Origin of the sequence: Enterococcus alcedinis (assembly GCF_014635985.1) — a bacterium.
GTDB lineage: Bacteria > Bacillota > Bacilli > Lactobacillales > Enterococcaceae > Enterococcus_I > Enterococcus_I alcedinis.
Map to the genome: position 1 here is coordinate 57,672 of NZ_BMDT01000010.1, position 52,235 is coordinate 109,906.

Here is a 52,235-nt window from a genome sequence, read left to right on the forward strand (position 1 = left end):
GGATATTGATCAAGCTAACTGGCTGCCCATCGAAAGTTGTCTGACTGACAGTGAAGCTACGGTCAAGATCGAAAAATTTATCGAAATTGGTTTCGATTGGTAAAGAATAACGAGTGGCTTGTTCGATCGGATACTTACTTAAGGTTAAGATGCCCGATTGTGATTTGCCAATTGGTTTCGTAAAAGGGTAAAATAAGTAACTGGAGTCGTAATTTTGCCCAAAAACAGCAGAATAGTTATCGAATTTATCAGTCAATTGTTCGACTTGGTTGATTTTATAAGAGCGATGCGCTTTTGTGTCGACTTCTTGCAATAATATAACGTCAGAATCAAGCTGCATTAAATGTTTTTCAATACCAGCTAAGTTCTTTTGAACATCCTCTTTACTAAACGCACGTGAGTATTTACCGTCATCCATAAAGAAACTATAATCAGTTGGATAAGCAGCATAACCAATATTGAACGTTGTAATGGTATAATTGGATGGATGGGGCGCTTGTACATCAGTCGCAGGGGTGGTAGGACTGAGTTCAAGGTTATCATCTAATCGATCGTAGTCAAAAAACAAATAGGCGAGATAACCACCAAGAATTAAAATCAAGGCGAGTACGAACCATTTAAAGTAAGAAAAAAATAATTTCAAAAAAAGCACCTCCATTTTTGTACGATAATTATAACATAAGTCTTTCAAGTTTCATTGTTTCAGCTGATTTGATAGACTAAAGACGAGAATTGAACCAACGAAGGAATGAAAGAAAGGTGAGGCAAATGATCAAAAAACAATCACTCAAGCGGATGGGAATCGTCATCCTCGGTTCTATCATTATGGGACTCGGTATTCATTTAACGATTATTGGGCAACTAGGTAGTGATCCATTGACGATGCTTTGGATTGGTTTATCGGATAAATTAAGTATTAGTATCGGACAAGCAAACATACTCGTCAGCTCAGTGATGTTGTTGATTGTCTTTTTTATCGATCGCAAAGAGTTATTTATTGGTAGTTTACTTAATCCAATTGTGATTGCTTTGACGACCGATTTATTAGCCAATGTTCCGTTTCAACCGGAGTCACTGCCTTTTCGTGTGGGCTTGTTTTTAATTGGCTTGGCTCTGATGGCTTTTGGAATCGCTGTTTATTCCTTGGCTAGTTTTGGGCGTGGTGCTTATGAAGCACTGGTGTTTGCACTCAGCGCAATTTTAAACGTGTCGATTCGTCTGGTGCGAACGAGTTTTGATTGCTTGTTTATGATTCTTGGTTTTTTATTAGGAGCAAGTCTTTCTTTTGCACCATTATTAGCCATTCTCTTAATGGGAGTGATGATTCAATTTTTTATTCAGCAATTGATTCGACCGATGAGTAAGTACTTAGGAGACGAGTTGTAACAAACAATTTTCTACTATTAGAATAGAATAAATAAGGATGAATTAAAAATGAAACAAGTAAGCAATCTTTATCAGCAGTGGTATCCAAATACGTATCAATTAAAAGCCTATCCACTAGAGGGACGCAAAGCACTTACGGTTAAAAATCGTCAAGAAATTTATCAACGTCTGATGAAACCGCAACGTGATTTAATTGAACAGCACAAAAAATACCAAATGAGCTCCTTTTTCGTCAATCATCATTACTTAATTGATGAGCAGTGGCAATTTGAAACCGTCAACATTGACGAAAATTATAATCGCAAACTGAAACGATACCAATTGTACTGTCAATGTGGCAAGGCGATTAAATATCAATTTATTTTAAAGTCGCAAAAAACGGAGGAAACGATTGCGTTAGGGATTACCCATTTTGCGGATCATTTAGGTGTTAGTCAAGAAGTTGCCAATGAAATCAAAAAAGGCTTGAATCATGTTGATTTGGCACTTGATGAATTGTTGTGGTTAAAAGACCGAGGTTATGATTTTCCAGAAGACTTATGGCAGCAATATTTATATGCGCTGTATCGCAATCAACACCTTGTCCGACCATTTGCGTATAATCAAACACTCGTTAATCGTTTACTCGAATTTAAGGAAGTCGCGATGCCGATTTTTGTCTCGGATTATTTAGCGGTATTAAACGAGATCCGTATGATTGAAACACGGATTAAAGAAGATCCAAGTGATACCTTTAAAGGAAATAAACAATTATTTGAGCAGTTTTCGCAAGATTTTACTCAAGTACCATCTTCAAGTCAAACAACCAACAAAAAATTCCATGCAAAGAGTCAGGCACTTTTTGAACAATGGCAAGCAGTTAGAGCGAGTGAACGCCAACGAGTATTTGAAGAGTTTAAAGAACTAGTCGAAGCGAGCAAAGAATAATTGATTGAAAGTATTAATAGTAGAAACGATGGCATTCGTGTAAGTGGATGCTATCGTTTCTTTTGTGTGAACAAAAAATCAAACTATGTTTTAAAAATGATGTATGCGTTTTATTAATGAAGAACACTGTTTTGATAGCCTTTTCATTTTTTGACACACTATGAATTTTATACATATTGCGAAAAAAACAGACAACGCTTACATTTGAGTTACGAAATACGAAACGAGGAGGCATTTTTTATGAGTGAAATTAGAGGAGACATTGAAGTTGCAAAAGAGGACTTATTTGACGATGCAACGAATTATCCAGAAACTGAGATGTTAAAAGAGCGCTTGGAGTGGTTCCAAGATTTAAAGTTGGGCGTTATCTTCCATTATGGTATTTATGCGCAAGCAGGAATCGTTGAGTCTTGGCAATTATCTGAACAAGATGAATGGGCAAGAGAAGGACGTGAATTCCGTAAAGACTTCACACAATTGCAACTCGATTACTGGAATTTGATTTCAGAATTTAATCCGACGCAATTAGATGCGAAGAAATGGGCAGAAACATGTAAACAAGCTGGTTTTAAATATTGTATTTTTACAACAAAACACCATGACGGATTTAATATGTACAACACAATTGAAACCGAATACAAAGTTGGAGGGAAATTAAGTCCCTTTAAGAACCGTGATATTTTAGGTGAAGTTTTTGATGCTTTCCGTGAAGAAGGCATGGGAATTGGTGCCTATTATTCGAAAGCTGACTGGTACTCTCCGTATTATTGGTTGGAAGACGGCACTGTTAAAGGACGTCGAGCGAGTTATGATACGGCAGAACATCCAGAAATTTGGGCGAAATATACCAATTTTGTCCATGAACAAATTAAAGAAATTACCCATAACTATGGAAATGTTGATTTACTATGGTTAGATGGCGGTTGGGCTGGTAAAGGTAAGGAAGACTTACAAATGGACCGGATGGCTGAAATTGCTCGTGAGAAAAATCCTGAGTTAATTATGGTTGACCGTATGATGGGCGGTCGTCATGAAAACTACGTGACACCCGAACGAAAAATTCCAGAATTACATGAAATTCCGAATAAAGTTTGGGAAAGTAATATTCCAATTGGTAATGACTGGGGGTATGTCCCAACTGATACTTTTAAATCAAGTCAAGAATTGTTAGAAACCTTTGTTGACGTTGTAAGTAAAGGTGGAAACTTAATTTTAGGAGTTGGACCAACACCTGAAGGAACATTTACTGAAGAAGAAACAACGATTTTAAATGAGATTGGTGCTTGGATTGATGTTTATGGTGAAGGGATTTACCATACACGCGCAATCGCTAAAGACCGTGTCAACGATTGGAAATTATCTTTCAATAAAGACGGACAAACGCACTATGCCTTCAGAAGTATTCACGCACCAGCGAACGAAACGTTTACTTTAGAGGAAATTGAAGCAACCGCGGATGATCAAATTATTGATATCGCAACAGGGAAAGTATTAACGATTCAAAATGGAACGCACATTGCTGCAACGGATATTGAGCAACCAGCTATTGGCTCAATCGGAATCAAAATTATCAAAAAATAAAAACGAGAAAACTTGGAGGTCAACGATGAAATCACGGAATAAAGTTTTATTAAGTATCGGAATTGCGTTGTTTAGTACAGTTTTAGTTGCTTGTGGGAATGGTGGGAGTAAAGCACAAGCAGATGGACCAAAAGAATCATCGGTTAAGTTAAACACAGAAGGGCAATTCCCCGTTATTGCTGAAGGGGAAGAATTATCTTTAAGTATTATGGCGCCAGGCATGGGGCTTGCGGAATGGAAAGACATGCCGACGCTGCAAGATTATATTGAAAAAACAGGAATCGAAACAACTTATATCACACCACCAAGTGCTGATTTTCAAACGAAATTAAACTTGGCATTTGCATCAGATGATCTGACGGATATTATTTATGGTGCAGGTTCAAACTCTCTGACGTCTGCAATGGAAATCGATTATGGCGCACAAGGAATTTTAGTTGCTTTAGAAGATTACATTACGCCAGAATTAATGCCAAACTTCTCAAAACTAGTTGAAGATGATCCAAATCTTCTAAAATCAATTACGACACCAGATGGACATATCTACTCGTTACCATTCGTTCCACGTAATGGGACATCGATTTGGTATCAACAGCCAATGTGGTATAACGGTGAATGGTTAGATAATTTAGATGTCAAGGAACTACCAAAAACAACTGACGAACTCTATGATTTATTAGTTCGCTTCCGCGATGAAGATCCAAATGGGAATGGTCAAAAAGACGAAATTCCATTAAGTGATGTGGAAATGAACGGGACACGTTTATGGTTAATGGGTGCTTTTGGCATCAAAGTTAAAGGGATTCAAGAAGATGATGGAAACGTGTCATACACACCAATATCTGAAGAATACAAAGGCTTCTTGCAGTACATGAATAAACTCTATACGGAAGGTTTATTAGATAAAGAAGTTTATAGCCAATCAAATGACCAAAAGCAATCTAAGGGTCAAAAAAATCAACTTGGTTTATTCAATGATTACTATAGTTTCTTTACAACGGGTCGTTCAGAAAAAGAAGCAATCAATGATCCATTGTTCCAACCGCTGACATCTGAATTCTCACCAGAAGCAGTCATTGCTGGAAGTCCACGTATTTCTCGCGGAGCATTCGCAATTACTCATAAGAACCCTTCGGTGGAAGCATCATTAAGATGGTTAGATTTCTTCTATTCTGTAGAAGGTGATCTTTACTTAGAGCAAGGACCAGAAGGTGTGCTTTGGGAAAATCAGAAAAATAAAGATGGTGAAGAAGTTCGTGTCTATACAGACAAAGTTGATTTAAACGATACTGAAAACTTCCGTGGATCAATTACACCTGCTTACGGTTTAACAACACCAAACTTGGTTGTTGATTTACCGCAAATTCGTAAGAGTGCTGATGAAGAGCCAGATACTTCATTTATGGATTGGGTGATTGCTGAAACAGAAGAAAAAATGGTTCCTGCAGCAGAAGTACCATTTCCATTATTGTATTTAACGAAAGAAGAAAATGATAAAGTCGGCACAAGTGCGACTGATCTTGCAACCTACACAGAAGAAATGGAAGCGAAATTTATTACAGGTATCACTTCTTTTGATGAGTGGGATAAATATGTGAAGACAATTGAATCGATGGGTGTTGAAGAATACGTAGCAACGTATCAAGCCGCTTACGATCGTTGGGCATCAAACTAAAACATGTGTTTCATTTCTTGGGACTTCAGAGATAGGATCATTTTGATCTTGTTTCTGGGGTCTCTTCCCTTTTAAAATTATAGTCGTATTCAAAAATGCTTCTCCTAAAGAGCATGAAATCAACCTATTTGATAGCGTTTTCATTTTTACATAGTCGGATATTTCTACATATTGCAAGATACATAGATAACGCTTACATTGTAGTTAAGGAATAAGTGGGAGCTTATTACTGGCCGAATAGACAGAAGACATTGAATGTTGGTACTGTTTTTTGGTTAATGTTTTACGGTTTAGGGTTTGGAAAATCAAAACAACATATAGGAGGGCATTAAATGAAATCACGGAATAAAGTTCTTTTAGGGGTAGGAGTTGCATTATTTAGTACAGTATTAGTTGCTTGTAGCACCGGTGGCGGTGGTAGTAAAACAAGTGGTACTGATAAGTCGGGTTCTGCGGCAGAGTCTGGGGTTAAATTGAATGCAGATGGTCAATTCCCAATTATAGCAGAAGGTGAAGAGTTAACATTAAGTATCATGGCCCCAGGAATGGGCTTAGCTGAATGGGAAGATATGCCGACGTTACAAGATTATATGGAGACAACAGGAATTAAAACAACTTATGTGACACCACCAAATGCTGATTTCCAAACAAAATTAAACTTGGCTTTTGCTTCGGATGATTTAACAGATATTATTTATGCAGCAGGTTCAAGTGTTTTGACTTCTGCTATGGAAATTGATTATGGTTCGCAAGGGATTTTGGTCGCTTTAGAAGATTATATTACGCCAGAGTTAATGCCGAATTTTTCTAAATTAGCAGATGAAGATCCAAATCTTTTGAAATCCATTACAACGCCAGATGGTCATATCTATTCTCTACCATTCGTTCCACGTAATGGGACATCGATTTGGTATCAACAGCCAATGTGGTATAACGGTGAATGGTTAGATAATTTGGATGTTAAAGAACTCCCGAAAACAACCGAGGAGCTTTATGACTTATTGGTTCGTTTCCGTGATGAAGATCCAAATGGTAACGGTCAAAAAGATGAAATTCCGTTAACAGACGTGGAGCTGAATGGGACACGTTTATGGTTGATGGGGGCATTTGGAATCAAGGTAAAAGGGATTCAAGAAGATGATGGCAAAGTATCCTATACACCAATTTCTGAAAACTATAAAGGCTTCTTAGAATATATGAATCGCCTATACAAAGATGGTTTATTAGATAAAGAGGTTTACAGTCAGTCAAATGACCAAAAACAAGCAAAAGGTCAAAAAAATCAACTTGGATTATTTAATGACTACTATAGCTTCTTTACAACGGGTAGAACGGAAAAAGAAGCAATTAACGATCCATTATTCCAACCATTAACTTCTGAGTTTTCACCAGAAGCAGTGATTGCTGGGAACCCTCGTTTAACACGTGCAGCGTTTTCTATTACACATACAAACCCATCGGTTGAAGCGTCTCTTCGTTGGGTCGATTACTTCTATTCAGAAGAAGGTGCACGTTACTTAGAACAAGGACCTGAAGGCGTTCTATGGGAAAATCAAAAGACAAAAGACGGCGAAGAAGTTCGTGTCTACACAGATAAAGTTGATTTAGATGATACAGAAGCTTTCCGTGGAACGATTACACCGGCTTATGGTTTAACAACACCAAACTTAGTTGTTGATCAACCACAAATTCGTAAGAGTGTTGATGAAGCACCAGACACAACTTTTATTGATTGGGTTATTGCAGAAACACAAGAAAAAATGGAACCTGTAGCTGAAGTACCATTCCCATTATTATACTTAACAAAAGAAGAAAATGATAAAGTGAGTGCGAATGCAACGGATCTGTTAACATACACAACTGAAATGGAAGCGAAATTCATTACTGGCGTAACGTCATTTGATGAGTGGGACAAATATGTTAAGACGATTGAATCAATGGGGGTTGAAGAATACGTAGCAACGTATCAAGCCGCTTACGATCGTTGGGCTTCAAACTAATTAAACCATGTTCATTTCTTGGGACTTCAAAACAAGTAGGCTTATCGCTTGTTTTGAGGTCTCTTCCCTTTTTTATTCCTGATCGTATTTGTCAGTGTCTCGTTGCAGTAGTATAATGGTTGGAAATCATACAAGGAGGGGAATGCTTTGCCTAGAAGGTACCAACAACCGTATTTACAATTAAATAGCCATTACTTATGGGTACCGTATACCCAACAGGAACGTCGTGTGCGTGTCTTGTTGCCTAAAAATTATCAAGAAAACGTGCATGAAACGTATCCTGTTTTGTATATGCTTGATGGGCAAAATGTGATTCATAGTCGTGAAGCTTATGCTGGACATTCTTGGAAAGTGATTCCACATTTAAAACGGAATCCACAAATTCCAGATTTGATTATTGTGGCGATTGATAACGATGGTGAGCAGCGACTTGATGAGTATACGCCGTGGGCAATGAGTCCAGAAGAAGTTGAGAAGACTCAGCATATCGGTGGTGGCGGTCAAGCGCACGCGCAGTGGATTGTTGAACAAGTCAAACCTTTTGTCGATGGGCATTATCGCACGCAAGCGGAAAAAGAGACAACCTTTTTAGCCGGTAGCTCTTTAGGTGGCTTAATGACGGCTTATATGGGTGCAGCATATCCTGATACTTTTGGCGTGCTAGGGATTTTTTCGTTGGCGTCATGGGTCAATGATGAAGCCTTTTTGCAATACATTGTCCAACATCCGTTAAAGCCCGAAACAAAAGTTTATTTACAAGTTGGTACGCAAGAAGGTAATCCAGCTGATCAGGCATTTACCAATCGAAACGTCAATCAAATGTATTTGGATAGCTCGCTTTGGTATTACCAAACCTTATTACGAACGGGCCACTCGCTTGAGCAAATTTGGTTTCGCATTCAAGCCGACGAAACCCATTCCGAAGAATATTGGGCACGTCACTTTGGTGAATTCGTCGTTTATAGTTGCCAATAAAAAATGCGCTTGATTCACTAGTTATTAAACATCTTTAGAGTAACAAATGAAAATAAATAGAAATAAGACAACCTCAGAAGAATTTTTCTTCTGAGGTTGTCTTATTTTTTAAATCTTTCCTTGATCGGCGAGTACGCCTAAGTAATAAGGCATTTGGATACGCCACCAGTCCCAATCATGGGGCACGTCGAGTCCCCAATAATCAAACCAACCGGGAAGGTGTTTCTTTTTAAAGAGCTTTTCTAAACGTTGAGTGTCGGCAATATGTGGACCTTCCCAATTGCCTTGTCCGACACAGACAATCGTGGTATTTTGACGCAAACGATTGATAAACCAAGGATCGTGGAGTTTTTCTAAATAATCAAGCGGAGAGTTATAGTAAACGCTTGGACTATCACCATATTCTCCGGTGAAAAAGCGGGCATCATACGAACCGCTTAAGGCGATGCTCGTATCGAAAACATCTGGATGACGTAAGGCAAAGTTAATCGTATGAAAGGCGCCCATGCTACAACCAGTCGCAAGGAGTGCACCTTGCCAGTGACTCTCATGTTTAATTAAGGGGACAAGCTCTTGAATAATGTATTGATCGTAGCGATTGTGGGCACGGCCCATTTCTTCGGGACTTTTCCAAGTTGCAAACCATGATTCACGATCATAGGAATCCGGCGTGTAAAATTTAACTAAGCCTTGTTCGATGAAGCTTTGACAAGCCGCAATCATACCGAAATCACCGTATTCATTGTGGCTACCACCGGATGAGGGAAAGACAATAATTGGTTTGCCCGCATGTCCGTAAACATTAAATTCAATCTCTTGTTGTAAAAAATGGCTAAAGTGTTTTCTTCGTTCGAAATGCATGCTATTTGTCCTCCTTTTTTGCTTGATGAATCAATTGAATCCATTCGAATAACTCTTTTTTATCCGGTGTTCGAATGATGTACCCTTCATCGCCCATAATTTGTGCGAAAATACCTGGGATTGACTGAATGCTAACGAGTCCTACACCGAGTTTTTCACGAATCGCATCATTTGAATAGTAATACGGTTGGTTTTTATTTTTACGTGAGACATAGGCGCAGTGATAAGGACGAGTGGTAGCTTCATTGTATTCATTTGTCGCTACAATATCGGCATAGCCACGAAAAACATCGATGTCATTGGCGTAATTAAACATATCAATTGATAAGCCACCCGGTGGGCGCATATTAACCTCTAAAGGAATTAATTTTCCGTCTTTTGTTCGAAAGAATTCTAAGTGGAAGAAGCGTTCTTTTACGTTAAAGGCTTTGACAATTTTTCTCCCCATCTCAACAATATCTGCAGGTGTTTCTCGTGGGATAAAATAATACATTTCGTCATTTTTTTCGACGATGTCAAGGACCGCTTCACTATAATTAAACGTTGAGTAAAAAACAATTTTGCCATTTTGATCGGCGATGCCATCAAAAGTTTCGATATCACCTAAAATGAAGGCTTCCATAATGTAGGAAGTTTTCGGATCGTAATAAGTAAAGAAATCTTTTAACGCTTTTTCGTTTTCAATCTTATACGTATCACTGGCGCCAACGCCACCATTTGGCTTAATAATTACCGGATACTTTAGTTTTTTAGCTAGTTTTATCGCCTCTTTTTGATCTTTAAAGACACGACCATCAGCGACAGGTAAACCAATCGAGCGAAAGACTTCTTTCATTTTTGATTTTTGACGAATCATAGGAATATCGGTTAATTGATAGCCGGAAACATTGTAATCGGTTCTTAGCCTAGCATCAAGCGCTAACCAATGCTCATTGTGTGATTCAATCCGATCGATTCGCCCATACTTGTGGGCAAAGTAAGCAACAGCACGATAGACTTGATCATAATCCTCCATATTATCAACGCGATAATATTCGGTTAATGAATCTTGTAGGGTCTTAGACAATTGATCATAAGGCGAGTCAGCAATTCCCAATGTCTGGAAACCTTTTTCCTTTAAGCGTGTCGCAAAGGGCGTAAAGTTATCCGGAAAATCGGGAGAAATCAAGATAAAGTTTCGTTTGTTCGTCATAAAATCCACCTCTTTATTTATCTGTTACTTGTTATCATACCACTATTATGAGTATTTTTCTAATCTAAATTTCTTTGAATTATCATAAAAATAATAGTTAGAGTTAAAAATATTTTCAAACGGGGATAAACAAATACGATGTAGTCTAAATCGCGATGATTAAGTTAGAATCCTTTAGTTTTAATGAAAACCCTTTCTTTTTAACATAGTCGAAATTATATACATATTGATTGACTATCGGTAATCGCTTACATTTAGCGAGTATTAAAAATAGTTTGAATAAAACAGAAAATACATCATGGAGGTAAAACAATGAAAACACGTAAGAAACTCATTTTAGCGTTAGGAATCACACTTTTTAGCACATTATTGGTTGCTTGTGGAACTAGTAATGGAAACAAAAAAGAAGAGGGTAACAAAGCCAAGGAATCATCGGTTAAACTAAACACTGACGGGCAATTTCCAATTATTGCTGAGGGTGAAGAATTAACGTTGAGTATCATGGCACCAGGAATTGGTTTAGCTGAGTGGAAAGATATGCCAACGCTACAAGAATATATGAAAATCACTGGAATTGAAACGACTTACGTGACACCGCCTGATGCTGATTTTCCCACAAAATTAAACTTAGCATTCGCAGCAGATGATCTAAGCGATATTATTTATGGGGCCGGTTCAAATGCCTTAACCTCTGCAATGGAAATCGATTACGGCTCGCAAGGGATTTTGGTCGCTTTAGAAGAGTTTATTACACCGGAAATTATGCCGAACTTTGCAAAATTAGTTGAGGAAGATCCAACGATTTTAAAATCAATTACAACGCCTGATGGTCACGTATATACATTACCAATGTTGTCACGTGGTGGAACGGCGATTTGGCCTGCGGGACCTATGTGGTATAACGGTGAATGGCTAGATAACTTAGGTGTAAAAGAATTGCCTAAAACAACAGATGAATTTTACGATTTATTAGTCCGTTTCCGCGATGAAGATCCAAATGGTAATGGTAAAAAAGATGAGATACCATTAACGGACGTTGAAATGAATAGTTCGCGCTTGTGGTTTATGGGTGCGTTTGGAATGAAAGTTAAAGGGATTCAAGAAGATGACGGTAAAGTTTCCTATACACCAATGTCTGAAAATTATAAAGCCTTTTTGGAATATATGAATAAACTTTATACAGAAGGATTGTTAGATAAAGAAGTGTATAGTCAGTCTGGCGATCAGAAAAAAGCAAAAGGCCAAAACAATCAACTTGGTTTGTTCCCTGACTGGTTCTCATTCTTTACAACAGGACGTGGAGAAGAGGGTGCATTAAATGACCCAATGTTCCAACCATTAACTTCAGAAATTTCCCCAGAACCTGTTGTAGCTGGAAGTGCTCGTCTTTCGCGTGGTGCGTTTGCTGTAACGAAAGATAATCCATCAGTAGAAGCTTCTTTAAGATGGGTCGATTATTTTTATTCGGTTGAAGGTGCTCGTTTCTTAGAACAAGGACCCGATGGTTTCTTATGGGAAAGTGCGAAGACAAAAGATGGTGAAGAAGTACGCGTCTTTACACCAGAAGTTGATTTGAACGACACAGAATCTTCTCGTGGGAAAATTACACCAGCCTTTGGATTGACGACACCTAACATTGTGGTTGACCAAGAATTAATTCGTAAGAGTGCCGATGAAGAGCCAGATACGGCCTTTCGTGATTGGGTAAATAAAGAAACAAAAGAAAAAATTGAACCAATTGCAGAAGTTGCCTTCCCGTTATTATATTTAACGAAAGAAGAAAATGATAAAGTGAGTGCCAACGCGACAGACTTAGCGACTTATACGGAAGAGATGGAAGCCAAGTTTATTACAGGTGTCACTTCTTTTGACGAGTGGGACAAGTATGTTAAAACGATTGAATCGATGGGCGTAGAAGAATATATCGCAACTTATCAAGCTGCTTATGATCGTTGGGCAGCAAACTAAAAAACGTGTTTCATTTCTTGGGACTTTAGTCAGTAACCGTTAGGGGATTGATTAAAGTCCCTTCCCTTTTGTATTAAAATGAGTGGAGAAATCGGACGTAAATAAGGAAAAAGACCATAGTGAGAGCCTTTTCATTTTTAACACACTACAAAAATTATACATATTGATAAAACATCGGGTAACGCTTACATTTAATGTAGCAAAATAACAAAGGAGTCCGACTGATGACACATAGACAATTTGAATTTGAACGTATTCGTAAACTTTTTTTTAAAGTGAATCGCTATAAAGTAAAAGAAAGATTGGTGATTGAGAATCTTTCTTTAAAACAAGACGAGACGTGGTCCCCGTATACGCAAGGAGATTACTTCGGTCAAAAAAATACGTATTATGAAGTGAAAGGGCAATTTGAAATCCCAGCTGCTTGGGGCGATTTACCGGTAGCTTTTGAAGGATTCTCCAATCCAGCAGAATCAGATAATAGTACCAATCCCCAAATGAAAGTCTATTTGAATGGGGAGTACGTACAAGCCTTAGATACGAATCATCGGGAAGTATTATTAGATGACCATTTCAAAGAAGCAGGTGTCATTGATTTTAGTGTACCGATTTTTTCAGGACGTGAAGAAAAGAAATTTCCACTGCATTTTAACGTGATTGCATATGATCCAGCAACCTATGAATTGTACTATGATTTAGCAACAATTTTTGATGCTTGGCGTGGTGTTGAAAAATTTGGTGGTGACGCCTTATTTTATGAACAAAAATTAGTTGAAGCGGTCAATCACTTGGATTTCCGTCAACCGTATTCGCAAGAGTATTATGCCGGACTGGCTGCTGCCAAAGCGGTACTCGCAACGATGTATGAAGTCAGTGATGCGACACCGCAAAAAGTCACCGCAATCGGTCATACACATATTGACTTGGCTTGGTTATGGACGGTACAACAAGCAATCGAAAAAGGTGAGCGTAGTTTCCAAACTGTCTTTAAGTTAATGGATGAATACCCAGACTACACGTTCGTTAATAGCCAACCACAACAATATCAATTTATGAAAGATAACTATCCCGAATTGTATGCTGAGATCAAGGAGAAAATCAAAGAAGGTCGTTGGGAAGCAGAGGGTGCAATGTGGGTCGAAGCCGATTGTAACTTAACATCGGGCGAATCGTTAGTCCGTCAAGTCCTGTATGGCAAACGCTTCTTAAAAGAAGAATTTGACGTCGATAGCAAAATTTTGTGGTTACCTGATGTGTTTGGTTATTCTGCTGCGTTACCGCAAATTTTGAAAAAGACCAATACGCCTTACTTTATGACCACGAAATTGTCTTGGAATCAGTTTAACCAAATTCCATATGATTCGTTTTACTGGCAAGGGATTGACGGTTCGAAAGTCTTAACGCACTTTATTACGACGATTAGTGAGCACTACAATCCAACGCCATACTATGCAACGTATAATGGTTTGCTTGATCCGTATTCAATTAAAGGCACCTTCGATCGTTACCAACAAAAGAAAGTGCATGATGAAGTGATGGTGGCTTACGGTTATGGTGATGGCGGCGGTGGACCGACAAGAGAAATGTTAGAATACCAAAAACGTTTAATGAAACCCCTACCAGATATGCCAACGATTACTGGCAATACGGCCAACGGATTTTTTGAGCGCTTAAATCAAAAAGAAAAACAATTACCGACTTGGTATGGTGAACTTTATTTTGAATACCACCGTGGCACGTTAACCTCAATTGGTAAAAACAAAAAATACAATCGTCAAATTGAGTTCTTGTTACAAACTATCGAAAAATTGTATAGCCAATACGACTTTGTTAATTACCCGCAAGAGGCTTTAGAACGCATGTGGAAAGTCGTGCTATTGAATCAATTCCACGATATTTTACCAGGTAGTTCAATTGAAGAAGTCTATCAACAAACAACAAAAGAATACGAAGCGATTATTGCGGAATGCCAAAGTTTGCTACAAGCTTTACCAATCGCAGCGACTAAAGATCGCTATACGGTGTATAACTCCTTAGGTTTTGGTCGCGAAAGTGTCGCTTTATTACCGACAACAGGAACGGTTAAAACCGTTGAAGGCACAACATTAACTAGTCAAGTGACGCATGACAATCAATTACTTGTCGCTTTACCAGAAATGGCAGCACTCGATAGCCTCAATCTCGAGTTATCAAAAGCAGCGGTTGCGCATTTTGACTCAGAAACAGTTGAAAAAACCTTTGAAACCATCGATTTTAAGGTCGTTTTAAATGACAATTACGAGATGATTTCTTTAGTCGATAAAGCCAATAACCGTGAAATCATTCCGCAAGGCGAGAAACTAAACGAACTCGTTGCTTATGAAGACATTCCAATGGATTATGATGCATGGGATATCGATGTTTATTACCAAGAAAAATCGTGGGCTGTGGATGCCGTTAGCGAAGTCAAATGGGTCGAAAAAGGACCGATTCGTGACACAATGAAAGTCGTGCGCCCATTTGAGAATTCGACCATTACACAATGGATTCACTTCAATCATGGAACGAAACGGGTTGATTTTGAAACAGCCATTGACTGGCAACTGGATCAAGTCTTACTAAAAGCGCAAATGCCAATTGCGGTAAACACACTTGAAGCGACCTATGATATTCAATTCGGTAATGTGACACGTAACATTCACAAAAATACGACTTGGGATTGGGCACGCTTTGAAAGTTGTGGTCAAAAATGGGTTGATTTATCCGAAGGAAATTACGGTGTCAGCGTCTTATCGGATTCAAAATATGGTTTTAGTACCGATTTCCAAAAGATTGGTATTACTTTAATTAAATCAGCGATCGATCCGTATCCGCAAGCCGATATTGGTTTACATGAGTTTACGTATTCGATTTATGCCCATGAAGGCACATGGAAAGAAGGCCAAACAATGGAAGCGGCCCTTGATTTGAACGTGCCTGTGCTTGTGCTTGCAGGTGAGTTGGCCGTCGAACAGGACAGACCTTTCTTTGAAGTCGATCAACCGAATATCTTACTTGATACAGTCAAAAAAGCCGAAGACAGCGAGCATGTGATCGTGCGTTTATACGAATATATGAACAGTCAAAGTCAGGCCGTAATTACGAGTCAAAAGCCAGTTAAAAAAGCGGTCTTATGTAATCTATTAGAAGAAGAGGAACAAGAATTAATCGTTGAAAACAATCAAATTCATGTCTCCTTTAAACCATTTGAAATTCAAACAGTCAAAGTTTATTTTTAGTCAGAAAGTAGGGAATGTTTTTGTTAAATGAACTGATTCGTCAAATGACGTTAAAAGAAAAAGTCGGGCAATTAAACCAACGCCTATACGGTTGGCAATCTTATGAAAAAACAGCTGAGGGGATTCAACTGACCGATTATTTTAAGGATGAAGTCAAACGTTGGGATTCACTAGGTGTCATCTATGGTGTTTTTCGTTCGGATCCATGGTCAGAAAAAAATTTAGAAACCGGACTTTCAAAAGAAGAAGCCTATCAAGTCAGCAAAATGATTCAAACGTATGTTGCTGAAAATACGCGTTTGAAAATTCCTGTTTTATTAACCGAAGAATGTCCGCATGGGCATCAAGGAATTGATTCGATTACGACACCAACCAACTATGCTGCCGGAGCTAGTTGGAATCCAAACCTCTACCAAGCGGCCCAAGAAATAGTTGCCGAAGAGCTACGTGAAAAAGGCGCGCACGTGGGATTAATCTCAACACTCGATTTATGTCGTGATCCACGTTGGGGTAGAACCGAAGAATCGTTTAGTGAGGACCCTTACCTAGCGGGCGAATTTACCAAAGCTGCAGTTAATGGGCTACAAGGTCAAAAATCGGAGCAATCGTTGGCTGGTAACCGTGTACTGGCGACATTGAAGCACTTTGCTGCACAAGGATCGATCATGGGTGGACACAATGCGGCGCCAGTGGAAATTGGTGAACGGGAATTAAAAGAAATTCATTTACCGATGATGCAAGCAGGAATTGATGCCGGTGCGTTAATGTGCATGGCCGCTTATAACGATATTGATGGGGTACCTTGTCATATTAATCAACACTTATTAACGACGTTGTTACGTGATGAAATGGGCTTTGAAGGGGCAGTCATGTCCGATGGTTGCGCACTCGATGGTGTGGCTAGTCAATTAGGAAAAGCACAAACAGCTGCTTTAGCACTAAAAAGTGGTTTAGATATGAGTTTATGGGATAACGTCTATCCTTATTTAGAAGAAGCGGTTTTAGAAGGCTTACTTGAGGAAGCTGAATTAGATCAGGCCGTTTATCGCGTCTTAAGTCTAAAAGAAAAAGTAGGATTATTTGCTGAAGCGCCAGAATACAATGCATTAACGCAAGCAGAAAAAATCAGTCGCAACGTGGCTCTAGCCGAAGAGTCGATGGTCTTACTAAAAAATGATGGCATTTTACCAATTGATTCAGACAAAACGAAACGCATTGCTTTATTCGGTCCGCATATCGACAATATTTATCATCAGCTTGGCGATTATACACCGTACAAAAACTTGGATGAATGCATTAACTTAACCCAAGGAATGGCTGAAGCGGCGCAAAACCGTGACTTAACCTATGCCATGACACGAGGCAGTTTGATTTCATCTGAAATCGAAGGTGGCATTGAAGAAGCGTTAACAATCGCTGAAACAAGCGATGTCTTATTTGTGACACTCGGCGGTTCAAGTGCACGTGATTTTTCAACAGAATTTGACGCCAATGGAGCGGCACTTTCAGGTTCAAACGAAATGACGAGTGGGGAAAACATTGATTTAGCCGACTTAGCGATTCCGAAACCACAAATGGAGTTACTAAAAGCCCTTCACCAAACAGGGAAGCCAATTGTCGGGATTGTGATTGCGGGACGTCCGCATCTATTAACGGAATGCTTACCTTACGTCAACGGTTTATTATTAGCAGGTTATCCAGGACAACACGGAGGACGTGCGGTTGCCAACGTATTGTTTGGTGCAACCAATCCGAGCGGAAAACTAGCCATCTCGATTCCAGATGCGAATGGGCAGTTGCCAGTCTATTACAATTACCGTGATACGCCATTTAAGAAAGACTACCTTGATTTAGCTGGACAACCGAAATTCACCTTTGGTTATGGCTTAAGTTACACGGATTTTTCATTAGCCAATACACAAGTTATCAAAAATGAAACCGGTTGGCTCGTTACTGGTGAAATCACGAATATAGGTGAGTGTGCCGGTGCTGAAGTGGTTCAAGTCTACGCCAAAAAATATTCAAAAGACGTCTTACCACGAGTGAAAAAATTATGTGGCTTTGATAAGATTTTCCTTGAATCAGGAGAAATCAAAGCTTTCGAAATTCAAATTGAGAACAGTGAGTTAACAGATTTTGATTTAACCATGAATCGTCGAGTATTTACCGACTTTAAATTACAAGTTGAAATACGAGGAGACGTGCAGACTTTTGATTGCCAAAATTAAATAAATCGAAGCATCGTTTGATGAGAGACTGTTGTTCTCCGTTTAACAATCTGGTGCTCATAACTAAAAGAGCCTGTGACTTTTGTCACGGCTCTTTTTCGTTACGCGAAGCGGTTGTTCAATTGTTTAATCAATAAAAAAAGTGTTGCAACTAAACTCACTACGAGTTTTGCTGCAACACTAAAGATGAAAGGCTTAAAAAATTAGTGAGTTAGTCGGAAGCTTCGAATAACTTTTTTAAGCTTGTGCTTCACGATTAATCGTCCGGTATTGTCCAGGAGTGACACCAACCGTTGTTCGAAATTTACGAGTGAAGTTTGATACATCATAGTAACCGTTGTTTTGAATAATCTCTTTGATTGGTAAATTGGTTTGAATCAAATCTTCTTTGATTTGCTCCAGTCGTAAGTGAGCGATGTATTTCGCGAAGGTAGTATCACTGCCTTCTTTCATAATTTTGTTAATCGTAGCCGAGCTTAAGTTGAAGTGATCGGCTGTTGACTCTAGTGACAACGTATCGGAGTGGAAATTTTCGTGGATATAGGAAAACAGTGCATCTTTTAGTAAGTTTTCTTCCGTTTTCGTATCACGCTCGACTTTTTCGCAAATAATTTTAGTAATTGCTTGAAGTTGACTTTCTAAGGTAGGAAAATCTGTGACATTCATTAAATGTTCAAAATCATTTAATAGCTGTTCGCCAATAATTTGAGTCCCCACTTCAGCATAAGTACTAATCAGATACCCACTATACAAACGGAAAATATGAAACGATTGGCTATTGTTGCTACCGTATTGAATTAAATCTTTGAGTGTTTCTAAGGCGACCATTTCATTTCCTAATTGCAAACTTTGAATAAGCTTCAATTGCAAGTCCTTTGGAAATTGGAAATCGTTGTGTGGGCTTGCATTTGCTTCAGTAATCTCTTTAAAATAAAAAATGGTCTCATGGTTATTCGTATAGCGGTGATTTAAAGCAGTCAACGCTTCAATATAAGAGTGTCGAACCATCTGAATATCCGATGTTGCTTGACCCACACCAAGCGGAAGCGCAATGCCACAAAACTGGATAATGCTATCTGAAATCGATTGAACAATAAACTCTTGCGACGAGTAGCGATTGAAGGCTACAAGTAAAACCAACTGATTTTCTATCTGTATTGTGCCAATTAACTCGGTAGAATCAATCATCGTCAAATGATTTAAATGATAAAGTAATTGTTGACTAAAGGAATCGCGAGCTAGAACAGGTGAATCTTCTGTGACTTCCAATGATAGGATCAAAGTGAAATAATCTGTTTCTTTAGAAAGAAGTATTTTTTCGGAAAATAACTGTTGTGTCGCCTCGCTATCCATCAAGGAATTCATGAGTAATTGGTGGAGAATCGTTTCTTTGATATAAGGTTGCTGTTGCTGAATCGCTTCTTTTAAATCAGTGTTCTCTGATAAGAAAGTCGAAACTTTTCGCTGCATATCTTCAAACGTGAGACGCTTGTTCGTTGTGGTCATCTTACCATGTTTACGTAAAAGTAATTCAATTTTTTCGTATGGCTGGTAACTTTTACGTCCAAGAAAGACACTACTAAATAGACCGACAATCAAAATACAAACAATTGCATAAATTGAAGCTTTGTAAATCTGAGTTAAACGAGCAACGGCAAAATTCGTATTGACCGCATAGTAATAGTTTAAGTTTAATGTCTTATTTTCGAAATGATGAAGTAAATATTGATCTCTTTGCCAATTAAATTGAGACGGTATTTCTTTTGAATTCGTTAACTTCTCATTTAAAACTTTCGCAAAATCAATGTTTCTTCCCGAAAAATCAAAAATTTGATTTTGAGCGTTTACTAAAAAGAAGCTGCCAGAAGGTTCTTGGGCTAAAGGAGCAAAGGCCGCATCAATACTCGATTTACGAATACTGTAAATCATTGTTGCTGTATTCTTACCGAAAGTATCTTGTGTAGGAACGGTATATAAGAAAAATTTATCGTATGGATTGCCTTCATTCATAACTGAAAAAGTCGGTGTTACTTGATCCATTTGTTCTATGAAAGCTTCTTCTGATAGCGTTGCTTGCCAATTATTTAATAAAATTGAAAGATCCGTACTTCCGCTAGGTGAGTAAAGTTTTGTTTTATCTTCAGGGAAAAAAACGTAAACTTCTTCGACAAAGTTACTATTGAGACGATACTTAGCTAAGGCCGAACGACTTTTAATCGATTCAAAAGGATCAGATAATTGTTTCAACGTAATTGAAGTATCATAGGGTAACTGCTGCGACAAAAGATCAAGTTGATTTAAATCGCTTTCAAAATTTGTTTTCGCTTGTAGTAGCGTGTTTTTAGAAGATAGTTCGAGTTGTTGTGTGACACTATGTTTTGACGTTGAATACCAGATGAGTGACATTGGGACAAAAATAATAGCAAAAAATAAGATGTATGAAAAAATCGAATACTGTAAGATATTTAGTTTTTTAATCCACTTCACGAAAATCGTCCTTCCTAAAAATAAATGTACCTTTCTATTATAGCAGAAAATAGGGCGCTTCCAAAAAGAAGATGAAAAAAAACAATCCCAAGCTGTTTAAATGATAAACGGCTTGGGAGGGCATTTGGTGTTAACTTTGGAAATCACGTTTTCTATAACAATAGAAAGAAGCAGTTAAAAAGACCAGACTAAACAAAAAGACAATAGGCGCAGCATCAAGACCGTTGTTTAAAATCGATGAAGGAACCCCGATTTGAACAGGTGACCATTGACTTAAAAAGTTTAGTTTTTCGAGTAAATCACCAACAATCCCAAGTAGATAAAAGCCAAAGACAAGGGCCAGCGAAAGACTTGTTGCGTGTCTTGCATGCTTTAAGATCGAGGAAATAAAAAATCCAAGTGTCAGAAAGAAGAACAATACGAGCCATTCGTAGAGATAAATTTTTGTGACGCCGTTTATAATTTCTTGTATCGGGTCACCGCTCATTCGAAATAAGAGTAAACTACCTAAGGAAGCTAACGCCGATAATAACCAGAATGTTGAGAGAATAGTGAAGTTCGCGATGAATTTTGAAAATAAAATCGCAGAACGTGAGAGTGGCTGCGCATATAAGAAGTCAATGGTTCCTTCACTTTCTTCATTGATTAGTGCCTGTGTCCCGAGGAGACTGGCATAAATACAAGCAGCAAGGTATAAATATTGGAAATAATAAGCAAAAAATCCAACCGGTTCAAACATACTTGCCGGACCGGACAAAGCGATATTAAATGTTTTGAGCATGCTATCAGGCAAACTTTTTAACATGATATCCATTGAATCCTTTTGTGCCGGCGTAAACATTTGTGTGTAAATCGCCGAAAACCCCAAACTTAAGAACATGAATAAGAGCGTCCAAATGAGGAAAGATTTGTATTGTTTTTTCCATTCCATTTTAAATAAAATCATTTGACCGCACCTCCTTCATATAAGGATAAGAACTGATCTTCTAGTGTCGGTGTTTGCACGGTAAAATCAAGAATGCTGTCTTGGTTTAGAAATTGTAAAAGTTCCTTATTTTCTCCAGTATAGAGTAGGCGCCACTGCTGATCCTGATGTTCCAAAATTTTATAATTTGCTGGAAAGTCTTGCGTCTGCAAAGTATTCGATACAATTTTAACGACTTTTCCTAACGATGATTCTTTTGAAATGGACTGAACGGTAATAATTTCACCCTCTCGGATAAAGGCCGCGCGATCCGCATATTCTTGAATCTCGGTCAAATTATGACTCGAAAGAAAAATGGTCATTCCTTGAGCATTACGACGCTTCAACTCTGTAAATAGTCGGTGTTGAATGGCAGGGTCGAGGCCGTTTGTCGGTTCATCTAAAATTAAAAGACGTGGATTGGATAAAAGACTGGTTGCCAAAGCAATTTTTTTCCGATTCCCAAGTGAGAGTTCAACTACTTTTTTATTTGGTGCAATTTCAAATAATTGAATGAGTTCATCAATCGCTTGTTTTGAATGTTCAATTTGATGGAAGTCAGCGGTAATTTTCATCAAATCCATCGTTGTAAAATTCGGATAAAAACGGACTTCAGATGACACATAACTTGTAAATTGGCGAATCGTTTTGGCTTGTTTTTGCGAATCCAAACTAAAAATCGCTAAATCACCAGTTGTTGGTTTAATGAAATCTAGCAAGGCTTTAATTGTGGTTGATTTCCCGGCACCATTTGGACCAATGAAACCATAAATCTCTCCTTCATTGACTTGTAGATTCAAATCATGGATTACTTCTTTTCCCTGGTATTGCTTTGAAAAATGTTGAATGTCAATTGCAAACATTTAAAGCCCTCCCTTAGTATTGCTTTAATGTTAGTCTAAATCTTTCAGTTAAAATAGTCAAAAATAAAAGGTGTTTTTAGATACACCGTTTTTATTTGCATGTTCTTTAAAAAAATGTTATATTAACATTCGCATTTTTAATTGAAGAGGAGGAGAAGTTGAATGAAAATTGCTATCCTAGGCTATTCTGGTAGTGGAAAATCAACGCTAGCCAAATTTTTAGGGGAGAAAAAACGGCTTCCTGTTATTCACCTGGATACGGTTCAGTTTATCCAAAATTGGCAAGAACGCAATCACGCAGAAGCGTTAGTAATCGTGTCCGACGTGATGGGGCAAAAAAACTGGGTAATTGATGGAAATTATACTAAATTTTATCAAGCGGAGCGTTTAGAGGAAGCTGACCAAATTATTTTCCTTCAATTCTCTCGCTGGGCATCATTTAAACGTATTATCCATCGCCGCATAAAATACCATAACAAAACACGTCCAGATATGGCTGAAGGTTGTGATGAAAAACTCGATTTTGAATTTCTATGGTGGGTGCTTTACACTGGCCGAACAAAGGAAAGAAGAGCACATTACCGAGAATTACAAGAGAAGTATCCATCAAAGAGTGTCGTCATTAAGAATCAAAAAGAACTCGATTCTTTTTATCAACAAAATCAATCATAGTCAATTTAAGAGAAATTCTTTCTATCTAATGAAAGGATTTCTCTTTTTTTGTATTTTGTATGAGAGTCGTTATCCAACTGATTTTTGAGAGCAAAAGCGACTATTTAGATGATACGAACTTTTAAGGATTGTTGCGATTAAGAAATCTCTCGAAAAGTAGGATATCCTCTTGTTATCTATTTTTAATAGTATATACTACATGGTATATACTATCAGTTGAAGGAGCGCTCAAGTTTGTTGAAAAAAGAAATTGACAGACATTCAAAAATTATCATTGCAGGGATTTACGCATTTATGGTTTCAATTGCTTTTAACTTTTTTTGGTTACCAGGAAGTATCTATGCTAGTGGAGTGACAGGATTTGTTCAATTGATTGTTTCGGTAATCGAACGTTTTGTCGGCTTGTCATTATCGATCCCATTGCTCGTTTTATGTATGAATATCCCACTACTTATCATTTCTTGGTTTTGGATCAATCGCGAATTTACCAAATATACAATTGTCGCGGTGTTATTAACCTCGGTATTTATGAGTATTATTCCTGTGAAAACGGTGGTTACTGATCCGATTTTAGCAGCGATGGTTGGTGGTGTACTACATGGGACTTCTGTTGGAATTACATTAAACAGTGATTTTTCGACCGGTGGCTTAGATATTATCGGGATTCTCGTTCGTAAGCGGACAGGGAAATCAATCGGTAGTATTTTTATTGCATTTAACTGTACGGTTCACTTTTTAGCCGGATTTATTTTTGGTTGGCAGTATGCCTTTTATAGTGTCCTTGCAGTCTTTGTCAGCGGTAAAGCAGTCGATTTCGTGAATACGAAACAGCAAAAAGTTCAAATTTTATTAGTCACCGATCATTCAGAAGCACTGGTTCCCGTTTTACAAGCCGATTTAAAACGTGGTATCACGGTCGTAAATAATGTTGAAGGCGCATTTTCAAAAGAAGAAAAGAAAATTTTGTTTATTGTAGCCAGTAAAAAAGATTTAGGCCGTTTGAATCAGTTAATTAAAACAATTGATCATCAGGCATTTATGAGTGTCTCCCCAGGTGTTACAACAAATACAAATTTCTATGAATGGTAAGAATATCAAATCTTAAGGAGTGAAGAAATGAAACCATCAATTAAGGCTTTAATTGAAGCAAACAAAGAGGATTTCTACAAAGACTTGGCTCGCCTGATTGCGATCCCAAGTGTCAAAGGTCCGGCAGAAAGTGGGGCACCTTATGGCGTGGAGAACAAAAAAGTTTTAGAAGAAGTTATCGAGATTGCGACATCGTATGGCTTTACACCACACTTAGTCGACGATTGTGTTGCGTATATTCAAGTTGGTCAAGGCTCGGATTATTTAGGAATAATGGGGCATCTAGATGTTGTAGAAGCCGGTGGGCAATGGACCTCACCACCGTTTACACTTACTCAGCGTGACGGGAAATTATTTGCTCGAGGCATTCTGGATAATAAAGGGCCGATTTTCTCTTGTCTTTATGGTTTGAAACTATTGATTGATAACGGTTACCCGATCAACAGGACATTACGAATTTTGTTTGGAACAGACGAAGAAAGTGGTTCTTCAGACATTCCTCGCTACTTAAAATATGAAAAAGCACCAACATTTGCCTTTACACCCGATTGTAAATACCCGGTCGTTTATGGCGAGCGAGGGATTATCGCCGTTGAATATGAAACGAATTTTACTCCGGAATTATTAGCCGCAGTTTCTGAAATTCAGGGCGAACAAGATCGAAGCTTTGTACCGGATTATTTAAGTTGTTTAGTCGATGGTCAAATGATTGAAGTGATTGGTAAACGTGCGCCGTCGAATGCGCCTGATTTAGGGAAGAACGCGATTACTTTGCTAGCCAAAGAACTTCACAATTTACCAATTGCTACAGAATTACAATCTTATTTTAGATGGATTGCGGAAAGTCTACACGATAAACATTACGGTGAAGGTTTAAATATGAACTGGCAAGATGAAATGAGTGGTGTCTTAAACGTTACACCTTATTTACTCGAAAAAACAGAAACGGGCTTTAAATTAGGCTTGTCGATTCGCTACCCAGTTTCTTTCACAGAAGAAGAGGTTGTAAACGGTTTGCGTCAAGCAGCTTACAGTAATGAAACAAAAGTCACAGTTGTTCGTAGCATGCCAAGTATTTTACATGATAAAAATTTACCGGAAATTGCCCAATTATCGCGTGCTTACGATGAGGTGACTGGTTTAGATAGTACGCCGGTTACAACGACTGGTGCGACTTATGCGCGTTTCTTACCAAACACGGTCGCTTTTGGACCTTCGTTTCCAGGACAAAAAGGGATTGCGCACAATGTCGATGAATACATGGATGAAAGTGATTTACTATTAAATATGGAAATTTATATGCACGCAATTTTGAATATGTGTGAATAGAAGATAATTAGGAGGAAATAAAAATGACATACGGAATGATAGCAACTTGGAGAATGGCGTGCGATGGGATTGCCGCTGCAACAAAAGATTTAGCCAATGGTGGCACATCACAAAAAGCGATTGTTGATGCAATTAAAATGGTCGAAGATTATCCTTTTTATAAATCGGTTGGTTACGGTGGTTTACCGAATGAAGTCGGGATGGTCGAACTTGATGCGGCATTTATGAATGGTGACAACTTTGATATTGGTGCCGTGGCTGGCAGTCGTGGTGTAAAAAATCCGATTGCAGTCGCAGAAAAATTAAGTCATGAACGCTTTAATTCCTTTATCGTAGGTGATGGTGTCGCAAAATATGCCATCAAAGAAGGGTTTGAAATGCAAAACATGCTAACGGAACGCGCGAAAAAAACGTGGTCAAATCGTTTAGATGAAATGAGTCGTTCAAACTTAAGTCCGTATGACGGACACGATACGGTCGGCATGGTTGCTGTCGACAAAACAGGTAGCATGTCTTGTGGAACGTCAAGTAGTGGTTTGTTTATGAAAAAAGAAGGCCGTGTCGGCGATTCGCCACTTTCAGGTTCGGGCTTTTATGTGGATAGTGAAATTGGTGGTGCTACAGCGACTGGATTAGGTGAAGACTTAATGAAAGGTTGTTTAAGTTATGAAACGGTTCGTCTAATGGGCACTGGCTTAGAGCCGCAAGCAGCCGTTCACCAAGCGATGACAACTTTTGCGAATCAATTAGAGCGACGCAAAGGAAAATGTGGTGCTTTTTCACTTGTCGCGATGAACAACAAAGGCGAGTGGGGTGTCGCAACGAACGTTGAATTCTCATTTGCTGTTGCAACGGAAAATTTAGAGCCAACGATTTATTTAGCTTATCCAGCAGAAGATGGCGGCTATCCAACGATTGAAGTCGCAAGTCAAGAATGGTTAGATGCGTATCAAACAAGAATTACTGCCCCAATCCAATAAAAAAGATCCATTAAAGGAGAAAAAGTTATGCGTTCAAGACAAGTCCATTTAGATTTTCATACGAGTGAATTGATTCCAAAAATTGGAGAAAAATTCAATCCAACTGCTTTTGTTGAAAGATTACAAGCGGCGCACGTTGATTCGATTACGTGTTTTGCACGTTGCCATCACGGGATGCTTTATTACCCAAGTCAAACCCATCCGGAGTTGATTCATCCCGGTCTAGAAAATCCGAATTTATTAATTGAGCAAATCGATGCTTGTCATGCGGCAGGAATTGATGTACCCATTTATACAACGGTTCAATGGGATCATTATATTATGAAGAACCATCCAGAATGGTTATCAGTTGATGATCAAGGAGAATACATTGATACTCAAGGCGTGCCGGCACCGCATTTTTATCATACGATTTGTTTAAATAGCCCGTACCGTGATTTTTTCAAAGAACATCTACTGGACTTGATTGCGGTTGTTGGAAAAGATAAAGTCGATGGTATTTTTATGGATATCTTATTTGCCGTTGATTGTGACTGTACTTACTGCCAAGCGGAAATGAAAGAGTTAGCGATTGATCATACTATTAAGAATGAGCGTTTACGTTATTCTAAGAAAATGCTACATGATTTTAAAGCGGAAATTTCAGAATTAATCTGGTCCATTTCACCAGAGATTAAAACGTTCTATAATGGTTCGCACATTGGACCAAATGATAAAGCCAGTTTACCGTTTTATTCACATTTAGAATTAGAGAGTTTACCGAGTGGCGGCTGGGGCTATGATCATTTCCCAATTACCGCACGTTACGCACGTAATTTAGGTAAAGAATTTATTGGCATGACAGGGAAATTTCATACGTATTGGGGTGATTTCCATTCGTTAAAAAATAAAGCAGCGATGGAATTCGAAGTCTTTAATATGTTTGCTCAAGGCGCACAAGGTTGTTCGATTGGTGATCAGCTCCATCCAGATGGCGAATTATCAAAAGCCGCGTATGAATTAATTGGTCATGTATTTGAAACCGTTGAAAAAATTGAAGACGATAGTCAGTATGCGTCGGTACCAATGACGGAACTTGCTCTATTGACACCAGAAGAGTTTTGGTTGCCAGGTTCTGATCAGCCAAGAACGAGTCCAGCAATTATTGGCGCAACTCGCATGTTACAAGAGCTAAACTATCAATTTGATATTATTGATTCAGCGATGGACTTTAGTCGTTATCAAGTAATAATTTTACCAGATATTATTCCTTACAAAGCGGCAATTGAGGATAAACTACAAGACTTTATCGCACAAGGTGGTAAAGTGATTGGTACCTTTGAGTCATTGATTCAAAAAGAGACAACGCATCAAGCTTTTTATGGCATCGATTATTTAGGTGATGGGCAATATGAACGTGATTTCATTTTACCGAACGAAACGTTTGGTAAAGACTTGCCGCAAGAAGAGTTTGTCGCCTATATTCCTGGGACGCAAATTGCAGCGGTTGAAGCGACAGCCGCTCTTGATCTGGTGCAACCTTACTTTAACCGTGAAGGCGAAACCTTTATCTCACATCAACATGCACCGTCAAAACGCGAAATTGGTGCACCAGAGTTGACGGTCTATGGCAATGTTTATTATTTTGCTCATCCGATATTTACGTTATACCGTAAAAATGCGCCACAGTTTATCAAAGAAATCTTAAAAGACGTGTTAACGATGTGCGTACCGATGAAACAAGTGACTCACGACGGACCGTCTTCGCTACAAATCACGGCCAATGCATCAAAAGAAAAAGATGTGATTTTACTACATGGCTTGCATTACTTAACCGAAAAAAAATCAGAAGACATTTATACGATTGAAAATCATTACCCATTATTAAATGTGACAATGAGTTGTTATGTCGGTGACCGTCGAGTTCAATCGATTGTCGATGTCATTAACCAAAAAGCGGTTGATTTTAACATTGAAAATGGCTATGCTGTAATCACTCAAGAGGTCTTATTGCCTCACTTTGTTTACAAAATGGTATTTTAAGGAGTATTTACGATGACAATTTTAACAATTGATATTGGTGGCTCAAGTGTCAAAAGCGGCGTTTTCACTGACCAACTAATGGATCAAAAACAATTTCAATCACCAACAACACTTTTAGAAATGCAAGAAAAATTAGATGAAATGATAACGTCGTATCTTACTAAGTATGCGATTCAAGCCATTGGTTTTAGTGTGCCTGGAATTGCCAATCAAGAGACGGGGCGCGTCGATGGCGTCAGTTCTCTACGCTATATTCATGATTTTGATTTCATTGCTTATTTTAAAGAGAAGTATCAGTTGCCTGTTTTTTTTGAAAATGATGCCAACTGCGCTTGTAAAGCAGAAATTCATTTAGGAATTGCAGGAGAAATCAAAAATGCATTATTCATGGTGATTGGTACCGGGGTTGGTGGAACCATTATTTCAAATGGTCAAATTCAATCAGGAGAACATTCTTATGGTGGCGAATTCGGAATGATGCTCGTTGACGGTCGTCGAGAGTTAAGTGAACTGGGATCTGCTGTTCATATGGCACGCAAATATTCGACGCTAAAAGGTCAAGAATACACAGGTGAAGAAGTTTTTGCTTTAGCCGAATCAGGTGAAGACGATGCGATTGCAATGACCGAAGAATTGTACCACTATTTAGCACTTGGGATTTACAATATGCAATATACGATTGATCCTGAATACATTGTTTTAGGTGGTGGCATTACGAAAAAAACGGATTTACTGGATAACATTTATCGAAAATTAGCAGAAATTATGAATTATGGTCAACGTTGTCCAATCTTACCCAAATTACGTGTTGCGCAATTTGGGAATGATGCCAATTTAATTGGTGCGGCATTAACAGTTAAAGGGATCTAATTACTTAGTATTCATTTGACCCAATGAAAAATGTTATAATGTTAAACGAGGTGAGTTACAGTGAGCGAGATTCATTCAACAAGAGTTAAATTTGAAAAAGTGGCGAACGAAATTGAAAAACGAATTCAAGAAGGCATTTATGTACGTTCCCAAAAGCTACCGTCTGAATATGATTTAGCTAAAGAATTCGCTGTTAGTCGTTTAACGGTTCGTAAGGCGATTGATGAATTAATTCAAAAAAACATTTTATATAAACTAAAAGGCAAAGGCACTTACGTTATGTCGCCGCAAAAGATTCAAAGTGGGCATTCTGGACTGAAAGGTTTTACGGAAGCAGCCAAAGAATATGGGAAAGTTAGCCAAACGGAAGTCATTGCTTTTCATCCGATAAAAAAAGTCCCAACGTTGATTCAAGAAGCATTAAAATTAGACGAAACAACAACAATTTATGAATTGGTGCGTCGACGAAATTTAGATGAATCACCGATGACCGTCGAGAAAATCTACTTAGCCAAAGCCTATGTCGAAGGATTGACGGCACAAGATTTTGAAGGATCACTCTTTAAGTTGCTAGAAGAGAAAGTTGAAATTGCTTACTCACACCAAGAGATTGAAGCGATTTTAGTAACGAAAGAACTAGCAGAATTATTAAACGTAGCTGTAGGGGGACCATTATTAAAAGTCCATTCAGTTACCTATACAAAGGATGGCATGCCAATCTTGTACGATGAATCGTATTATCGCGCAGATAAGTATACGTTTAAGAATACCTTGTTACGAAACTAGAAAAACTCCTGACTGAAAATGTCAGGAGTTTTTTTGATATTAAGAAAAGTGTTTCATTATAGCCTCTTAATTTGAAACGGCATAAAACTAGCAGCGACTGCGGAGATAAACGCTATTTTTATCGCCTCTTATGGGTATAAGAGTTCGACTTTTTTTGTTTCGAATAGTTCTTGGTAGTGGGGTTCGGGTGCTTGGTTGGTGATGATGGCGTCGTAGTCGTGATAATTGCTGATTTTAAAGAAATGAGTGGAGTCAAATTTTGAATCGTCCACTAGTAAAATGTTTTGTTTCGCACGTTTCATCATTTCTTTCTTTAGATTGGCTTGGCTAAAACTCGCTTCGTAAACACCATCGGAATCAATGCCGCGACAAGAAAACAACGCTAGATCAAAACGAAACGATTCGTAGACTGGGTCTTGTGCGGAAGGGAGCACCGATGTGGTATTTAGTTTAATTTCGCCACCGGTAATAAAGACTTTAAGCGATTCATTGTTCGACTCACTTAAAAATAAAGCTGTTTTTAGACTATTTGTAATCACGACTAGATTGGGAACAGTAATGATGACGTCAATGACTTGTTGAATCGTACTACTTGAATCAAGGAATAGGCACATATTCGGTCCAATAAAATCTTTGACAAGTGTTACCATTTGCTTTTTTTTATCTGGATTGGTTCCTTCTCGATAGGTATGGGAAAATTCAATGTTCGATTCTTTTGTCAGCATCACGCCGCCACGGACACGAATCACGACTTTTTGTTGTTCTAACGTGATTAACGCGCGTCGAACGGAAGAAATACTACAATGTAAATGTTCTGCAAGTTCGGTTGTTCGCATAAACTTTTTCTTAGCTAAAATCGTTAAAATTTCTTTTTCACGAATGTCCATTCCATTCACCTCTTACTTAAAAGTGTACCATAGATTGAACGATAGTGAACGAGTTTGAACGAAAAAACCAATAAAAAAAGCGCTTTAATTTTCTTTTTGTTCAACGCTTACATTATCAAATAAAACTTGTATACTTATGGATATAAATGATTTTTTGGAGGAATAATATGATGAACGAACAAATGATTCGCGAACAAATTTGCGATGTGTGTAATAAAATGTGGCAACTCGGTTGGGTAGCAGCCAATGATGGAAATGTTTCTGTTAAACTAGATGATAATACGTTTTTATGTACACCAACGGGTATTAGTAAAAGCTTCATTACACCGGAAAAATTAATTAAAATCGATAAAGATGCAAACATTTTAGAAGCGGAAGGCGATTTCCGTCCATCAAGTGAAATTAAAATGCATTTACGTGTCTATAAAGAAAGAGAAGATGTCGGCGCTGTGGTTCACGGACATCCACCAGTTTCCACCGGTTTTGCTTTAGCTCAAATCCCATTAGATAGTTATTCACTTATCGAAAATGCGATTGTGATTGGTTCGGTACCGATTACACCGTTTGGTAAGCCATCAACGAATGAAGTACCTGATTCGATTGCGCCTTACTTGCCAGAACATGACGTTTTATTATTAGCTAACCATGGGGCGCTAGCGGTCGGTTCAGATATTATTACGGCATTTTACCGTATGGAGTCGCTTGAACTTGTAGCAAAAACAACCTTCTACGCCCGTATGTTGTTAGGTGGGAAACAAGAAGAAGAAATTCCACGTGATGAACTCGAAACATTATTTGATATGAGAAAAAACTACCAAGTAACAGGAAAACATCCAGGTTACAAAAAATATAGCTAAGCAAAAGAAAGGGAGACGTCATGCGAAAAAATGTTTTAGCATTTGATTTTGGGGCTTCTTCTGGTCGTGCCATCTTAGGGAAATATACAGATGGCCGACTTGAATTGGAAGAAGTGCATCGCTTTCCCAATGAACCAATTGTTGATGGCGACGGACTGTATTGGAACGTTCCGTATTTATTTGAGCAGATTCAAATCGGAATCAAGCGAGCGGTTCAACAAGGGACAGTCGATAGCTTAGGAATTGATACATGGGGTGTTGATACTGGATTGATTGATGAAACAGGCACGCTTTTGCAAAATCCACGACATTACCGTGATCCACGAACTAAAGGGATGATTGAAGAAGCTTATCAAAAAATGAGTGCCCAACAAATGTATCAACAAACCGGTAATCAAATAATGGAAATTAACACGCTGTTTCAATTATTAGCAACAAAAAATCAGGAAGCTACGTTGTTCAAACGAGCGCATCAAATACTCTTTATGCCTGATTTATTCAATTATTTATTAACGGGTGAAATGGCGGCTGAACGTAGCATTGCTTCAACTGGTCAATTAGTCAATGCAACAACCAACGTCTGGGATGCTACGGTGCAATCGACTTTTGATTTACCTGAAACACTTTTCCCACCACTCGTTGACGCAGGGCATTTATTAGGTAAGACGAAGCGGGAGTTTGAATTTGAACCGATTGATGTCTATAACGTTTGCGCCCATGATACAGCCAGTGCAGTCGTGAGTATTCCAAGTAATCAAAAATTTCTTTTTGTTTCTTGTGGCACGTGGTCACTCGTTGGAACGGAGCTAGAGGCACCGATTTTAAATGAAAAAGCAGCGCAATACAACTTAACAAATGAAAGCGGTATTAACGGCACAACGCGCTTTTTAAAAAATTGCACGGGCCTTTGGATTATTCAAGAATTTCAGCGTAACTTAGCCGCGTTAGGGCGTTATTATGAATTTTCAGAACTGGCAGATTTAGCGGAAGAAGCGTCGGCGTTTCAATGTTTTATCGATACCGATGATCCGATTTTTTCTGAGCCAGGAGATATGATTACGCGGATTCAAGACTATGCTAAAGCGACAAAGCAGACAATTCCAACAACGGATGGTGCGATTGCTCGTTGTATTTATGAAAGTTTAGCGATGAAATATAAGTATACGTTTCTAGAAATTATCGATGCAGTCGAAATGGAATTTGATACGGTGAATATCGTAGGTGGCGGCTCCAAAGCGAGCATTCTTTGTCAGATGGTGGCAAATGCTGCTAATATGCGTGTCTGTGCCGGTCCGGTTGAAGCAACTGCCATTGGTAATATTGCGGTTCAACTAAAAGCTCAAGGTGTTTTTGATACGTTGAGCGAGGTTCGAGAATGGGTCAAGACGATTGCTGATACGAGTTATTATTACCCCGATGAGACGAGTCGTGAATGGGACCGTCAATTTTCTATTTATCAAAAAGTAATGAATCATAAATAAAGAAAGATTAAAGGAGTTAAAGAAAATGCGTAATTATCCAAAAATTGGGATTCGCCCAACAATTGACGGTCGTCAAGGTGGCGTTCGAGAATCACTAGAAGAAAAAACAATGGCAATGGCACACGCTGCCAAAGAATTAATTGAAAGCACGCTACGTTATGCAGATGGTACACCTGTTCAATGTGTCGTTGGTGAGCGGACGATTGGCGGACGAGGCGATGCAGGAATTGTAAGTGAACAATTCAGTCGCGAGAATATTATCGGCACGCTCTCTGTGACGCCGAGTTGGTGTTATGGTACGGAAACAATGGATATCGAGTCGGATACGATTAAAGCGATTTGGGGCTTTAACGGTACGGAGCGTCCGGGTGCGGTTTATCTAGCTGCTGCGATGGCCGGCTATGCTCAAAAAGGTTATCCTGCATTTAAAATTTATGGACATGATGTGCAAGAGTTGGACGACAACTCGATTCCGGCAGACGTTCAAGAAAAAATCTTATCATTTGCACGCGGTGTCTTTGCGATTGGTCAAATGAAAGGCAAGTCATACGTGAATATTGGTTCTTCTTGTATGGGGATTGCCGGTTCACAAGTCGACGATTCTTTCTTTGGCAAGTACTTAGGAATGCCAGTTGAGTTTGTCGATATGACAGAAATTTTACGCCGTATCACGATTGGTATTTATGATCCAACTGAATACCAAAAAGCGTTAAAATGGATTGAAGAAAATTGCCAAGAAGGTATTGATATTAACGTTGGTAAAGAATTCCCTGAAGTCATTACAAAATCCAAAGTAATTCCAGCAGATAAAGATTGGGATTTCATTGCGAAACAAGCGATTATTATCCGTGATATTTTATTTGGGAATCCACGTTTAGCGGAACTTGGTTGGGAAGAAGAAGCACGCGGACGCAATGCGATTGCTGGTGGTTTCCAAGGTCAACGTCAATGGACAGACTGGTTACCAAATGGTGACTTTACCGAAGCAATTATGGCATCGACTTTTGACTGGAACGGTGCACGTCCAGCAACGGCTTTTGCGACGGAAAATGATACGTTAAATGCCGTTTCAATGTTGTTTGGAACATTACTAACAAACAAAGCACCGATTTTCTCTGACGTGCGTACGTATTGGAGTCCAGAAGCGGTGGAGAATGTGACTGGTAAGAAATTAACAGGTAAAGCTGCCAATGGAATTTTACACTTAATCAACTCAGGTGCTTCTGCGCTTGATGGTTCAGCAGCTGCCAAAGATGAAAATGGCGAAGGCACGATGAAAGAGTTCTGGAACATGACGGATGAAGACATTCAAGCATGTTTAGATGCAACGGACTGGTGTCGTGCGAATTATGAGTACTTCCGTGGTGGTGGGTATTCGTCACACTTTAAAACAGCGGCAGAAATGCCGGTTACGGTGATTCGCCTGAACATGGTTGATGGCGTTGGACCAACTTTACAAATTGCTGAAGGGCACACGGTTGTCTTAGAAGACGATGTTCATACAACATTAGATGAGCGTACCGATAAAACATGGCCGACGACTTGGTTCGCACCAAACTTAGGTGAAGAAGGCTTTGAATCGGTTTATGATGTGATGAACTACTGGGGATCAAACCACTGCTCAACCGTTCATGGACATGTTGGAGCAGACATCCTTACATTAGCAAGCATGTTACGTATTCCGGTAGCGTTACACAACGTCCCACGCGAAAAAATCTTCCGTCCACATTCATTTAGTGGCTTTGGTACGAAAGATTTAGAAGGGGCAGATTTTAAAGCGTGTGCTCATTTTGGCCCACTTTATAACTAATTAAATGAAATGATTTGTTTCTCACTGTTTTTTAAGTTGAGAAACAAATCATTTTTATTTTAAGACAACGCTTGTTTTTTACAGAAGGATTGTGTATAGTTAGCGATAATTTAAAAAAGAAGAGGAGTGAGTAGATGATTAAAGCACCCACGTTAAAAAAAGGCGATAAAATCGCGATTGTTAGTTTATCAAGTGGAACATTAGGCGAAGCATTTTGCACACATAGTTTGAATTTAGGTGCCAAACGTTTAGAAGCACTCGGTTTTGTCCCAGTTTTCATGCCACATGCCTTGAAGGGAATCGATTATGTCAAAGCCCATCCTGAAAAACGCGCCGCCGATTTAAAAGCCGCCTTTGCAGATTCTGAAATCAAAGCGATTGTTTGTGCGATTGGTGGCGAGGATACGTTTTTGACTTGGCCTTATTTATGGGAAGACACGGAATTTCGCTCACTGGTTCAAAAGAATCCTAAAATCTTTACCGGTTATTCCGACTCAACGGTCAATCATTTACTCTTTTATAAATTAGGGATGACTTCTTATTACGGTCCAGCATTTCTAACGGATTTCGCAGAGCTTGGTCCAGAAATGCTGCCATACTCTCTTAAAAACGTCCAACGTTTTCTAGGAATCAATCCGCAAGCACCAATCGTCTCTAGTCCCGTTTGGTACAGTGAAAGAACCGATTTTTCAGAGCAATCTTTGGGAGTACCTCGGATGGTTCATCCAGAAACGAAGGGACATGAATGGCTACAAGGAGAACGAGCCTTTAGTGGTCCGTTATTAGGCGGTTGTGTCGAAAGCCTGTTTGATTTATTAGCAGGGGAACGTGATCCAAAAGAAAAAGAAATTGGTGAAAGGTATCAAATTTTCCCAAGTGCGAAAGAGTGGCAAGGGAAAATTGTCTTTTTAGAAACATCAGAAGAAAAACCAACACCCGATAATTTACGTCGGATGTTACAAACATTAAAAGAAGCGGAGGTTTTTGAAGGAGCAGCGGGACTGCTTTTTGGAAAACCTCAAGATGAAGCGTACTATCAAGAATATAAAACGGTTATCTGTGAAGTGATTGATCAACCTGATTTTCCAGTCTTGTACAATTTGAACTTTGGACACGCCTATCCTCGAACGGTTTTGCCTTATGGCGTGGAGATGAGTGTGTCAGCTGATGGTGCGACATTGAGTTTTGAAGAAACGCTTTTTAATGAAGAATAGCAAGGGGAATGACGATGGAAAATAACATAGAGTTGGTTCTTGCAACACCGGATTTGAAACAAATAATTGAAGAATATGGCAATCAATTCGATCACCCAACGCATATCCCAGGTGCGAGTGGATTAAACACTTTTCCAACGATCGACGACTGGTTTGAAAAATTAAGGCTCTATCAAGATGAAGCGACCTTACCGAGCGAAGAGTTTGTCCCGACTTATCAATACCTCTGGTTGGATACACAAAGTCAAAAAGTCATTGGAATGTTATCGATACGATTAAAATTAAATGCGCATTTATTGGATTACGGTGGGCATATCGGCTATTCGATTGCGCCTTCTGAACGAGAAAAGGGGCATGCGACACAAATGTTGAAAGCCGCTTTAAAACAAGCAAAAGCATTTTCAATCAACAATGTCTTGATTACGTGTTTGGACGATAACCTTGGCTCAGCGAAGGTTATTGAAAACAATCAAGGGATTTTAGAAGATAAACGATTCTATGAAGCAGAACAAAAATGGATGCGTCGCTACTGGATTGCAAACAATTAATCTACGAATGTTTTTTCAAACATGAAAAAGAGGGACACGATCAATGATCGAACCCCTCTTTTTGTTTATCTTTTTAAAATGAATTATTCAGCGACTGTTACTTCACCAGTAACTGTTGCGCCTTTACCATCTTTGTCTAAGTTTGCAGAAGTTTGGTACTCTTCTTTTGTGAATGTGATGTTTCCATCAACTTTTGTACCAATCAATGAGAAACCATTGGCATTAACTTCGATGTCGCCTTTGATTGTTCCGTAGAAAACAGTGAAGTTTTCAGAGTTTACAACAATTTTTGGTACAGTTAATGTGAAGTTATCTAAAATTGTAAATTTCTCATCTTGTGTGTGTAGTGCTAATTTACGATAGATATCTGCAGAAGCATCGTCTTTATCGTGGAATTCGCCATCGACAACTAAGTCTTGATCAATTGTTACGTCACCAGTAGCTGCTGTTAACCAGTTACCTTCAGCGCCTAATGATTTCACAATTTCTTCTGGTTTGTCCGTAATTGAAGCAGAACTTACAACATCTTCAGAAGAAGTTGCAACCGATGATTCAGGTGTAGAACTTTCAGCTGGTTTTTCGTCAGCACTACATGCTGCTAATAAGCCGCCTGATAATAATACAGCTGCTGTAAGTGTTACTAATTTTGTTTTTTTCATCATAATTCCCCCATTATCATTGCTTAGTTTTTGGTGTCTTTTTCACAAAGAAAAATGACGCCAGTTTTGAAAGCCTAATCAAAGGCTATCTACAGCCTTCATATTACACACAAATCTCGAAAATGTCTATTAATTCTATAAAAAGATTATAAAAATTTTATCAAATTATTCGTGAGAAAATAAAAATAAATAAAAAAACATCTGTTTTACTAAATGTAAAAAACTGTCGTAATGAAAATTGTGAAGGTTGTAACATTTCGTTTAAGTATTCTTAATCGATAGACTCAAAAAAAAGAAGTCACAACGGAGTAACTTCTTTTTATATTAATTTTCGTTTAATAATTCGTTCATGCTGAACAATCCAGCTGCTTGTTTCTCTAAGAAAAGAGCCGCTTTAATGGCACCATTGGCAAAAATCGTACGAGATAAAGCCGTGTGTTTCAATTCAATGATTTCATCTTCGCCGGCAAATAAAACGGTGTGTTCGCCAGGAATCGATCCACCGCGTACAGCGTGAATCCCGATTTCACTCATGGCGTTTTCGTTCTCATTACCGCTACGTCCATAAATATATTCTTTGGGTTGTGCTAAGACTTCATTGATTGAATCGGCTAATAGTAAGGCCGTGCCACTTGGCGCATCTTTTTTGAAACGGTGATGTTTCTCGATGATTTCAATTTGAAAGTCGTCTTCTAAGATTGGCGCGATTTTGTGCAAGGCTTGAATCAAAGCGTTGACGCCAAGCGACATGTTCGCTGAATAAAAGACAGGGATTTCCTTTGAAGCAGCTGTCATCGCTGTCATAATTTCAGGTGAGAGACCCGTCGTTGCAATCACTACCGGTAATTTTTTTGCGACACAGTATTCTAAGGTATTGTTTGTCATTGAGTGATGTGAAAAGTCAATCACGACGTCAATTGATTCTGTAATTTCATTGAAATCTTGGTAAACCGGGAAGAGGTTGTCTGTAGTTGCAAGGCGATCAAAGCCTGCAACGAGTTGAACGTCAGGATGAGCGACGATTGCTTCTTGTACAACTTTCCCCATCTGACCGTTGCAACCAATTAATAATACGTTTTTCATGTGCAACCTCCTAAAGTAAGCCGTAGTTTGTCATTTTTTCTTTTAAAAGCGCAATCGTTGCTTCTTCAGGATCGCCAAGTGGTAAGCGATAATGTGTTTCTATTCCTTTTAATAATCCAACTGCTTTTTTAACAGGGACAGGATTGACCTCTGAGAAAATCGCTTCAATTAGTGGGTATTGTGCTAATTGAATTTTCTTAGCGGCTTCAAATTCACCGTCTAGATAATGGTGGACCATTTTTGAAGTATCTTTTGGTGCGATGTTCCCAATAGTTGAAATGACACCACTGCCGCCGACAGAAAGAATCGGTAAGACTTGATCGTCGTTGCCAGAGTATAAAGCAAAGTCGTCATTGACTAAACAAGCAATAGCTACGATTTGTGAAATATCACCACTGGCTTCTTTGATGCCTTTAATATTTGGAATTTTAATTAATTCTTTGACTAAATCAGGTGTTAAGTTTAATCCAGTACGAGAGGCAACAGAGTATAAAATAACTGGAAGTTCCACTTGTGAACAAATGGCTTCATAATGTTTTACCAGACTCGTTTTTGTTGCTTTATTGTAGTAAGGTGTCACGATTAATAAGGCGTCAGCCCCGCGTTTTTCAGCTTCTACAGCTAAGTAGATTCCGTGTTTTGTATCATTGGAGCCTGTTCCAGCAATTACTGGAATTCGACCATCAACTTGCTTAACCACTGTTTCGATTACTTTTAGATGTTCTTCATCGACTAGAGTTGAAGTTTCACCGGTTGTTCCACAAGCGATAATCGCGTCTGTTCCCTCATCAATATGCCATTGTGTTAGTGCTTTTAATTCGTCGTAATTTACAGAGCCATCTGCATTCATTGGTGTAATTAGCGCGACTCCGGATCCTTTAAAAATTGTCAAAGCGTGCACGTCCTTCCAAATATCAATCCATTTTTATTTTTTCTATTCGTTTGTTTTTCATTAACGATTAAGATAATGCGAGTATGATTAAAATCATAACGATAATATGAGAAAAATTCAAGATAATTCTAACAATTTGATGGGAAAAAGTTTAAAATGTGGTAAAATAACTAAGATTTAGTAAATAACAAAAAAAGCTTAGGTGTTATCGCTAAAATGAAATAGGCGATCGAAACAAAGTTTTGTCAAAAGGAGCAAGCAAATGGTCAAAAAAATTAAAAACAACCATTTATTTTGGGATGGTTGCGATACGGTTGAACTAGCTGAAAAATATGGAACACCTTTATATGTGATGTCAAAAAATACAATTGTTGAAGAGTGTCGTCAATTACAAGCGACGTTTATTCAGAAATATGACAACGTACGTGTGGCTTATGCCTCAAAGGCTTTCAATACGATGGCAATGATTAAATTAATTGAAAATGAAGGTTTATGTCTGGATGTTGTGAGTGGTGGCGAACTTTATACAGCAATCATGGCTAATTATCCAGCGGAAAAAATTGAATTTAATGGAAATAACAAGTCGATCGAGGAGTTAGTCATGGCAATTGAATATGGCGTGGGTCGAATTATTGTTGATAGTGTTCAGGAGTTGCAGTGGATTATTGAGATTTGTCGTGAAAGAAAAACGACAGCCAATATTTTATTTCGGATTACACCTGAAGTTGAAGTTGCGACGCATGATTTTATTTCAACTGGGCAAAAGGATTCGAAATTTGGAATTCCATTGGAAGAAAGTATTTTATTTGCGTTAATTGAACAGGCAATTGCAACACCTGAAATTAATTTTTATGGCTTGCATTTCCATATTGGTAGTCAATTATTTACGAATGAAACCCATTTATTAGCTGCGCAAGTCGCACTTGATTTAGTTAAAAAAATTCATGAGCGTTTCGATTATACAATTCGTGAATTGAATTACGGTGGTGGATTCGGTGCACGATATAAAGAAGGCGATGAGCGAAAATCTTATGCTTATTTCTTAGAGCCGTTAATGGCATTAACGGAACAATTTTGCTCGGACAATGATCTCGTTCGTCCGGCGATTGTGATTGAGCCTGGTCGTAGTATTGTGGCTGAGGCAGGAATTACTTTACATCGGATTGGTAGTATTAAAGAAGTTCCAGGCGTGCGTAAATACGTAGCGATTGATGGTGGGATGACAGATAATATTCGTCCCGGTTTATACGAAGCAGAGTATGACGGAATCGTGGCGAACAAAGCAGAAGAAGAGGCAGTAGAAATTGTCACTATTGCTGGAAAAGCATGTGAGAGTACCGATATTTTAGTCAAAGATATTGCTTTACCAGCTGTTGAGACCGGGGATTTATTTGCGACTTTTTCAACTGGAGCTTACGGTTACTCCATGGCGAGTAATTATAATAAATTATTAATTCCAGCCGTTGTTCTTGTGAGTGCTGGGGAAGCTGAAGTCATCGTTAAACGTCAAACGTACGAACAGTTGTTACAAAATGAACAGATACCAGAAAGCTTAAGATAAGAAAAAAGGCTGTGATGAGAAATCATAGCCTTTTTTCCAGTGGCTCAGAGAAGTCACACCTTTTTTACGGGTTCAAAAGTCTGCTCTTTCGGCAACTTCTCAAAATCCATCCAATCGAAGCCCGCGATTTCCTGGCTTTCGTTTCAGTTGCTTAGAGCACCCCGACTTTTATCACACCTTTTTTACGGGTTCAAAAGTCTGCTCTTTCGTTAACTTCTCAAAATCCATCCAATCGAAGCCCGCGATTTCCTGGCTTTTGTTTCAGTTGCTCAGAGCACCCCCGACTTTTGTCACACCTTTTTTTAAATAAAAATCATTTATTTTTCACAAATCAGCGTTATAATAAAGAAAAAGTATTTAAGGAGGAAAAATTAGATGTTTTATGGAATGTTTTTCGATTCAACTTATATCTTAGTCATTATTGGATTAATGATTTCAATGGCTGCATCGGCTTATGTAAAAAGTACTTTCCGTAAGTATGACCAAGTTCGCAGTAAAAATAATGTGACAGGTACGGAAGCGGCAAATTATATTTTAAGAAACCAAAATATTAATGATGTTGGTGTTGTCGGTATTTCGGGTGATTTAACGGATAACTATAATCCTGGTCGTAAAATTTTGAGTTTATCACAATCAACGGCACAATCGATGTCAGTGGCTGCGATTAGTGTTGCTGCACATGAATGCGGGCATGCAGTCCAAGATGCAGTCGGTTATGCACCACTTAAGATTCGAGCAGCAATTGTTCCTGTTGCGAATATTGGATCAACTTTATCGATTCCCTTAATATTAGTGGGGGCATTGATTAGTGGTCAAAGTGGAAGTATGTTAATTAACATTGGTTTACTGGCTTTTTCCATGGCGTTATTGTTTCAATTAGTGACATTACCAGTTGAGTTTGATGCTTCAAGACGGGCATTGAAGATTTTAAGCCAAGGCGGATTGTTGACAAAAGAAGAGTTACCAATGGCCAAAAAAGTTTTATTTGCCGCAGCTTTAACCTATGTGGCAGCAGCATTAGCAACTTTCTTACAATTGTTAAGACTCGTGTTACTCTTTAGTAACCGGAATGACCGTCGATAAGCGGTTTGATAAATAGCTTTTGTTTTCGTAATCGAGTTAATCGTGTTATGATTAACTTGTCAAAGGTGATGTGGCGTGAGCCATCCCTTTAAAACGAAAGAGGAGCTGATGTAAAAATGAAATCATCAACAAAAATTACTGTCGGTCTAAGTATTGCTGCAGTTGCAGGAATTGCTACGACTGTGCTTGTTTCAGAGAAAGTCATTCGCAAAGCCCTTGAAATATCGAATCGTCGCAAGGTTAAAAACTTTATTAAAGTGAAGTTAAAAGGCAACGATAAACTGCTTGATATTGTAGATAACTTAGATGATAAAGACATCGCAACACTTGTCAATGCGGGTAAAAAAATGAGTCAAGGATTTGAACGAGTAAGTTCTTACGGAGAAAATGTTGCGGATGCGACACATGAAACGAAAGAAAAAGTGACCAATTTCGTTGAATCACTCTTCTAATCAATATTATTAAAATTACGAGAAAGGGGCTGTGACAAAAGTTACGGCCTCTTTTAATTACGCGAACATTTGAGTGGTACAAGTCTGTTCTTTCGAAAAACGTCACTAAATTCGAGTAATTGGTTCTTTCGATTACTTGAATTTATCACCAGTTTTTCAGAGTCAATCGACTTTTTTCGCACTACCCTTTTTGTTCGTCAGGTGTGAGGTGCCTCTTGGAAAAAATCAGTACATTAACAATTGAAGAAAAAGAATATTTTATGAAAGAAGCGATTAAAGAAGCAAAAAAAGCGGAATTAATTGCAGAAGTACCAATCGGAGCTGTTGTGGTTTTAAATGGTGAGATTATTGGACGCGGCCACAATTTACGCGAAACGAGTCAAAATGCAACTGCACATGCGGAAATGATGGCGATTCAGCAGGCTTGTGCAAGGTTAGATAACTTTCGTCTAGAAGATACGCAACTCTTTGTCACGTTAGAACCGTGTCCAATGTGTAGCGGGGCGATTTTGTTGTCGCGGATTGATGAAGTTTACTTTGGTGCTTACGATCCTAAAGGTGGGACAGCGGGGAGTCTTTTAAATTTATTAGAAGATCAACGATTCAATCATTGGTGTTATCTCGAATCACGTGTTTTAGAAGAAGAATGTAGTCAGCTTCTAAAGACCTTTTTCAAAGCATTACGCCAGCGGAAAAAAGCTGATAAACAAAAAGAAAAAGAAAATAGCGAAAAAGACTAGCGTACAACTTCAAAATAGGTTATACTATGTTTTGCCGCAAGGCTAGGACAATGAGGGTATTGTGAAGTGGGTCAGGTCTGGAAGGAAGCAGCCCTAAGCGATGGCCCTCATGTGTTCGATTATATTAATAGCTAATTTCAACCTAAGATGAAAATTCTTAGGTTTTTTTATTTCATCGGACAATCATTATCGGTATAATAGAAATCAGAAAGGTCCGGTGGTGTTATGGAACAAATTCGAATTATCCATACGAATGATTTGCATTCGCATTTAGAAAACTGGCCTAAAATGCGTCGTTTCATTCAAGAAAGACAACAAGCACAAGCAAATGAAGCCGTGCTGACTGTGGATCTAGGTGATTTTTCTGATCGTTGGCATCCGTTAACCGAAAGCACGAATGGGCAAGCCAACGTTAAATTAATGAATCAAGTTCATTATGATTATGCTACCATTGGAAATAACGAGGGAACGGGCAATAGTAAAGAAGCACTTGATCATTTATATGATGAGGCGAATTTTAACGTCTTGCTAGCAAATTTATTTGACGCGACGACACTACAGTATCCTAAATGGGCGCAACCGTATCATATTCATGTAACCGAGCGAGGAACCAAAATTGGTTTAATCGCATTGACGGCTTATTTTCCATTAACTTATCAACCGAATGGTTGGGATATTCGGGCGTGGCAAGAAATTTTACCTCAACTGGCAACCGAATTAAAAAAAGAAGTCGATGTGCTTGTTTTGTTAAGCCATCTTGGTGTGGAGGATGATCAGCTAATTGCGACTGAGATTCCAGTGCTCGATGTGATTATTGGTTCACATACCCATCACTTGTTTGCTCAGGGGAAAAAGGTCAATCAAGTGTTGTTAGCAGCTGCTGGAAAGTTTGGTCAGCACGTCGGTGAGGTCGTTATCACTATAGATGAACAGCGAAAAATCATTCAAAAAAAGGCTTATACATTTGCGACAGAAGAGATGTTGGCATATCCAGAAGATCAAGCTGAAACAACCAATTATGAACTTGTAGGAAAAGAACAGTTAGAGCAACTCGAAGTAACAAATCTTTCTGAAGCATTACCAATTTACTTACCAAATGAGCCTTCACTAGCAAGTGAAACGTTGGAAGCTTTAAAGCAACGAGGAGAGACAGATGTTGCGATTTTAAATACGGGTTTATTTCTAAAACCATTAAAAAAAGGCCGAGTGAATCAAAATGATTTACATCAGATTTTGCCACATCCAATGCATTTGATTCGAGTAACGTTAAAAGGTGTTGATTTTATACGCTTTGTTTTAGAAGTTGAGAAGAATCGAGCCTTTTTACGTCGTTTTCCAATTGTTGGTATGGGGTTTCGCGGAAAAATTTTTGGTGATATTGTTTATTCTGGTTTTTCGTATGATCGAATGAATCAGCAGGTCTACTGGTTAGGAGAGGTAGTTGAACTAGAAAAAGACTACACATTTACAACCGTTGATCACTGGATGTTTGTTCCTTTTTTCCCAACGATTGAAATTGCCGGAAATGTTGAGTTTTTATTTCCAGAATTCATTCGAACGGTTTTAGGTAACTACTTAACCAATAACGATCCGCGAAAGTAAATACCTAAGATGTGAACTACCAAAGCAGAATGAAACAAGGTATAATAAATGATAGGCGGTGGAAAAATGAGCGATAAAAATATAGATTTAACAGATGAGCTAACAAGCGTCTTAGAAGAAATTATTGAAACACCTGTTGACAAAGCATCCGCGAAAGGTGAAATCGCGGTGATGCTAAATGAAACAGAATTAATGATTGGTAATCGTCAATACAAAGTCGTTGTTGATTATCGAGAAGCTTTTCAAATCGAAAAAATTGGCGAACGCTACAGTGACGTCCTTGCACGCTATGATTATATTGTTGGTGACTGGGGTTACGAACAGCTACGTCTACGTGGTTTCTTTGAGAGTGATAACAAAAAAGCAGCCCCCGAGCAACGCATCGAGACATTAGAAGATTATTTATATGAATATTGTAATTTTGGCTGTGCTTATTTTGTGATTCAACGAATTGGTGGTAAGCGAGAAAAAACAAACCAACGTCGGAGAAAAACAAAACCAACGACTAGACAAGCACACGTTGAAGAAAAGAAAGAGCCGGTCCAAAAATCACGACCAAAACCAAAGATGAAACCAAAACCACAACAATCACAACAACCAAAAGCAAAACCGGCAGCAACTGGTAATAAAAAGGAATCGACTAAAGGTTTTACGATTCGGAAAAGAGAAGATGCATGAGATACAATGGCTATTTAGTTGATTTAGATGGTACTATCTATCGCGGTAAAGAAATTATTCCGGCGGGGAAACGTTTTGTCGAAACATTGCAAAAAAAAGATATTCCTTTTCTATTTGTCACGAACAATACGACAAAAACGCCTGAGGATGTTGTCCAACGCTTAAAAAACGAATTTGAGATTCGGGTGGAGCCAGAAGAAGTTTATACTGCGACACTTGCGACGATTGATTACATGCGCGATGCAAAGCGCGGGTCGAGTTTTTATGCGATTGGTGAATCAGGCTTGATTCAATTAATTTTACAAGCAGGTTTTACCTGGAATGAAAAAGATCCAGATTATGTTGTTGTTGGACTTGATTCAGAGGTGACGTATGATAAGTTGACGACGGCAACACTAGCGATTCAACAAGGAGCCTTATTTATTGGTACAAACCCAGATAAAAATATTCCAACTGAACGTGGACTTGTACCAGGCGCAGGTTCGTTAATTGCTTTACTAGAGACCTCAACGCAACAAAGAGCGGTGTATATTGGTAAACCTGAAGCAATTATTATGGAAAAAGCTTTAGAGCAAATTGAATTGACTAAGCAAGAAGTGTTGATGGTTGGTGACAACTACGAAACTGATATCCAATCGGGGATCCGCAACGGCTTGGATTCATTGCTCGTCCTATCAGGTTTTACAACGAAAGAAGTTGTCCCTCACTTACCGATCAAACCGACGTATATTGTTGATAGTCTTGATGAATGGACGTTTTAATATGGGAATAAAAAAAACAAAGCATTTTGAATTTTTAGGTTTTATTAGTTTGTTTTTAACATTAATCAGTTTAGCGATTACGTTAACGATTAATTTTATCCCGCTATTTCGTTGGAGTATTACGCGTTTTGATCTAGAAGGCATCTCTGGTCTTTCGAAAGATGTTCTATTAGAAAATTATCGCTTGCTACTCAACTTTTTAAATCGTCCTTGGGTTTCAGAATTGAACTTGCCAAACTTTCCAATGTCTGAAGCTGGGTTGGGGCATTTCTATGATGTTAAAAATTTGTTTATTTTAAATTACGGCATCTTATTAGTGACGCTGATACCAAGTGTTTATTTTGTTTACTACTTATGGAATCGCCGGAAAATGTGGCGACTAGTCCGACCTTTTCAGTGGGGAATGCTGATACCAGTCGGTTTTGGATTTGTTATGGCGATTGGTTTTAATACTTTTTTTGTATTATTTCATGAATTGTTCTTTAGCAATGATGATTGGATTTTTAATCCTGTAACGGACCCAATTATTAATGTGCTTCCTGAGCAGTTTTTCATGTATTGTTTTATTCTATTCTTTATTTTAATTGAATTGTTGTTCTTTAGTTTCGTAGTAATCGGACGAAACTCTATAAAGAAAGAAAAACGAGCCTCCGAATAGCGAACTCGTTTTTTTTTGTTTAATTTTTGGATTCGATGGCACTTTGATGACTATGAGCTAGGCGACTAGCCGCTGCAGCAGCAATTGCACCGACGATATCATCAAGGAAGGTATGCACTCGTCCACCACTTTTATCATTCAATTTAGCTAAAATACCAGGTTTTACTTTATCGATATAACCATAATTGGTGAATCCGATGGAACCGTAGACGTTGACGATGGATAGCGCTAGAATTTCATCGATCCCATAGAGGCCTTCATCTTTGGCTACGATACTTTGAAGCGGTTGAAGTAAGACATCTTCTTCGGCCAAAATATCTAATTGAATTCCGGTCAAGATGGTATTATGCACTTCACGCTTTGTTAAAACCGCGTTGACGCTTTCAATACAAGTGTTCAAACTAAGGTCTGGAATATATTCCACTTGTAAGAACATGACGAGTTCTGCAATATCAACAATCGAGACGCCTCGGTCACCTAAGAGTTGACGTGCTTTTTCTTCTAACGTTTTTGTTTCAAGAACCATAAAAAAACCTCCAATCAAATTCTTTTTTTCGTTGTTAAATTCATGTTATACTATTTTTATGATTGAAGCAAAGGAAAGTGATGGAGATGTTTCCGCTTATCGAGTTTTGTCAGTCAAACTTGTCTTCAGGGACAGAAACAATCATGGAACGCATTGAGCAAATGGATGAAGTAGATGTGATGGTTTCAAGTTGTTTAAGTGAGTGTACGTTGTGTAAGCAACGTCCGTTTTGTTTATTTGAAGGTGAGCGCTTGTCAGCTAATACACCAGAAGAATTATACGTCTTAATCGAAGCGAGTTTAGCGACTTGGCGTGAAGAATATATGTAAATAGCCAAAAAGGCTTTTCGACTGTTTGATCGAAAAGCCTTTTTACTATTTATCTTGGAAGACACTCGTACTGTGGGCTGGTTGTGTCCGGTTTTTAGGATTAATGTAATGCAAGGCATTGTTGATAGCTGTTGGCGCTTCACCAAACCCGGTTGCGATCAGTTTTACTTTACCATCGTATTGCACGATGTCACCACAAGCGTAAACACCTTCCATTGACGTACGCATATCCGTTTGCACAAAAATCCCTTGGCGTGTACTTTGAAGTCCCCATTCTTTCAAGTTTAAGCTCGAAGAAAATCCATAGTTTACAATCAAATAATCGACGTCAAGATCGATGGAGTCATCGCCTTTAACTTGTTCTAAGTGAACGGTATCGAGTTTTGTCTCACCCGAAATCTCAGTCAATAAGTAGGGCGTGAGTAGATTAACCGATGATTTTTTTAGTAATTCTACACTGTGCTCGTGTGCACGAAATTCAGGTCGACGATGAATAAGCGAAACTTCTTTTGCAATCGGCTCAAGCATTAAGGCCCAGTCAATCGCCGAATCGCCACCACCAGCAATCGCTACTTTTTTACCCGCATATTTCATTAAATCGGTGACATAATAATCGATGCCAAGTCCTTCATAGCGTTCGGCATTGTCTAATGCCAATTTACGAGGTTGGAAAGAACCATTTCCTAGAGCTAAAACAACGGCTCTGGAGTAGTGCGTGCGTTTGTTGGTTGTAATTTCAAGCACACCATCTTCCAATCGTTCAATTTTGAGTACTTCTTCTTCCAAACAATAGCGTTGATTAAAAGTTGTAATTTGTTTTTCAAGATTTTGAACGAGTTCCCCAGCTTTAATTTTAGGATAGCCTGGGATATCATAAATATATTTTTCAGGATATAAAGTCGCTAGTTGTCCACCTAATTGTGGCAACGTGTCGATAATCTTTGTTTTAGCCTGGCGCATTCCCGCGTAAAAGGCTGCAAACATCCCTGCTGGACCAGCCCCAATAATCGTAATATCATAAATGTCCATTGTATTCCTCCTATTTAAAATGAAATCTTTACTCAAGATAGTATAACAAAGAAATTAAAGTGTAGCATTTTTATTGATTTTTCGCTATGATATATTTACAAATACGAAGGAGGAGATTTTCTTGTCTCAATTTCCACAATTAGATTTAGCAAACGAAAAAGGTCCAAAAGCGATCGTTAAAACCAATCGCGGGGACGTTACGATCCAATTATTCCCAGAACACGCACCAAAAACAGTTGAAAACTTTATTGGCTTAGCCAAAAAAGGTTATTATGAAGGTGTAATTTTCCACCGTGTAATTCCAGATTTCATGATTCAAGGTGGCGACCCAACTGGTACTGGTATGGGGGGCGAAAGTTTCTTTGGCGGTCAATTTGAAGATGAGTTTTCAAAAGAGCTATTTAACTTCCGTGGTGCTTTATCAATGGCAAACGCTGGTCCAAATACAAATGGCAGCCAATTCTTTATCGTAACGAACGAAAACGTTCAAGCGAATATGATTAACCAAATGACTGGTGCAGGTTATCCTGAAGAAGTTGTTGAACTTTATAAAAAAGGTGGAACACCTTGGTTAGATTTCCGTCACAGTGTCTTTGGGCATGTAGTTGAAGGCATGGATGTTGTAGATGAGATTGGTAATGTCCAACGTGGACCACAAGATCGTCCAGTACATGATGTTGTCATCGAATCTGTAGAAATCATCGAAGCATAATCCTTTCGAAAATAAAAAATCTCAACGAGTCTAATAAGACAAGTTGAGATTTTTTGCTGTTTAGCGGAATGTTAGAGCCATTTTTTCAAGTCCTTCGACTAAAAGAGCTCTTGGACAAGCCGTGTTGAAACGGATATGTTGTGTCCCTTTTGAACCAAAGGAAATCCCAGGGTTGACAACGACTCCAGCATCATCGACCAGTTTGGCCATTAATGCCTCATCTGGTAGGTTATAGTCTGAAAAGTCGAGCCAAATTAAATACGTACCTTGTGGTTTCATGATTTTTATTTGTGGCAATTGTGCTTTTAAGAAATCACATGCGAAATCAATGTTGTTTTTTAAATAGACTAAAAGCTCATCTAACCACTCTTTTCCCTCATTATATGCTGCTTCTGTCGCAATTAAGCCAAAGGTGTTAATCTCCGCTTGATAATTGATTGCTTGGATCGCTTGTAATTTATCTCTTAATAAAGGGTTCTTAACGAAAATCATCGAATTTTTAATGCCAGCTAAATTAAATGTTTTTGTAGCAGAAGTTACGACAATCGAAAAATCTTTGAAATTTGGTGCAATTGTTTGGAAAGAGGAGAAGGTATTTGGTTCGAAAACTAAGTCTTGATGGATTTCGTCACTAATGACAAGAACTTGGTGCTTCTGACACAGTTCACCTAAACGTTGCAATTCTTCACGGGTCCAAACACGTCCGCCTGGGTTATGAGGATTACATAAAATAAATAATTTTACCTGATGTTTGATTATCTTTTCTTCCATGTCATCAAAATCCATTTTAAATAAGGATTCTTCTTCAATTAAATTTGAAAGAATTAATTGACGCTCAGTATTTTGAATAACATCTGTAAAAGGATGGTAAACGGGATCGTGAATTAATAAAGCATCACCTGGATTCGTTAACGCTTGGATAATCGTCACTAAACTAGGGACGACACCCGGACTAAATAAAATATCTTCTTTAGTGAGCTCGTAATGATGTTGTTTCTTTTGCCAGGTAATAATAGCATCATAGAGTGAGTCTGGAATAAGTGTATACCCATAAATTCCTTGCTTGATATAATCATTTAATGCCTTTGAAATCGCGGGTGAAGCTTGGAAATCCATATCAGCTACCCAAAAAGGAAGTAAATCCTCTTTTCCGTAAGTTGATACAAGAGAATCCCATTTTACACTGTTCGTATTTAATCGATTATGAATCACATCAAATTGTGACATCTTTTTCCTCCTTTAAAAAAATATACCCTTCATTTTCACTTCACTTACTAGTATAATCGAAAATGAGAATAAAGGAATACAAAAAGGAGGCGAGAAGATGGATTGCAAAATTGGCGATACCTTAAATGGTTCCGTTACAGGAATTCAACCATATGGCGCGTTTGTTTCGTTAGATGATGCTACTCAAGGCTTAATCCACGTTTCAGAAGTGCAATCCGGTTATACTAAAAATATCCAAGATGTTTTAACTGTTGGTGAAAAGGTTCGTGTCCAAGTGATTGATATTGATGAATATAGCCAAAAGGTTAGCCTTTCACGTCGAACATTAGAAGAGCAGTTTCCTCATCCTGGTGTGCGGAAAAAAAGATATTTTACAAATAAACATAAAAAGATTGGTTTTTCAACGATTCGAGAAGCCTTACCTCATTGGACGAATGAGGCACTATCACTGTTAATAGATGAAAAGCGTAAAATTCAGTAGCCAGATTTTTAAATTATGATATGATTAATGAGTTAGATTAAACTACGAGGTGATAATGTTGAATAAGAAGAGAGTTGCAGGTACCGTCATTTTAACTTTACATGATGGAACGAAAAAGTTTTTGCTTCATAAGGAAGGCGATAACGTCAAGCTTCTAACCGTAGAATTATCAGAGGAACAAACAGGTTTAGCATCTGCCCTGCAGTTACTAAAGGAACGAGTTCACCTTGATGTCACAACCATTGAGCTTGTTGAATTAACGAGCGGTTACGAAAATAACCAAAAAGTTCCATTATTTGTTTTCGAAATGGTTGAAGATGAATGGTCTAATCAATTACCAAGTGAATTTCATTGGGGGAATACATCTAGTTTTCAGCACACGATCCAACAATTTAAGATAGAGGGATTACCATATTTCTAAAGAGATTATCTATCTTCCTTCTATATAGTAGAAAATGTAAAGTGAAAAACTTTTTACTGGCAGATTATCACAAGTAAAAAGTTTTTTATATTTTCTTGAAATATGTTTGAATTTATAAAAAAGATATGCTATGATAGCCAAAGCACTAAAAAAGCAAGTCATAATAACAAGCAGTTTTTTTGATAGAAATTTTGTTATTTTAAAAATAAAATTAATTCAAAAAAAGTGTTGACAATAATTACAAATGTCTGTTATGATATGCAAGTTGCTGTTGGTAGATAAGTGTTTTCGAAAGAAAAACAAAATAAAAAAACTTTTAAACAAGGTGTTGACAAAACGAATACAACTTGTTATGATATAAAAGTTGCTAACGACGCAACAACGTAGACCTTTGAAAACTGAACAAAGCAAGCAAAACAAACAACAAACGTG

General features: G+C 38.3%; 46 protein-coding genes and 1 other RNA gene (1 of these 47 only partly in view). 34 read left to right on the forward strand and 13 right to left on the reverse strand.

The window, feature by feature from the left end; translation table 11 throughout:
• Positions 1-652: the 5' portion of an endonuclease/exonuclease/phosphatase family protein gene (locus IEV09_RS10115; protein ID WP_373281485.1), read on the reverse strand. Its footprint begins 440 nt before the window's first position; the window shows 652 of its 1,092 coding nt (coding positions 1-652); its start codon is at positions 650-652; the stop codon falls past the left edge of the window.
• Positions 653-768: 116 nt separating this feature from the next.
• On the opposite strand from IEV09_RS10115, the gene IEV09_RS10120 reads away from it, so the two are divergent.
• The 6 genes from IEV09_RS10120 (at position 769) to IEV09_RS10145 (ending at position 8,544) form a co-directional block, all read left to right on the forward strand.
• Positions 769-1,386: a YczE/YyaS/YitT family protein gene (locus tag IEV09_RS10120; RefSeq protein ID WP_188368184.1), complete on the forward strand. Its 618-nt coding sequence runs from the start codon at positions 769-771 to the stop codon at positions 1,384-1,386.
• 48 nt (positions 1,387-1,434) lie between these two features.
• The gene (locus IEV09_RS10125; protein ID WP_188368185.1) at positions 1,435-2,313 is read left to right on the forward strand and encodes a hypothetical protein; all 879 of its coding nucleotides are present in this window, start codon (positions 1,435-1,437) and stop codon (positions 2,311-2,313) included.
• A 240-nt stretch (positions 2,314-2,553) separates the two neighbouring features.
• Positions 2,554-3,894, forward strand: coding sequence for an alpha-L-fucosidase (locus tag IEV09_RS10130; protein ID WP_188368186.1), 1,341 nt, complete (start codon positions 2,554-2,556; stop codon positions 3,892-3,894).
• Positions 3,895-3,919: 25 nt separating this feature from the next.
• Positions 3,920-5,569, forward strand: coding sequence for an extracellular solute-binding protein (locus tag IEV09_RS10135; RefSeq protein ID WP_188368187.1), 1,650 nt, complete (start codon positions 3,920-3,922; stop codon positions 5,567-5,569).
• Between the two features lie 332 nt (positions 5,570-5,901).
• The gene (locus IEV09_RS10140) at positions 5,902-7,569 is read left to right on the forward strand and encodes an extracellular solute-binding protein (protein ID WP_188368188.1); all 1,668 of its coding nucleotides are present in this window, start codon (positions 5,902-5,904) and stop codon (positions 7,567-7,569) included.
• A gap of 147 nt (positions 7,570-7,716) precedes the next feature.
• Positions 7,717-8,544 (forward strand): alpha/beta hydrolase, encoded by an 828-nt coding sequence (locus IEV09_RS10145; RefSeq protein ID WP_188368189.1) that lies wholly within the window; start codon positions 7,717-7,719, stop codon positions 8,542-8,544.
• Between the two features lie 108 nt (positions 8,545-8,652).
• On the opposite strand, the gene IEV09_RS10150 is transcribed toward IEV09_RS10145, so the two are convergent.
• Positions 8,653-9,405 carry an esterase family protein gene (locus IEV09_RS10150; RefSeq protein WP_188368190.1) on the reverse strand — a complete coding sequence of 251 codons (753 nt, stop codon included), beginning with the start codon at positions 9,403-9,405 and terminating at the stop codon, positions 8,653-8,655.
• Position 9,406: 1 nt separating this feature from the next.
• On the reverse strand, positions 9,407-10,597 hold the full coding sequence (locus tag IEV09_RS10155; RefSeq protein WP_188368191.1) for an ATP-grasp domain-containing protein: 1,191 nt from the start codon (positions 10,595-10,597) through the stop codon (positions 9,407-9,409).
• 312 nt (positions 10,598-10,909) lie between these two features.
• Here IEV09_RS10155 and IEV09_RS10160 point away from each other — a divergent pair, with 312 nt between their 5' ends.
• From IEV09_RS10160 to IEV09_RS10170, 3 genes are all read left to right on the forward strand, one after another.
• Entirely contained in the window at positions 10,910-12,565 is a 1,656-nt protein-coding gene (locus IEV09_RS10160) for a type 2 periplasmic-binding domain-containing protein (protein ID WP_188368192.1), read from the forward strand.
• Positions 12,566-12,789: 224 nt separating this feature from the next.
• Positions 12,790-15,822 (forward strand): alpha-mannosidase, encoded by a 3,033-nt coding sequence (locus IEV09_RS10165; protein WP_188368193.1) that lies wholly within the window; start codon positions 12,790-12,792, stop codon positions 15,820-15,822.
• Positions 15,823-15,842: 20 nt separating this feature from the next.
• Positions 15,843-18,050, forward strand: a complete 2,208-nt coding sequence (locus tag IEV09_RS10170) for a glycoside hydrolase family 3 N-terminal domain-containing protein (protein WP_188368194.1) — start codon at positions 15,843-15,845, stop codon at positions 18,048-18,050.
• Positions 18,051-18,287: 237 nt separating this feature from the next.
• On the opposite strand, the gene IEV09_RS10175 is transcribed toward IEV09_RS10170, so the two are convergent.
• The 3 genes from IEV09_RS10175 to IEV09_RS10185 form a co-directional block, all read right to left on the reverse strand.
• Positions 18,288-20,537, reverse strand: coding sequence for a helix-turn-helix domain-containing protein (locus tag IEV09_RS10175; protein ID WP_188368195.1), 2,250 nt, complete (start codon positions 20,535-20,537; stop codon positions 18,288-18,290).
• A 130-nt stretch (positions 20,538-20,667) separates the two neighbouring features.
• Positions 20,668-21,483, reverse strand: coding sequence for a DUF2705 family protein (locus IEV09_RS10180; RefSeq protein ID WP_188368196.1), 816 nt, complete (start codon positions 21,481-21,483; stop codon positions 20,668-20,670).
• On the reverse strand, positions 21,480-22,364 hold the full coding sequence (locus IEV09_RS10185; RefSeq protein ID WP_188368197.1) for an ABC transporter ATP-binding protein: 885 nt from the start codon (positions 22,362-22,364) through the stop codon (positions 21,480-21,482). Before IEV09_RS10185 ends, IEV09_RS10180 begins: the two co-directional genes overlap by 4 nt.
• Before the next feature lie 162 nt (positions 22,365-22,526).
• On the opposite strand from IEV09_RS10185, the gene IEV09_RS10190 reads away from it, so the two are divergent.
• The 7 genes from IEV09_RS10190 to IEV09_RS10220 all read left to right on the forward strand — a co-directional run bounded on the left by IEV09_RS10190 (position 22,527) and on the right by IEV09_RS10220 (position 30,112).
• Positions 22,527-23,036 (forward strand): DNA topology modulation protein, encoded by a 510-nt coding sequence (locus IEV09_RS10190; RefSeq protein ID WP_188368198.1) that lies wholly within the window; start codon positions 22,527-22,529, stop codon positions 23,034-23,036.
• A 237-nt stretch (positions 23,037-23,273) separates the two neighbouring features.
• The gene (locus tag IEV09_RS10195; protein WP_275950545.1) at positions 23,274-24,125 is read left to right on the forward strand and encodes a YitT family protein; all 852 of its coding nucleotides are present in this window, start codon (positions 23,274-23,276) and stop codon (positions 24,123-24,125) included.
• Positions 24,126-24,152: 27 nt separating this feature from the next.
• The gene (locus tag IEV09_RS10200; protein WP_188368199.1) at positions 24,153-25,454 is read left to right on the forward strand and encodes a Sapep family Mn(2+)-dependent dipeptidase; all 1,302 of its coding nucleotides are present in this window, start codon (positions 24,153-24,155) and stop codon (positions 25,452-25,454) included.
• Between the two features lie 23 nt (positions 25,455-25,477).
• Positions 25,478-26,434, forward strand: a complete 957-nt coding sequence (locus tag IEV09_RS10205) for a glycosylasparaginase (RefSeq protein ID WP_188368200.1) — start codon at positions 25,478-25,480, stop codon at positions 26,432-26,434.
• Positions 26,435-26,461: 27 nt separating this feature from the next.
• Entirely contained in the window at positions 26,462-28,456 is a 1,995-nt protein-coding gene (locus IEV09_RS10210) for an alpha-amylase family protein (protein ID WP_188368201.1), read from the forward strand.
• Positions 28,457-28,468: 12 nt separating this feature from the next.
• A complete protein-coding gene (locus IEV09_RS10215; RefSeq protein ID WP_188368202.1) occupies positions 28,469-29,326 on the forward strand; it encodes an ROK family protein in 858 nt (285 codons plus the stop codon).
• Positions 29,327-29,386: 60 nt separating this feature from the next.
• Positions 29,387-30,112 carry a GntR family transcriptional regulator, LSA1692 subfamily gene (locus IEV09_RS10220; protein WP_188368203.1) on the forward strand — a complete coding sequence of 242 codons (726 nt, stop codon included), beginning with the start codon at positions 29,387-29,389 and terminating at the stop codon, positions 30,110-30,112.
• Between the two features lie 128 nt (positions 30,113-30,240).
• Here the strand turns inward: IEV09_RS10220 and IEV09_RS10225 are convergent, their stop codons facing one another.
• Complete coding sequence (locus IEV09_RS10225) at positions 30,241-30,999, reverse strand: DeoR/GlpR family DNA-binding transcription regulator (protein WP_188368204.1); 759 nt, start codon at positions 30,997-30,999, stop codon at positions 30,241-30,243.
• 167 nt (positions 31,000-31,166) lie between these two features.
• On the opposite strand from IEV09_RS10225, the gene IEV09_RS10230 reads away from it, so the two are divergent.
• The 5 genes from IEV09_RS10230 to IEV09_RS10250 all read left to right on the forward strand — a co-directional run bounded on the left by IEV09_RS10230 (position 31,167) and on the right by IEV09_RS10250 (position 36,909).
• Complete coding sequence (locus IEV09_RS10230; protein ID WP_209651432.1) at positions 31,167-31,856, forward strand: class II aldolase/adducin family protein; 690 nt, start codon at positions 31,167-31,169, stop codon at positions 31,854-31,856.
• A 20-nt stretch (positions 31,857-31,876) separates the two neighbouring features.
• Positions 31,877-33,337: a rhamnulokinase gene (locus IEV09_RS10235; RefSeq protein WP_188368205.1), complete on the forward strand. Its 1,461-nt coding sequence runs from the start codon at positions 31,877-31,879 to the stop codon at positions 33,335-33,337.
• A 25-nt stretch (positions 33,338-33,362) separates the two neighbouring features.
• Positions 33,363-35,147 (forward strand): L-fucose isomerase, encoded by a 1,785-nt coding sequence (locus IEV09_RS10240; protein WP_188368206.1) that lies wholly within the window; start codon positions 33,363-33,365, stop codon positions 35,145-35,147.
• A 134-nt stretch (positions 35,148-35,281) separates the two neighbouring features.
• A complete protein-coding gene (locus IEV09_RS10245) occupies positions 35,282-36,361 on the forward strand; it encodes a S66 family peptidase (RefSeq protein WP_188368207.1) in 1,080 nt (359 codons plus the stop codon).
• Between the two features lie 14 nt (positions 36,362-36,375).
• Positions 36,376-36,909: a GNAT family N-acetyltransferase gene (locus IEV09_RS10250; RefSeq protein ID WP_188368208.1), complete on the forward strand. Its 534-nt coding sequence runs from the start codon at positions 36,376-36,378 to the stop codon at positions 36,907-36,909.
• A gap of 83 nt (positions 36,910-36,992) precedes the next feature.
• Here the strand turns inward: IEV09_RS10250 and IEV09_RS10255 are convergent, their stop codons facing one another.
• The 3 genes from IEV09_RS10255 to dapA form a co-directional block, all read right to left on the reverse strand.
• A complete protein-coding gene (locus tag IEV09_RS10255; protein WP_188368209.1) occupies positions 36,993-37,568 on the reverse strand; it encodes a polymer-forming cytoskeletal protein in 576 nt (191 codons plus the stop codon).
• A gap of 324 nt (positions 37,569-37,892) precedes the next feature.
• The gene (gene dapB / locus IEV09_RS10260) at positions 37,893-38,651 is read right to left on the reverse strand and encodes a 4-hydroxy-tetrahydrodipicolinate reductase (RefSeq protein WP_188368210.1); all 759 of its coding nucleotides are present in this window, start codon (positions 38,649-38,651) and stop codon (positions 37,893-37,895) included.
• A 10-nt stretch (positions 38,652-38,661) separates the two neighbouring features.
• Positions 38,662-39,543 (reverse strand): 4-hydroxy-tetrahydrodipicolinate synthase, encoded by an 882-nt coding sequence (gene dapA / locus IEV09_RS10265; RefSeq protein ID WP_188368211.1) that lies wholly within the window; start codon positions 39,541-39,543, stop codon positions 38,662-38,664.
• A gap of 262 nt (positions 39,544-39,805) precedes the next feature.
• Between dapA and lysA the strand changes: the two genes are divergently transcribed.
• The 9 genes from lysA (at position 39,806) to IEV09_RS10310 (ending at position 47,078) form a co-directional block, all read left to right on the forward strand.
• Entirely contained in the window at positions 39,806-41,104 is a 1,299-nt protein-coding gene (lysA, locus tag IEV09_RS10270; protein ID WP_188368212.1) for a diaminopimelate decarboxylase, read from the forward strand.
• A 375-nt stretch (positions 41,105-41,479) separates the two neighbouring features.
• Positions 41,480-42,187: a zinc metallopeptidase gene (locus tag IEV09_RS10275; protein WP_188368213.1), complete on the forward strand. Its 708-nt coding sequence runs from the start codon at positions 41,480-41,482 to the stop codon at positions 42,185-42,187.
• Between the two features lie 116 nt (positions 42,188-42,303).
• Positions 42,304-42,639, forward strand: coding sequence for a hypothetical protein (locus IEV09_RS10280; protein ID WP_188368214.1), 336 nt, complete (start codon positions 42,304-42,306; stop codon positions 42,637-42,639).
• A 215-nt stretch (positions 42,640-42,854) separates the two neighbouring features.
• Positions 42,855-43,379: a tRNA adenosine(34) deaminase TadA gene (tadA, locus tag IEV09_RS10285; protein WP_188368215.1), complete on the forward strand. Its 525-nt coding sequence runs from the start codon at positions 42,855-42,857 to the stop codon at positions 43,377-43,379.
• 34 nt (positions 43,380-43,413) lie between these two features.
• An RNA gene (gene ffs, locus IEV09_RS10290) (signal recognition particle sRNA small type) lies at positions 43,414-43,512 on the forward strand.
• Positions 43,513-43,604: 92 nt separating this feature from the next.
• Positions 43,605-44,981 carry a bifunctional metallophosphatase/5'-nucleotidase gene (locus IEV09_RS10295; RefSeq protein ID WP_188368216.1) on the forward strand — a complete coding sequence of 459 codons (1,377 nt, stop codon included), beginning with the start codon at positions 43,605-43,607 and terminating at the stop codon, positions 44,979-44,981.
• Between the two features lie 66 nt (positions 44,982-45,047).
• Positions 45,048-45,659, forward strand: coding sequence for a YutD family protein (locus IEV09_RS10300; protein ID WP_188368217.1), 612 nt, complete (start codon positions 45,048-45,050; stop codon positions 45,657-45,659).
• A complete protein-coding gene (locus IEV09_RS10305; RefSeq protein ID WP_188368218.1) occupies positions 45,656-46,420 on the forward strand; it encodes a TIGR01457 family HAD-type hydrolase in 765 nt (254 codons plus the stop codon). The genes IEV09_RS10300 and IEV09_RS10305 overlap by 4 nt, the downstream gene beginning before the upstream one ends.
• Positions 46,421-46,427: 7 nt before the next feature.
• Positions 46,428-47,078 (forward strand): TIGR01906 family membrane protein, encoded by a 651-nt coding sequence (locus IEV09_RS10310; protein ID WP_373281486.1) that lies wholly within the window; start codon positions 46,428-46,430, stop codon positions 47,076-47,078.
• Between the two features lie 19 nt (positions 47,079-47,097).
• Here the strand turns inward: IEV09_RS10310 and IEV09_RS10315 are convergent, their stop codons facing one another.
• On the reverse strand, positions 47,098-47,604 hold the full coding sequence (locus tag IEV09_RS10315; RefSeq protein WP_188368220.1) for a phosphatidylglycerophosphatase A family protein: 507 nt from the start codon (positions 47,602-47,604) through the stop codon (positions 47,098-47,100).
• Positions 47,605-47,684: 80 nt separating this feature from the next.
• On the opposite strand from IEV09_RS10315, the gene IEV09_RS10320 reads away from it, so the two are divergent.
• Positions 47,685-47,933: a DUF1450 domain-containing protein gene (locus IEV09_RS10320; RefSeq protein WP_229731706.1), complete on the forward strand. Its 249-nt coding sequence runs from the start codon at positions 47,685-47,687 to the stop codon at positions 47,931-47,933.
• A 45-nt stretch (positions 47,934-47,978) separates the two neighbouring features.
• On the opposite strand, the gene IEV09_RS10325 is transcribed toward IEV09_RS10320, so the two are convergent.
• Positions 47,979-48,962 carry an NAD(P)/FAD-dependent oxidoreductase gene (locus IEV09_RS10325; protein WP_188368221.1) on the reverse strand — a complete coding sequence of 328 codons (984 nt, stop codon included), beginning with the start codon at positions 48,960-48,962 and terminating at the stop codon, positions 47,979-47,981.
• Between the two features lie 121 nt (positions 48,963-49,083).
• On the opposite strand from IEV09_RS10325, the gene IEV09_RS10330 reads away from it, so the two are divergent.
• Positions 49,084-49,674, forward strand: a complete 591-nt coding sequence (locus tag IEV09_RS10330; RefSeq protein ID WP_188368222.1) for a peptidylprolyl isomerase — start codon at positions 49,084-49,086, stop codon at positions 49,672-49,674.
• Between the two features lie 60 nt (positions 49,675-49,734).
• Here the strand turns inward: IEV09_RS10330 and IEV09_RS10335 are convergent, their stop codons facing one another.
• Positions 49,735-50,901, reverse strand: coding sequence for a MalY/PatB family protein (locus tag IEV09_RS10335; protein ID WP_188368223.1), 1,167 nt, complete (start codon positions 50,899-50,901; stop codon positions 49,735-49,737).
• Between the two features lie 97 nt (positions 50,902-50,998).
• Between IEV09_RS10335 and IEV09_RS10340 the strand changes: the two genes are divergently transcribed.
• Positions 50,999-51,382: a CvfD/Ygs/GSP13 family RNA-binding post-transcriptional regulator gene (locus IEV09_RS10340; RefSeq protein ID WP_188368224.1), complete on the forward strand. Its 384-nt coding sequence runs from the start codon at positions 50,999-51,001 to the stop codon at positions 51,380-51,382.
• Positions 51,383-51,437: 55 nt separating this feature from the next.
• Complete coding sequence (locus tag IEV09_RS10345; protein ID WP_188368225.1) at positions 51,438-51,803, forward strand: hypothetical protein; 366 nt, start codon at positions 51,438-51,440, stop codon at positions 51,801-51,803.
• Positions 51,804-52,235: the final 432 nt, after the last annotated feature.

What these genes read in the sequence shown, in the direction of transcription:
- IEV09_RS10120 (WP_188368184.1), top strand. Translation starts at nt 769, where the DNA reads ATGATCAAAAAACAATCACTCAAGCGGATGGGAATCGTCATCCTCGGT.
- IEV09_RS10125 (WP_188368185.1), top strand. Translation starts at nt 1,435, where the DNA reads ATGAAACAAGTAAGCAATCTTTATCAGCAGTGGTATCCAAATACGTAT.
- IEV09_RS10130 (WP_188368186.1), top strand. Translation starts at nt 2,554, where the DNA reads ATGAGTGAAATTAGAGGAGACATTGAAGTTGCAAAAGAGGACTTATTT.
- IEV09_RS10135 (WP_188368187.1), top strand. Translation starts at nt 3,920, where the DNA reads ATGAAATCACGGAATAAAGTTTTATTAAGTATCGGAATTGCGTTGTTT.
- IEV09_RS10140 (WP_188368188.1), top strand. Translation starts at nt 5,902, where the DNA reads ATGAAATCACGGAATAAAGTTCTTTTAGGGGTAGGAGTTGCATTATTT.
- IEV09_RS10150 (WP_188368190.1), bottom strand. Translation starts at nt 9,405, where the DNA reads ATGCATTTCGAACGAAGAAAACACTTTAGCCATTTTTTACAACAAGAG.
- IEV09_RS10155 (WP_188368191.1), bottom strand. Translation starts at nt 10,597, where the DNA reads ATGACGAACAAACGAAACTTTATCTTGATTTCTCCCGATTTTCCGGAT.
- IEV09_RS10160 (WP_188368192.1), top strand. Translation starts at nt 10,910, where the DNA reads ATGAAAACACGTAAGAAACTCATTTTAGCGTTAGGAATCACACTTTTT.
- IEV09_RS10165 (WP_188368193.1), top strand. Translation starts at nt 12,790, where the DNA reads ATGACACATAGACAATTTGAATTTGAACGTATTCGTAAACTTTTTTTT.
- IEV09_RS10180 (WP_188368196.1), bottom strand. Translation starts at nt 21,483, where the DNA reads ATGATTTTATTTAAAATGGAATGGAAAAAACAATACAAATCTTTCCTC.
- IEV09_RS10185 (WP_188368197.1), bottom strand. Translation starts at nt 22,364, where the DNA reads ATGTTTGCAATTGACATTCAACATTTTTCAAAGCAATACCAGGGAAAA.
- IEV09_RS10190 (WP_188368198.1), top strand. Translation starts at nt 22,527, where the DNA reads ATGAAAATTGCTATCCTAGGCTATTCTGGTAGTGGAAAATCAACGCTA.
- IEV09_RS10200 (WP_188368199.1), top strand. Translation starts at nt 24,153, where the DNA reads ATGAAACCATCAATTAAGGCTTTAATTGAAGCAAACAAAGAGGATTTC.
- IEV09_RS10205 (WP_188368200.1), top strand. Translation starts at nt 25,478, where the DNA reads ATGACATACGGAATGATAGCAACTTGGAGAATGGCGTGCGATGGGATT.
- IEV09_RS10210 (WP_188368201.1), top strand. Translation starts at nt 26,462, where the DNA reads ATGCGTTCAAGACAAGTCCATTTAGATTTTCATACGAGTGAATTGATT.
- IEV09_RS10215 (WP_188368202.1), top strand. Translation starts at nt 28,469, where the DNA reads ATGACAATTTTAACAATTGATATTGGTGGCTCAAGTGTCAAAAGCGGC.
- IEV09_RS10225 (WP_188368204.1), bottom strand. Translation starts at nt 30,999, where the DNA reads ATGGACATTCGTGAAAAAGAAATTTTAACGATTTTAGCTAAGAAAAAG.
- IEV09_RS10230 (WP_209651432.1), top strand. Translation starts at nt 31,167, where the DNA reads ATGATGAACGAACAAATGATTCGCGAACAAATTTGCGATGTGTGTAAT.
- IEV09_RS10235 (WP_188368205.1), top strand. Translation starts at nt 31,877, where the DNA reads ATGCGAAAAAATGTTTTAGCATTTGATTTTGGGGCTTCTTCTGGTCGT.
- IEV09_RS10240 (WP_188368206.1), top strand. Translation starts at nt 33,363, where the DNA reads ATGCGTAATTATCCAAAAATTGGGATTCGCCCAACAATTGACGGTCGT.
- IEV09_RS10245 (WP_188368207.1), top strand. Translation starts at nt 35,282, where the DNA reads ATGATTAAAGCACCCACGTTAAAAAAAGGCGATAAAATCGCGATTGTT.
- IEV09_RS10250 (WP_188368208.1), top strand. Translation starts at nt 36,376, where the DNA reads ATGGAAAATAACATAGAGTTGGTTCTTGCAACACCGGATTTGAAACAA.
- IEV09_RS10255 (WP_188368209.1), bottom strand. Translation starts at nt 37,568, where the DNA reads ATGAAAAAAACAAAATTAGTAACACTTACAGCAGCTGTATTATTATCA.
- dapB (WP_188368210.1), bottom strand. Translation starts at nt 38,651, where the DNA reads ATGAAAAACGTATTATTAATTGGTTGCAACGGTCAGATGGGGAAAGTT.
- lysA (WP_188368212.1), top strand. Translation starts at nt 39,806, where the DNA reads ATGGTCAAAAAAATTAAAAACAACCATTTATTTTGGGATGGTTGCGAT.
- IEV09_RS10275 (WP_188368213.1), top strand. Translation starts at nt 41,480, where the DNA reads ATGTTTTATGGAATGTTTTTCGATTCAACTTATATCTTAGTCATTATT.
- IEV09_RS10280 (WP_188368214.1), top strand. Translation starts at nt 42,304, where the DNA reads ATGAAATCATCAACAAAAATTACTGTCGGTCTAAGTATTGCTGCAGTT.
- IEV09_RS10295 (WP_188368216.1), top strand. Translation starts at nt 43,605, where the DNA reads ATGGAACAAATTCGAATTATCCATACGAATGATTTGCATTCGCATTTA.
- IEV09_RS10300 (WP_188368217.1), top strand. Translation starts at nt 45,048, where the DNA reads ATGAGCGATAAAAATATAGATTTAACAGATGAGCTAACAAGCGTCTTA.
- IEV09_RS10305 (WP_188368218.1), top strand. Translation starts at nt 45,656, where the DNA reads ATGAGATACAATGGCTATTTAGTTGATTTAGATGGTACTATCTATCGC.
- IEV09_RS10315 (WP_188368220.1), bottom strand. Translation starts at nt 47,604, where the DNA reads ATGGTTCTTGAAACAAAAACGTTAGAAGAAAAAGCACGTCAACTCTTA.
- IEV09_RS10320 (WP_229731706.1), top strand. Translation starts at nt 47,685, where the DNA reads ATGGAGATGTTTCCGCTTATCGAGTTTTGTCAGTCAAACTTGTCTTCA.
- IEV09_RS10325 (WP_188368221.1), bottom strand. Translation starts at nt 48,962, where the DNA reads ATGGACATTTATGATATTACGATTATTGGGGCTGGTCCAGCAGGGATG.
- IEV09_RS10335 (WP_188368223.1), bottom strand. Translation starts at nt 50,901, where the DNA reads ATGTCACAATTTGATGTGATTCATAATCGATTAAATACGAACAGTGTA.
- IEV09_RS10340 (WP_188368224.1), top strand. Translation starts at nt 50,999, where the DNA reads ATGGATTGCAAAATTGGCGATACCTTAAATGGTTCCGTTACAGGAATT.
- IEV09_RS10345 (WP_188368225.1), top strand. Translation starts at nt 51,438, where the DNA reads ATGTTGAATAAGAAGAGAGTTGCAGGTACCGTCATTTTAACTTTACAT.